This is a genomic window from Paracoccus bogoriensis, from assembly GCF_019431455.1.
In the GTDB taxonomy this organism is placed as follows: Bacteria; Pseudomonadota; Alphaproteobacteria; order Rhodobacterales; family Rhodobacteraceae; genus Paracoccus; species Paracoccus bogoriensis.
In genome coordinates, this window is sequence record NZ_JAHYSR010000015.1 from 1 (window position 1) to 55,404 (window position 55,404).

Annotated in this window: 56 protein-coding genes and 2 pseudogenes (1 of these 58 only partly in view); 31 read left to right on the forward strand and 27 right to left on the reverse strand. The window is 66.8% G+C overall.

From position 1 onward, the window contains the following. The 3 genes and pseudogenes from KY389_RS08810 to KY389_RS15840 all read left to right on the forward strand — a co-directional run. A pseudogene (locus KY389_RS08810) lies at positions 1-358 on the forward strand (hypothetical protein); the annotation flags it as partial. Beyond that, positions 355-564: an IS66 family insertion sequence element accessory protein TnpB gene (gene tnpB, locus KY389_RS15835; protein WP_425517165.1), complete on the forward strand. Its 210-nt coding sequence runs from the start codon at positions 355-357 to the stop codon at positions 562-564. The pseudogene KY389_RS08810 and the gene tnpB, both read left to right, overlap by 4 nt. 170 nt (positions 565-734) lie before the next feature. Beyond that, positions 735-1,430 carry a hypothetical protein gene (locus tag KY389_RS15840; RefSeq protein ID WP_219830535.1) on the forward strand — a complete coding sequence of 232 codons (696 nt, stop codon included), beginning with the start codon at positions 735-737 and terminating at the stop codon, positions 1,428-1,430. 135 nt (positions 1,431-1,565) lie between these two features. On the opposite strand, the pseudogene KY389_RS15360 reads toward KY389_RS15840, so the two are convergent. The 5 genes and pseudogenes from KY389_RS15360 to KY389_RS08840 form a co-directional block, all read right to left on the reverse strand. Further along, positions 1,566-1,781, reverse strand: a pseudogene (locus KY389_RS15360) (transposase); the annotation flags it as partial. Positions 1,782-1,852: 71 nt separating this feature from the next. Beyond that, positions 1,853-2,194 (reverse strand): DUF2794 domain-containing protein, encoded by a 342-nt coding sequence (locus tag KY389_RS08825; protein ID WP_219830536.1) that lies wholly within the window; start codon positions 2,192-2,194, stop codon positions 1,853-1,855. A 68-nt stretch (positions 2,195-2,262) separates the two neighbouring features. After that, on the reverse strand, positions 2,263-2,541 hold the full coding sequence (locus KY389_RS08830) for an I78 family peptidase inhibitor (protein WP_219830537.1): 279 nt from the start codon (positions 2,539-2,541) through the stop codon (positions 2,263-2,265). A gap of 4 nt (positions 2,542-2,545) precedes the next feature. Further along, on the reverse strand, positions 2,546-3,091 hold the full coding sequence (locus KY389_RS15365; protein WP_246588042.1) for a hypothetical protein: 546 nt from the start codon (positions 3,089-3,091) through the stop codon (positions 2,546-2,548). Positions 3,092-3,214: 123 nt separating this feature from the next. Then, positions 3,215-3,838, reverse strand: coding sequence for a TetR/AcrR family transcriptional regulator (locus KY389_RS08840; RefSeq protein WP_219830538.1), 624 nt, complete (start codon positions 3,836-3,838; stop codon positions 3,215-3,217). A gap of 285 nt (positions 3,839-4,123) precedes the next feature. Between KY389_RS08840 and KY389_RS08845 the strand changes: the two genes are divergently transcribed. After that, positions 4,124-5,551 carry a Glu/Leu/Phe/Val family dehydrogenase gene (locus KY389_RS08845; RefSeq protein ID WP_219830539.1) on the forward strand — a complete coding sequence of 476 codons (1,428 nt, stop codon included), beginning with the start codon at positions 4,124-4,126 and terminating at the stop codon, positions 5,549-5,551. A 109-nt stretch (positions 5,552-5,660) separates the two neighbouring features. Here the strand turns inward: KY389_RS08845 and KY389_RS08850 are convergent, their stop codons facing one another. Beyond that, entirely contained in the window at positions 5,661-6,608 is a 948-nt protein-coding gene (locus KY389_RS08850) for an L-threonylcarbamoyladenylate synthase (protein WP_219830540.1), read from the reverse strand. 108 nt (positions 6,609-6,716) lie between these two features. Here KY389_RS08850 and KY389_RS08855 point away from each other — a divergent pair, with 108 nt between their 5' ends. The 4 genes from KY389_RS08855 to KY389_RS08870 are packed head-to-tail and all read left to right on the forward strand — an operon-like array spanning position 6,717 to position 10,293. Next, a complete protein-coding gene (locus tag KY389_RS08855) occupies positions 6,717-8,414 on the forward strand; it encodes an acyl-CoA dehydrogenase (RefSeq protein WP_219830542.1) in 1,698 nt (565 codons plus the stop codon). Next, positions 8,411-9,430, forward strand: a complete 1,020-nt coding sequence (locus KY389_RS08860; protein WP_343222934.1) for an MBL fold metallo-hydrolase — start codon at positions 8,411-8,413, stop codon at positions 9,428-9,430. Before KY389_RS08855 ends, KY389_RS08860 begins: the two co-directional genes overlap by 4 nt. Positions 9,431-9,485: 55 nt before the next feature. After that, the gene (locus KY389_RS08865; RefSeq protein ID WP_219830543.1) at positions 9,486-9,638 is read left to right on the forward strand and encodes an aa3-type cytochrome c oxidase subunit IV; all 153 of its coding nucleotides are present in this window, start codon (positions 9,486-9,488) and stop codon (positions 9,636-9,638) included. A 13-nt stretch (positions 9,639-9,651) separates the two neighbouring features. Further along, positions 9,652-10,293 (forward strand): hypothetical protein, encoded by a 642-nt coding sequence (locus KY389_RS08870; protein ID WP_219830544.1) that lies wholly within the window; start codon positions 9,652-9,654, stop codon positions 10,291-10,293. Here the strand turns inward: KY389_RS08870 and KY389_RS08875 are convergent. The 4 genes from KY389_RS08875 to greA all read right to left on the reverse strand — a co-directional run bounded on the left by KY389_RS08875 (position 10,278) and on the right by greA (position 12,846). Then, positions 10,278-10,604 (reverse strand): AzlD domain-containing protein, encoded by a 327-nt coding sequence (locus KY389_RS08875; protein ID WP_219830545.1) that lies wholly within the window; start codon positions 10,602-10,604, stop codon positions 10,278-10,280. The genes KY389_RS08870 and KY389_RS08875 overlap by 16 nt on opposite strands. Then, complete coding sequence (locus KY389_RS08880; RefSeq protein ID WP_219830546.1) at positions 10,601-11,377, reverse strand: AzlC family ABC transporter permease; 777 nt, start codon at positions 11,375-11,377, stop codon at positions 10,601-10,603. The genes KY389_RS08875 and KY389_RS08880 overlap by 4 nt, the downstream gene beginning before the upstream one ends. Before the next feature lie 69 nt (positions 11,378-11,446). Further along, a complete protein-coding gene (locus KY389_RS08885; protein WP_425517172.1) occupies positions 11,447-12,370 on the reverse strand; it encodes a hypothetical protein in 924 nt (307 codons plus the stop codon). Between the two features lie 5 nt (positions 12,371-12,375). After that, positions 12,376-12,846, reverse strand: a complete 471-nt coding sequence (gene greA / locus KY389_RS08890; protein ID WP_219830549.1) for a transcription elongation factor GreA — start codon at positions 12,844-12,846, stop codon at positions 12,376-12,378. A gap of 261 nt (positions 12,847-13,107) precedes the next feature. Between greA and KY389_RS08895 the strand changes: the two genes are divergently transcribed. The 10 genes from KY389_RS08895 (at position 13,108) to rarD (ending at position 22,432) form a co-directional block, all read left to right on the forward strand. After that, positions 13,108-14,763, forward strand: coding sequence for an electron transfer flavoprotein-ubiquinone oxidoreductase (locus KY389_RS08895; protein WP_219830550.1), 1,656 nt, complete (start codon positions 13,108-13,110; stop codon positions 14,761-14,763). 87 nt (positions 14,764-14,850) lie between these two features. Continuing rightward, entirely contained in the window at positions 14,851-16,647 is a 1,797-nt protein-coding gene (locus KY389_RS08900; protein ID WP_343222935.1) for a tetratricopeptide repeat protein, read from the forward strand. Then, positions 16,644-17,480, forward strand: coding sequence for a 4-(cytidine 5'-diphospho)-2-C-methyl-D-erythritol kinase (locus KY389_RS08905; protein ID WP_219830552.1), 837 nt, complete (start codon positions 16,644-16,646; stop codon positions 17,478-17,480). Before KY389_RS08900 ends, KY389_RS08905 begins: the two co-directional genes overlap by 4 nt. 28 nt (positions 17,481-17,508) lie before the next feature. After that, the gene (locus KY389_RS08910; RefSeq protein WP_219830553.1) at positions 17,509-18,246 is read left to right on the forward strand and encodes a pyridoxine 5'-phosphate synthase; all 738 of its coding nucleotides are present in this window, start codon (positions 17,509-17,511) and stop codon (positions 18,244-18,246) included. Then, positions 18,243-18,698, forward strand: a complete 456-nt coding sequence (gene acpS / locus KY389_RS08915; protein ID WP_219830554.1) for a holo-ACP synthase — start codon at positions 18,243-18,245, stop codon at positions 18,696-18,698. Before KY389_RS08910 ends, acpS begins: the two co-directional genes overlap by 4 nt. 51 nt (positions 18,699-18,749) lie before the next feature. Next, entirely contained in the window at positions 18,750-19,541 is a 792-nt protein-coding gene (gene lepB / locus KY389_RS08920; RefSeq protein ID WP_219830556.1) for a signal peptidase I, read from the forward strand. A gap of 26 nt (positions 19,542-19,567) precedes the next feature. Beyond that, positions 19,568-20,227, forward strand: coding sequence for a ribonuclease III (gene rnc / locus KY389_RS08925; protein WP_246588045.1), 660 nt, complete (start codon positions 19,568-19,570; stop codon positions 20,225-20,227). Further along, a complete protein-coding gene (era, locus tag KY389_RS08930) occupies positions 20,224-21,141 on the forward strand; it encodes a GTPase Era (protein ID WP_219830558.1) in 918 nt (305 codons plus the stop codon). Before rnc ends, era begins: the two co-directional genes overlap by 4 nt. Next, positions 21,134-21,469 (forward strand): DUF1491 family protein, encoded by a 336-nt coding sequence (locus KY389_RS08935; RefSeq protein WP_219830560.1) that lies wholly within the window; start codon positions 21,134-21,136, stop codon positions 21,467-21,469. Before era ends, KY389_RS08935 begins: the two co-directional genes overlap by 8 nt. Before the next feature lie 39 nt (positions 21,470-21,508). Further along, complete coding sequence (rarD, locus tag KY389_RS08940; RefSeq protein ID WP_219830561.1) at positions 21,509-22,432, forward strand: EamA family transporter RarD; 924 nt, start codon at positions 21,509-21,511, stop codon at positions 22,430-22,432. A 48-nt stretch (positions 22,433-22,480) separates the two neighbouring features. On the opposite strand, the gene KY389_RS08945 is transcribed toward rarD, so the two are convergent. Then, on the reverse strand, positions 22,481-24,016 hold the full coding sequence (locus KY389_RS08945; RefSeq protein WP_246588046.1) for an alanine/glycine:cation symporter family protein: 1,536 nt from the start codon (positions 24,014-24,016) through the stop codon (positions 22,481-22,483). A 44-nt stretch (positions 24,017-24,060) separates the two neighbouring features. Then, entirely contained in the window at positions 24,061-24,495 is a 435-nt protein-coding gene (locus KY389_RS08950; RefSeq protein WP_219830564.1) for a universal stress protein, read from the reverse strand. Between the two features lie 364 nt (positions 24,496-24,859). Between KY389_RS08950 and KY389_RS08955 the strand changes: the two genes are divergently transcribed. The 7 genes from KY389_RS08955 to KY389_RS08985 all read left to right on the forward strand — a co-directional run bounded on the left by KY389_RS08955 (position 24,860) and on the right by KY389_RS08985 (position 33,145). Continuing rightward, a complete protein-coding gene (locus tag KY389_RS08955) occupies positions 24,860-26,416 on the forward strand; it encodes a 2-isopropylmalate synthase (protein WP_219830566.1) in 1,557 nt (518 codons plus the stop codon). A 216-nt stretch (positions 26,417-26,632) separates the two neighbouring features. Then, entirely contained in the window at positions 26,633-27,667 is a 1,035-nt protein-coding gene (locus tag KY389_RS08960; protein WP_219830567.1) for a rod shape-determining protein, read from the forward strand. A gap of 22 nt (positions 27,668-27,689) precedes the next feature. Beyond that, the gene (gene mreC / locus KY389_RS08965) at positions 27,690-28,628 is read left to right on the forward strand and encodes a rod shape-determining protein MreC (RefSeq protein WP_219830569.1); all 939 of its coding nucleotides are present in this window, start codon (positions 27,690-27,692) and stop codon (positions 28,626-28,628) included. Then, positions 28,625-29,137: a rod shape-determining protein MreD gene (locus KY389_RS08970; RefSeq protein WP_219830570.1), complete on the forward strand. Its 513-nt coding sequence runs from the start codon at positions 28,625-28,627 to the stop codon at positions 29,135-29,137. The genes mreC and KY389_RS08970 overlap by 4 nt, the downstream gene beginning before the upstream one ends. Before the next feature lie 13 nt (positions 29,138-29,150). Next, the gene (gene mrdA, locus KY389_RS08975; protein WP_219830572.1) at positions 29,151-31,100 is read left to right on the forward strand and encodes a penicillin-binding protein 2; all 1,950 of its coding nucleotides are present in this window, start codon (positions 29,151-29,153) and stop codon (positions 31,098-31,100) included. Positions 31,101-31,103: 3 nt separating this feature from the next. Next, positions 31,104-32,243 (forward strand): rod shape-determining protein RodA, encoded by a 1,140-nt coding sequence (rodA, locus tag KY389_RS08980; protein ID WP_219830573.1) that lies wholly within the window; start codon positions 31,104-31,106, stop codon positions 32,241-32,243. Next, positions 32,243-33,145 carry a 2-hydroxyacid dehydrogenase gene (locus KY389_RS08985; RefSeq protein WP_219830575.1) on the forward strand — a complete coding sequence of 301 codons (903 nt, stop codon included), beginning with the start codon at positions 32,243-32,245 and terminating at the stop codon, positions 33,143-33,145. Before rodA ends, KY389_RS08985 begins: the two co-directional genes overlap by 1 nt. Before the next feature lie 26 nt (positions 33,146-33,171). Here the strand turns inward: KY389_RS08985 and KY389_RS08990 are convergent, their stop codons facing one another. The 4 genes from KY389_RS08990 to folK form a co-directional block, all read right to left on the reverse strand. After that, on the reverse strand, positions 33,172-33,855 hold the full coding sequence (locus KY389_RS08990; protein WP_219830577.1) for a DUF2062 domain-containing protein: 684 nt from the start codon (positions 33,853-33,855) through the stop codon (positions 33,172-33,174). Positions 33,856-33,898: 43 nt separating this feature from the next. Continuing rightward, on the reverse strand, positions 33,899-36,013 hold the full coding sequence (locus KY389_RS08995; protein WP_219830578.1) for a RelA/SpoT family protein: 2,115 nt from the start codon (positions 36,011-36,013) through the stop codon (positions 33,899-33,901). 44 nt (positions 36,014-36,057) lie between these two features. Next, positions 36,058-36,414, reverse strand: coding sequence for a DNA-directed RNA polymerase subunit omega (gene rpoZ, locus KY389_RS09000; protein ID WP_219830579.1), 357 nt, complete (start codon positions 36,412-36,414; stop codon positions 36,058-36,060). Between the two features lie 71 nt (positions 36,415-36,485). After that, the gene (folK, locus tag KY389_RS09005) at positions 36,486-37,085 is read right to left on the reverse strand and encodes a 2-amino-4-hydroxy-6-hydroxymethyldihydropteridine diphosphokinase (RefSeq protein ID WP_219830581.1); all 600 of its coding nucleotides are present in this window, start codon (positions 37,083-37,085) and stop codon (positions 36,486-36,488) included. Positions 37,086-37,189: 104 nt separating this feature from the next. On the opposite strand from folK, the gene KY389_RS09010 reads away from it, so the two are divergent. Then, positions 37,190-37,741: a LabA-like NYN domain-containing protein gene (locus KY389_RS09010; protein ID WP_219830582.1), complete on the forward strand. Its 552-nt coding sequence runs from the start codon at positions 37,190-37,192 to the stop codon at positions 37,739-37,741. A 439-nt stretch (positions 37,742-38,180) separates the two neighbouring features. On the opposite strand, the gene rocF is transcribed toward KY389_RS09010, so the two are convergent. The 3 genes from rocF to metG form a co-directional block, all read right to left on the reverse strand. After that, positions 38,181-39,104, reverse strand: coding sequence for an arginase (gene rocF / locus KY389_RS09015; RefSeq protein ID WP_219830584.1), 924 nt, complete (start codon positions 39,102-39,104; stop codon positions 38,181-38,183). Positions 39,105-39,174: 70 nt separating this feature from the next. Continuing rightward, positions 39,175-41,262, reverse strand: coding sequence for a TonB-dependent receptor domain-containing protein (locus tag KY389_RS09020; RefSeq protein ID WP_246588043.1), 2,088 nt, complete (start codon positions 41,260-41,262; stop codon positions 39,175-39,177). A gap of 237 nt (positions 41,263-41,499) precedes the next feature. Beyond that, positions 41,500-43,218 (reverse strand): methionine--tRNA ligase, encoded by a 1,719-nt coding sequence (metG, locus tag KY389_RS09025; protein ID WP_219830586.1) that lies wholly within the window; start codon positions 43,216-43,218, stop codon positions 41,500-41,502. A gap of 284 nt (positions 43,219-43,502) precedes the next feature. Between metG and KY389_RS09030 the strand changes: the two genes are divergently transcribed. After that, positions 43,503-43,838, forward strand: a complete 336-nt coding sequence (locus tag KY389_RS09030; RefSeq protein WP_219830588.1) for a hypothetical protein — start codon at positions 43,503-43,505, stop codon at positions 43,836-43,838. A gap of 110 nt (positions 43,839-43,948) precedes the next feature. Here the strand turns inward: KY389_RS09030 and KY389_RS09035 are convergent, their stop codons facing one another. After that, a complete protein-coding gene (locus KY389_RS09035; RefSeq protein ID WP_219830590.1) occupies positions 43,949-44,575 on the reverse strand; it encodes a GcrA family cell cycle regulator in 627 nt (208 codons plus the stop codon). A gap of 117 nt (positions 44,576-44,692) precedes the next feature. Between KY389_RS09035 and KY389_RS09040 the strand changes: the two genes are divergently transcribed. Further along, positions 44,693-45,532 carry an ABC transporter permease gene (locus tag KY389_RS09040; protein WP_246588044.1) on the forward strand — a complete coding sequence of 280 codons (840 nt, stop codon included), beginning with the start codon at positions 44,693-44,695 and terminating at the stop codon, positions 45,530-45,532. Here the strand turns inward: KY389_RS09040 and KY389_RS09045 are convergent. Then, complete coding sequence (locus tag KY389_RS09045; RefSeq protein WP_219830593.1) at positions 45,529-46,413, reverse strand: DMT family transporter; 885 nt, start codon at positions 46,411-46,413, stop codon at positions 45,529-45,531. The genes KY389_RS09040 and KY389_RS09045 overlap by 4 nt on opposite strands. Before the next feature lie 214 nt (positions 46,414-46,627). On the opposite strand from KY389_RS09045, the gene KY389_RS09050 reads away from it, so the two are divergent. Both KY389_RS09050 and argF read left to right on the forward strand, forming a co-directional pair. Continuing rightward, on the forward strand, positions 46,628-47,812 hold the full coding sequence (locus KY389_RS09050) for an aspartate aminotransferase family protein (RefSeq protein ID WP_219830595.1): 1,185 nt from the start codon (positions 46,628-46,630) through the stop codon (positions 47,810-47,812). 164 nt (positions 47,813-47,976) lie between these two features. Next, positions 47,977-48,903 (forward strand): ornithine carbamoyltransferase, encoded by a 927-nt coding sequence (argF, locus tag KY389_RS09055; protein WP_219830597.1) that lies wholly within the window; start codon positions 47,977-47,979, stop codon positions 48,901-48,903. Between the two features lie 12 nt (positions 48,904-48,915). Here argF and KY389_RS09060 read toward each other — a convergent pair whose 3' ends face one another. Genes KY389_RS09060 through KY389_RS09070 form a run of 3 tightly spaced genes read right to left on the reverse strand, consistent with a single transcriptional unit; the run spans position 48,916 to position 52,070 of the window. Then, a complete protein-coding gene (locus tag KY389_RS09060) occupies positions 48,916-50,265 on the reverse strand; it encodes a hypothetical protein (protein WP_219830598.1) in 1,350 nt (449 codons plus the stop codon). Further along, a complete protein-coding gene (locus KY389_RS09065) occupies positions 50,262-51,197 on the reverse strand; it encodes a hypothetical protein (protein ID WP_219830599.1) in 936 nt (311 codons plus the stop codon). The genes KY389_RS09060 and KY389_RS09065 overlap by 4 nt, the downstream gene beginning before the upstream one ends. Before the next feature lie 45 nt (positions 51,198-51,242). Beyond that, positions 51,243-52,070 (reverse strand): hypothetical protein, encoded by an 828-nt coding sequence (locus KY389_RS09070; RefSeq protein WP_219830600.1) that lies wholly within the window; start codon positions 52,068-52,070, stop codon positions 51,243-51,245. Positions 52,071-52,262: 192 nt separating this feature from the next. On the opposite strand from KY389_RS09070, the gene KY389_RS09075 reads away from it, so the two are divergent. Then, a complete protein-coding gene (locus KY389_RS09075; protein WP_219830601.1) occupies positions 52,263-53,360 on the forward strand; it encodes a glycosyltransferase family 10 domain-containing protein in 1,098 nt (365 codons plus the stop codon). Here the strand turns inward: KY389_RS09075 and KY389_RS09080 are convergent. The 3 genes in view from KY389_RS09080 to KY389_RS09090 are tightly spaced (each overlapping or abutting the next) and all read right to left on the reverse strand, a layout consistent with a single transcriptional unit that may run on beyond the window. After that, a complete protein-coding gene (locus KY389_RS09080) occupies positions 53,313-54,308 on the reverse strand; it encodes a glycosyltransferase family 2 protein (protein WP_219830602.1) in 996 nt (331 codons plus the stop codon). The two genes, KY389_RS09075 and KY389_RS09080, sit on opposite strands and share 48 nt — an antisense overlap. Continuing rightward, on the reverse strand, positions 54,305-54,820 hold the full coding sequence (locus tag KY389_RS09085) for a hypothetical protein (RefSeq protein WP_219830603.1): 516 nt from the start codon (positions 54,818-54,820) through the stop codon (positions 54,305-54,307). Before KY389_RS09085 ends, KY389_RS09080 begins: the two co-directional genes overlap by 4 nt. Continuing rightward, a protein-coding gene (locus KY389_RS09090; RefSeq protein ID WP_219830604.1) for a glycosyltransferase crosses the window boundary here: on the reverse strand, positions 54,817-55,404 show its 3' end. It continues 3,066 nt past the right edge of the window; only the last 588 of its 3,654 coding nucleotides appear in the window; the start codon falls outside the window, past its right edge; its stop codon occupies positions 54,817-54,819. The genes KY389_RS09085 and KY389_RS09090 overlap by 4 nt, the downstream gene beginning before the upstream one ends.

The window sequence follows — 55,404 nt, forward strand, 5'->3', positions numbered from 1 at the left end:
CCATACAGGGACCGAGGGCAGCGCCGAAGGGCGATCTGTTTCCAGACGGCTGCGTCTGGGGCTTCGGTGGCCCAGGTGGCGCGGCTTCTACGCTGCGAATGCGAACCGGGTCTTCGAGTGGCTTCGCGATCCCCGCTATGCGCCCGACCCCGCCGCGGCCCTGCCCAGGTCAGGGGAGGCGCGCTTTCTGCCCGCAGAGCCCGTAGAGATCGTCGCGAAAACCAGGTCTGCCCCGGCAGCACCTGCGGCTCAGACCCGCATCGGGATCGGGCTGGCTGGTGGCCTCCGGATGCGGATCGATGGCCGCTACGATCCTGAAGCGCTGGCGCGGCTGATCGGGGGGGGGCTGATGATGTGATCCCGGTTCCGGCCAACATGCGGGTCTGGCTGGCGGCCGGGGTGACGGACATGCCCAAGGGCCTTGCGGCCTTGGCGGCGCAGGCGCAGGCGCAGGCGGTGCTGAAGCAGGATCCCTTCGCCGGACACCTGTTCGTCTTCCGTGGTCGCCGAGGAGACCTGGTCAAGGTCATCCGGCGGGACGGTCAGGGGCTTGCATGGTCATGAAGCGGTTGGAAGGCCGGTTCGTCTGGCCCTCGGCCAGCGAGGGCAAGGCCGCGCTGCCGGCCGCGCAGGTGTCGATGGTGACGGATGTGGCGGCCCTTGGCTGCGGGAGAATCTGCGGGGGCTGCAAGAGTAGGATTCTTGCAAGAAATACAGTGGGATGAACGTCCGGCATGTTCACCCGGACCCTGGCCCTGCCGAAAGACCCCGAGAAGCTGCGCAGCGTCACGGCGCGACGCCTGGCCGGGGCGAAGGTGCAGGCGATCCTGATCGAGAGTGACGAACGCTCCTGCGCAGCAGGATCGAGCCGTCCAGTGGCCGGATCGACGGGCAGGCATCAGCGGGCCGGGCACCGGGCGCAGCGGTCTGGTGCGTCCTCCGGGACGGGGGAGCAGTTGCAACTGGCCCTTGCGCCCCGCGAAATCGCCGCCGCCGCGATGACCGCGCGGATGAAGCTGCCGGCGGTCGAGGGAAAGGACAAACCGAAGCGCCGTCCGAGCCCGGACCACATCCCGCGATGGGGGTGGAACGGACGCCCGGCGCCGATGCCTGTGCCGATTGCGGCGGGCGCTTTCGCCGGATCGGCGAGGATGTCACCGGGGAACCGGAGCATCTCTCCGGCCGCGTCATCGGTGAACCGGATCGTCCGCCCGCGGCTGACCTGCGCCTGGCTTGCGAATGCTGCGTCCAGGCCCCGCTGCCCTCGCGCCCGATCAAGCGGGGCCGGCCCGGGTCTCCTGGCGCATGTCCTGGCCGGCAAAGACGCCGATCATCTTCCGCCGATCATCTTCCCCCAATCATCTTCCCTTTGTGTCGCCAGAGCCAGATCTTCGACCGCGAAGGGCTCGACCTGGACCGCTTCAGCCTGACCGGCCGGATCGCAAATCCGCTGCCCTGCTGGAGCCGCTGGCCGACGCCATCGGACGCCATGCCCTGTCGGCCGAAGCGATCTTTGCCGATGACACGCCCACCGGCATGCTGGCCCCTTGCACCGGCAAGACCCGGACTGCCGCCTTGGCCCATTGGTTGAAGCGGTTGCAGAGGGTCGTGTTGGGGCCATACCGCCCGGGCAGGTCGCTTCACGGCGAGCCGGCTCTCAGCATTCGGAAGACGCCGTTGGGCACGCGCCTGTCATCCACTCGCGCCACCCCGCGCGGCTTGTTGGGAAGAAGGGGTTGGATCAGGCCCCATCCGAAATCCGTCGGATCAAATCGCGCCATCCCATCCTCCATCGTCAAAGACAGTGAATCCCCAGTCAGACCGACCGAAAATCCCCTTGTGGGGACGGAACCTAGCCCAGTGCGCGGATCAGCTTGCGGTCGAGGACGCGCAGCACCTGGGCCAGGTCATGACCGCGCCTGAGGATCTGTCCGTCCATGCCGATCACAGCATAGGCGCCTCGGGCTGCGCGCAGGCGGGGGCGTTTCTCGATCCGATACAGCGGATGTTCCGCGGCACGGCGGAAGACGCTGAATACCGCCGCGTCGCGCAGGAAGGACATGCCGTAATCGCGCCACTCGCCCGCGGCCACGAAATGGCCATAGGTCGAAAGGATCAACGCCAGTTCGCGCCGGTCGAAAGTCACGCGGTCGGGCTGACCGGTCTGGGTCGGGGACTGGAAGGCCTGTGGCATGATGGGATGGTGACACCGTCCCTACCCGGAAGCAATGGCGAAAAAGGCGCCCTTGCGGCGCCTTTCCGTCAGTAGCAACTGACCTTCTCGATGCGGTCGTTGCGGCCATATTCGATGTTCAGCCGCTCGGGGCGGAAATCGGCGGTGACGGCGTCGTCGGGGCCGATCGTGCGGGTTCCGATGGGAAAGGTCATCTGGGCCAGGACGCTGCGAGGTTGGCCGACGAGGCCCTGATAGCCTTGGGCGCCGCATTCGTCGGAGGCGGGCGGCGCAGTCACGGGCACGGGCTCGCAAGCCGCGAGCAACGCGGTCGAGGCGAGGGCCGTCAGGAGGGTCGTTCTGGTCATGATGTCATCCGCAATCAATGCTTGAGATGTTACCCATGGAATCGAGACGGAACACCATGCGGTCGGGCACGTATTCCTGCGGCTCGATCCCGCGATATTCGACGACCCGGTAGCTGCGCGTGAGGCCGAGCGTGGGGATGATGCTGGCGGGCTGGCCGATGGCCGAGGCATGGCGCGCATGGCCGCAGAGGTCGGGCTTGCGTTCCTCGAGCCCGGCGATGCCGCGCGCAGCGGGGGGCGGCGGCTCGAACGATGGAGGCAGGCCCGCCACGGCCGGCGTTGCGGCCCAAGGGGCCGAGCCGGGTGCAGGCTGGGGCATCATGGCCGCTTGGCCCAGAACGGGCTGTCCGAAGGCAGGTTGGCTGATGGCGGGTTGGGGGGTGGGCATCGCCGCCGTGGATGCGGAATCCTGCATCATGGGTGCCTGTATCATCGCGGCGCCAGAGGCCGCGTGCGGCATCGCGGCCATGGGCGGCATCCGGCTTGCGGGCAGCGCGCAGCCTGCAAGGGCCATCGGAAGTGCCATTGCCATGACGGCGGATCTTGGCATCGGGTCTGCTCTCCTCGGGGGCCGGTTGGTCCGGCGCCGTTTCGGGTCATGCTAGGCCGCTGCTTGTCATTTGAGAAGCAGCCGTCTCGATCACGTTTTCATCATGTCCTGGCGGCGACAGGTTCAGGCCGCGCGCGGGCCATGAGCGCGGCACACCATGTCCGAGGTCTCGCAGGCGATCTGTGCGACGGGGTTCTCGATGACGCTGCCATCGCGGTTGGGCAGCGACAGCAGATGCAGTCCGCCGGCCAGCAGGCTGAAGGTCAGCCGTGCCAGTTGACCGCAATCCCCGGCCACGATCTGGCCGGCATCGCGCCAGGTCTCGAATGCGGCGGTCAGGGGCGCCATGATCGAATCGTCGAGCTGGCGGCGATAGGATTGCAGCAGGCCGGGAAACCGTTCCGATTCTGCCATCAGCACGCGCTGAAGCCGCAGGTGCTGGGGTCTGACAATCCACAGGCCGATATGGTTCAGCATATCGCGCAACCCCGGGTCAATCGACACGCCTTGCGCTGCCACGACCGGGGAAGAGGCAAAGGCCTGGGCCATCGCAGCTTCGAGCACTTCCTGAAACATCAGCTTCTTGTCCGGAAAATAGCTGTAGAGCGTGGCTTTGGACACACGTCCCGCCCGCGCGATGTCATCGACGCTGGCGCCTGCATAGCCGTCTCGCAGAAAGACAGCGGAGGCGCCGTCGCGCACCTGATCGAACTTGCGTCCCCGGGTGATGGTCTGTCTGTCTCTCATGACTTTACGTTACCTCTTGAAACCGCCTTGATACAAAATGCGGCCGGTTGCCTCTAATACGTTGTGGGACTTTTGCAGTTCATAAAAAGTTACTGTTCGACAAGAAGTTTGAATATCTGCATCTGTCCGCATCGAGCCATATACGGTCTGTTCCATCGAATTGTTGCACTCGAAGAACGAAACGGTTCGGTTCCATGTTGCTCAAAATGGTGGCAGGAATGGCGCCTCTGGCATAGCCTTGGGGCCGGGCGCATCCCGGCGCCCTGATCAGCAAGGAAAAAGCCCATGTCCGTTACCAAGGCATCCTTTCGAGACTCGGTCGATCGAATGTTCTCTCATGCGGCCAGTCTCATGGAGTTGGCGCCGGGGCTGGAAGAAAAGATCCGCGTCTGCAATTCGACCTATGTCGTCAGGTTCGGGGTCCGGCTGCGCGGCCAGATCCACACATTCACCGGCTATCGCTCCGTTCATTCCGAACATATGGAGCCCGTCAAGGGCGGCATCCGCTATTCGCTGGACGTGAATCAGGACGAGGTCGAGGCGCTGGCCGCGCTGATGACCTACAAATGCGCGCTGGTCGAGGTGCCGTTCGGCGGCTCGAAGGGGGGGCTCTGCATCGACCCTCGCGCCTGGAGCGAGGAAGAGCTGGAGCGGATCACCCGCCGCTTTACCTATGAATTGTCGCGAAGGAACCTGATCTCGCCCAGCCAGAACGTGCCGGCGCCCGACATGGGCACGGGCGAGCGCGAGATGGCCTGGATGGCGGATGCCTACAAGCGTCTGCACCCGGACGACATCAACGCCAAGGCCTGCGTTACCGGCAAGCCGCGCAGCGCGGGCGGGATCGACGGGCGCGTCGAGGCGACGGGGCGCGGCGTGCAATATGCGCTGCGCGAGTTCTTCCGCCATGACGACGTGATGGCCAGGGCCGGGCTGGCGGGCACCCTGGCAGGCAAGCGGGTGATCGTGCAGGGTCTGGGCAATGTGGGCTATCACGCCGCCCAGTTCCTGTCGGCCGAGGACAAGGCGCTTGTGACCTGCGTGATCGAGCGCGACGGCGTCATCCGCAACCCGCAGGGCATCAATATCGACGCGCTGCGCGGACATATCCGCGCCACCGGGGGCGTCAGGGGCTTTGCTGGCGGCGATTTCAGCGAGGACGGTCTGCGCGCGCTGGAGGACGAATGCGACATCCTCATTCCGGCGGCGGTGGAAAGCGTGATCGACCGCGACAATGCCGCGCGCCTCAAGTGCCGCCTGATCATCGAGGCCGCGAACGGCCCCGTCACTGCCGATGCCGACGAGATCCTGCGCGACAAGGGTGTGGTGATCATCCCTGACATGTATGCCAATGCCGGCGGCGTGACCGTGTCCTATTTCGAATGGGTCAAGAACCTGTCGCAGATCAGCCTGGGCCGCCTGGAGCGCCGCCACGAGGAAGCCCGCGCCCGAATGCTGGTCGAGGAGCTGGAGCGGCTGTCCGCCGATACCGGGCTGAACTGGACGCTGTCGAAGGGGTTCAAGGAAAGCTTCCTGACCGGCGCGGATGAGCTGGAGCTGGTGCGGTCGGGGCTGGATGACACGATGCGCACGTCGTTCCAGAAGATGAAGGAGGTCTGGGTCAACAATCCGCGCGTCACCGACATGCGGACGGCGGCCTATGTGGTGGCGATTCGGCGGATCTCGAACGTTTACAATTCGCTTGGGCTGTGATTGCGGCGTTCCAGGGGGAGGAGGGGTTGCAGGGGAGGGATTGCAGGGGGCTGCCCCCGTCGCGTGCCACGACTTCCCCTTGGTTATTTACGCCAAGGCAAAGGACAGGTCAGTCGCGAGGAGCGGCGGCGCGGCGGAGGCGGTCGTTGATCGCGCGGCCCAGGCCGTGATCGGGGATCGGGGCGACCGAGATCGGGCGCCCGATTGCATCGGCGCGGCGTAGCAGGTCGAAGAGGCGGGCGGCGGCCTCGGTCAGGTCTCCGCTGGCAGAAAGGCTGAGCGGGCCGGGCGTGCCGAAAGCCAGGTGCGTCTCGTCCGGGCGGGGTTCCGCGTTCAGCCGCAGGGGCGCCCTGGGCGCGTAGTGGCTGGTCAGCTGGCCGGGCGCGTTCGGGGCCGAGGGGTCGGCCTCGTGCCGGGCGAGGGACTGGCCGAGCGCGGCCTGGATCGTCTCGGCGGGGATGCCGCCGGGCCGCAGCAGGGTGGCGCGCCCCTCGGGCCAGCCGATGATCGTGGATTCGAGACCCACCGGGCAGGGGCCGCCATCGAGCACCGCGGCGATGCGACCGTCGAGGCCGGTGTCGCGGTCCAGCACGTGATCCGCCGTGGTCGGGCTGATCCGGCCGGAGGCATTGGCCGAGGGCGCCGCGAGCGGCAGGCCCGAGGCGCGCAGCAGCGCCTGCGCGACGGGATGGGCGGGCACGCGCAGTCCGATCGTGTCCAGCCCCGCCGTCACCAGCGAGGCGATGCCCGCATCCGCGCGCAGCGGCAGCACCATCGTCAGCGGCCCGGGCCAGAAGGCGTAGGCCAAAGTCAGCGCCTGCGCTGGCAGAGTCGCAATGGCCCGGGCTGCGGCAAGGTCAGGAATGTGGACGATCAGAGGATTGAAGCTGGGCCTGCCCTTGGCGTGATAGATGCGCGCCACTGCCCCGCCGTCGCGGGCATTGGCGGCAAGGCCATAGACGGTCTCGGTCGGGATCGCCACGCACTCGCCCCGCGTCAGCAGGGCGGCCGCCTGGGCAATGCCGTCATCGTCGGGGATCAGGCGGAGGGTCTGCATTCGTGACGCGGGGTTTCGGTTGAGCCATGGGATTTGGCGGCCCAATATGGCCGATGATTGCGGTGATAGTCGCGCCGGGCCGGGATGCCAAGGCGCAGGGGGGACCAGATGAGCTTCAAGGCGCCGGTGACGCAGATCGACTTTATCCTGAACCATGTCGTGCCGTTTCGCGATGTCGCGGCGACCGACCGCTTTGCCGAGGCGACGCCCGAGACGGCCAGCGCGATCCTGGACGAGGCAGGCAAGCTGTGTTCCAACATCCTTGCGCCTCTGAACCGAAGCGGCGATCAGACCCCCGCGCGGCTGGAGAACGGGGTCGTGCGCTCCTCGCCTGGCTATGCCGAGGGGTTTCGGGCCATTGCCGAGGGCGGCTGGATCGGCGTCTCGGCCGATCCCGAATATGGCGGGATGGGCTTGCCGCAAGCCCTGAACATGGCCGTGGCCGAGATGATGTCGGGCGCCTGCCTGTCGCTGCAGCTGAACCCGCTGCTGACCCAGGGCCAGATCGAGGCGCTTGAGCATCATGCGAGCGACGCGCTGAAGGCATTGTATCTGCCCAGGCTCATCAGCGGCGAATGGTCGGGGACCATGAACCTGACCGAACCCGGCGCGGGCAGCGATGTCGGCGCGCTGACAACGCGGGCCGAGGCCGCGGGCGACGGCACCTACCGGATCAGCGGGCAGAAGATCTACATCACCTGGGGCGACAGCGACGTGACCGCGAATGTGTGCCATCTGGTGCTGGCGCGGCTGCCGGGGGCGCCCAAGGGGACTCGCGGCATCAGCCTGTTCATGGTGCCGAAATTCCTGCCCGACGAACAGGGTCAGCCGGGCGTTGCCAACAGCCTCAAGGTCGTCAGCCTGGAACACAAGCTGGGCATTCATGGCAGCCCGACCTGCGTGATGTCCTACGAGAATGCCACCGGCTGGCTGGTGGGCGAGGAAAACAAGGGCATGGCCGCGATGTTCACCATGATGAACTGCGCCCGTCTGGGCGTGGGGATGCAGGGTGTCGGCGTGGCTGAGGCCGCGCTGCAGAAGGCCGTGGCTTATGCCCAGGAGCGCAATCAGATGGGTCCGATCATCCAGCACCCCGATGTGCGCCGGATGCTGGCCACCGCGCGGGCCGAGATCTTTGCCGCCCGCGCCATCGGTCTGGCCTGCGCCACCGCCATCGACATGGAGCGCGCGACCGGCGATGCCGATCAGGCCGCCCGCGCGGCCTTCCTGACGCCCATCGCCAAGGCCTATGGCACCGATGTCGGCATCCGCGTGGCCGATACGGGCGTGCAGGTCCATGGCGGCATGGGCTATGTCGAGGAAACCGGCGCGGCGCAGTATCTGCGCGATGTGCGGATCACCTCGATCTACGAAGGGACGAACGGGATTCAGGCGATGGATCTGGTCGGCCGCAAGCTGTCGGATGGCGGCGAGGCCGCGATGCGCCTGCTGGACGAGGTGCTGGACGGCGCGAAATCGGCGCAGGCCGCCCATCCCGATCTGGCCCATCAGCTGTGGCAGGCCGCCGAGACCCTGCGCGAGGCGACGCTGTCCCTGCTGGAGCGTGACCTGCCGGTGCGCTTTGCGGGCGCGCTGCCTTATCTCAACGCCTTTGCGCGGGTGCTGGGCGGGCATTATCACTTGCGCGCCGCGCTGGCCGGGGGGGAATCGCATCGGGCGCTGGCGCGGGTGTTCATGCTGCGCGTCCTGCCGCGCAATGCCGGCGACCTGGCCGAGGCGTTAGCCGGGCTGGACGATCTGACCGGCATCGCCGACGCGGCCCTGGCGGGCGATTTCGCGGCGTGATCCGCAGCCCCTTTCCGGCGCCTCCCAATGAGGGCGCAGCCATCGCGGTCGCCCCCGGCATCCTGTGGATGCGGCTGCCCCTGCCGATGGCGCTGGATCACGTGAACGTCTATGCGCTGGAAGATGCCGAGGGCTGGACCATCGTCGATACCGGCATGGACAGTCGCCGCACGCGCGCCATCTGGGAAAGCCTGCTGGCGGGACCGCTGGCCGGGCGGCCGGTCACGCGGGTCATCGGCACGCATCACCATCCCGACCATATCGGCCTTGCGGGCTGGTTCCTGGCGCGCGGCGCGCGGCTGGCCATGAGCCGCACGGCATGGCTGATGGCGCGGATGCTGGTGCTGGACGAACAGGACCGCCCCACGCCCGAGGCGCTGGATTTCTGGCGCCGCGCCGGGATGCCCTCTGAGTTGCTCGCCCGGCGGGCGCGCGAACGGCCCTTCAACTTTGCCGATATCGTGCATCCGTTGCCCCCCGGCTATGCCCGCCTGACCGAGGGGCAGGTGCTGACCATCGGCGCGCGGCGCTGGCGGGTGGCGATGGGGCATGGCCATGCGCCCTGCCATGTCACGCTGTGGTCGCAGGACGATGCGGTCGTGATCGGGGGCGATCAGCTTCTGCCGGGCATCTCGCCCAATCTGGGGGTCTATCCGACCGAGCCCGAGGCCGACCCGGTCGGCGAATGGCTGGAAAGCTGCGCGAGGCTGGCGACCCTTGCGCGCGACGACCAGTTGGTGCTGCCGGGCCACAAGCTGCCCTTCACCGGTCTGCCCTTTCGGCTGTCGCAACTGATCCAGAATCATCATGCGGCTCTGGACCGTCTGCGTGCCGCCCTGGCCGAGGCGCCTCGCAGCGCGGTGGATTGCTTCGACATCCTCTTTCGTCGCGGCATCGCCGAATCGGAATTCGGGCTGGCCCTGGTCGAGGCGGTGGCGCATCTGAACCACCTGGCCCGCGCCGAAGTGATCCGCCCCGTGGCCGAAAGCGACGGCGCGGTGCTGTGGGGGGCGTGACAGCTTTGTCCCGATGGTCTATCGGAAACCGAACGCTTGCAGGAGGACGACAGACATGGCCGATCTCGACAACAAACCCGGCGCGACGCAGGGCACGATGGACCTGACCGAACACAAGAAAACCTTTGCCGGGTTTATCAAGGGTGTGACCTGGGTAACGATCCTGTCGCTGGTCGTGCTGATCTTCCTGGCTCTGGCGAATTCCTGAGGCGCGGGGTCTCATGAAACGTCGTGCCTTTCTGGCCGCCGCGCTGCCGGCGGGGCTGGCCGCTTGCGGTGTCGAACATGTCTGGGCGACCGATGAGGAGGTGCGCCGCGCGCGCTATGTCTCGGATCAGCCGCCCTCGATCACGCTGCTGACCGTTATCGGCATCCCGCGCGGCGAAGGGGGACATTCGGCGCTGATGTTCAATGGCAGTCAGCGCGTGATCTATGATCCGGCGGGAAGCTGGCACCATCCACGCATCCCTGAACGCGGCGATGTTCTCTACGGGATCACCGACAATTTTCGGGCATTCTACATTGATTACCACGCCCGCTCGACCTATTGGGTGGCCGAGGATACGGTGCTGGTCCCGCGCGAGATTGCCGACCTGGGCATCCGCAGCGCCGAACAGAACGGCCCCGGGCGCCGCAGCTTCTGCGCGATCGAATGTGGCCGGGTGCTGCGTCGTGTCCCGGGCTTCGAGGGCGCACCGGTCGGCTTTTCGCCGCTGCGCCTGCGCCGGTGGTTCCTGACCCTGCCCAATGTCCAGACGCGCCGTCACTATGACGGCGACCCGGCGAACAATCACGACGTGCTGATGCGCCAGCAGGACGGCACGATCATCGGCGCGATGGGTCCGGTTCAGGGCAGGATGTAAAGCAGCCCGAACAGCGTTCCGCCGCCTGCAAGAATGGCCAGCATGACGTTGCGGGTCAGCACCCCCACCCCCAGGGTCGCCAGGGCAGCAGCCATGCGGGCGGGGTCGGGCTGGCCGTCGGTCGCGGCGGGCCAGACGACCAGCGGCGCGACCAGAGCGGGCAGCACCGCAACCGGCGTGTAGCGCAGAAGCCGCAGCACCCAGCCTGCCATCACGCGCCCGCCAAGCGCGCCCAGAAAGGACCAGCGGATCAGATAGGTTCCCACCCCCAGAAGGATGATGACCGTCCAGATGTCCTGACCCGAGGTCATGTGCGGCTCCTTTCGGTCAAGGTCTCGACAAGGGCGCCCGCGGCCATGCCAAGCGGCGCCGCGATCAGCAGCCCCAGCCCCGAGGGCAGCCCCGCCAGCAGCAGCGCGGCCAGCACCGCCACGAAGCAGGCCGCCAGATGCGCCGCCGTCCGCAGCATCGGCGCGATCATCGCGATGAAGGTGATGGGCATGGCGAAATCCAGCGCGATCTCTTCGGGGATGGCCTGGCCGATCGTCGCACCCAGCCAGCTTCCGATCATCCAGGGCAGGCAGAGGACGACCGCCGTTCCTGCAAAATAGGCCAGACGCTGCTGCATCGAAAGGCCCGGATGGCGTTCGTAATGCTGGATGGCCAGCGCATAGGTCTGGTCGATCAGCACATAGGCCAGACCCGCCCGCTGCGCCGGGCTGGCCTGGCCCAGCCACGGCACCAGAGAGGCCGAATACATCGCCATCCGCAGGTTGACCGCCAATCCCGACAGGATCACGACGATGACCGGGGCATTGTCCGACAGGAGCTGCACGGCGGTGAATTGCGACGCGCCTGCAAGGACCAGCACGGAAAAGCCCATGACCTGCGCCACGTCCATCCCGGCCTCCAGCGCGACCACACCGAACAGGATCGCGAAGGGCACGATCACGATCAGGAACGGCAGGGATTGCACGACCCCGTGCCAGAAGGCCTGACGCGGGCTGCGCGCCAGCGCCCGGGCCGAGACCGCGTCATGGGCGGCCTGCCGATGGCGCGGCCGTGGTTCGGGAGAAGGGGACATCCTGCTTTCGCCTGTCAGCGTCATCGCAACGTTCGTTGCACGATGCGCAAGACTTGGCAAGCCGCCGGATCAGCCGAAGCTGCCCGTCGCCCGCCCCAGCAGCATGAAGGCCCGTCCCGAACGGCTGTCGCCCAGCACTGCGATCTGCAAATCGTCCAGTTCTGGCACCAGCCGGGTCAGAAGCCCATCGAAATGGCGCAGGAAATGGTGGGCAGCGTCGCGGAACACCTCGTCCTCGCGCAGCATGGACGCGGCGGTCTGCAAGGCGTCGGGATCGTCGATCCCGCCAAGGGCGGCGACGGCACTGCCGCGTTGGCCCTCGGCAAAGCGGCGCCAGGCGGCAGCGGGGGGCGGAGCAGGGGGCAGCATGTCCATATAGATGTCACGCCCCGCCAGCAGCGTGACCACATCCTGCGCGGCGCGAATGACGCGGGAATTGTCCTGATCGCGCAACGCGGCGCGCAGGGCCTCGATTGCCTCGTGGTCGTCGGGGCCGTCAGGAAAGTTCAACGCCCGGATCAGCGTGCCTGCATCGACCGGCTGCGAGGGGGGCGCCTCAAAGCGCATCGCCGCCTGTCGCTGGTCTCCGGCCGGGCGCGGGCGGGGCCGCGGTTGCGCCTGTGTGGGTTCGGGCCGCGCCTCGGGCTGCGCTTTGGCCCGCGCCTCGGGCTGTGCTTCGGGCTGCGGCTGGGGTGTGGGCGCGCCGCGCAGGTCGGGCCGAATCGCATCAAGTTGGCGGCGCAGTTCCGCGGCCTCGGCACGCAGCAGGGCCAGCGCGCGCGCCATCGCAACGCCCATCCAGACCAACACCAGGGGCAGCACGACACCAAAGGCCGAAACCAGCCGCGTCACACCGCCCCGTTGCGCTTCGGCCGGAGGTCCGAGCAGCCAGAACAGCAGAACCAGCAGCAGCCAGACACCCGACAGCGCAAGGCCCAGTCCGGTCAGCGCATCGCGGCGCGCAAGGCTGGCAAGTCTGGCGGCCAGGGTCATGCGGGTCACTCGTAGCGGATGCGGAGGATCTCGTAGCTGCGCTGGCCGCCGGGCGTGGTGACCTCGACGCTGTCGCCCTCGTCCTTGCCGATCAGTGCACGCGCCAAGGGCGAACGGACGTTCAGCAGGCCGCGTTCGATATCGGCCTCGGCCTCGCCCACGATCTGATAGCTGCGCTCCTCCTCGGTATCCTCGTCGATCAGATCGACGGTGGCGCCGAACTTGACGCTGCCCGACAGTTTCGCGGGGTCGATGACCTCGGCACGGGACAGGATCGATTCGAGTTCCTTGATGCGCCCTTCGATGAAGCCCTGCTTTTCCCGCGCGGCGTGGTATTCGGCGTTCTCGGACAGATCGCCGTGCTCGCGCGCCTCGGCGATGGCACGGATGATGGCGGGACGTTCCCTGGATTTCAGTTCGCCCAGTTCGGCTTCCAGCGTCTGAAAGCCCCTGCGGGTCATCGGTATCTTGTCCATCGCTGCCCTGTCCTTTTGCGGGATGCGCCCCTTGCGGGTTCTGGTGTCATTCGGGCTTCAAGCCAACGCCCCCGCCATCTGGATGGCAGGGGCGCTGACCCGATTTGCCATATCGTGACCCCAAATTCCGCGCCAATGCAAGACTGTGCCCGTGCAAGCGCGCCGATTTCGGCCGATTTCGTCCCCGCGTCACGATTGCCCCGCGCGGGCTTGCGTATTACCTGTGTGACAAGCCAGACGCCAAGGGGAGGTTGCCAGCGCATGACCGACGAGACCCAGATCATCCGCGAGTCGATGGATTATGATGTCGTGATCGTGGGCGCCGGCCCCGCGGGCCTGTCTGCGGCGATCCGTCTGAAGCAGCTTGACGCGGATCTTTCGGTCGTGGTGCTGGAGAAGGGCTCCGAGGTGGGGGCGCATATCCTGTCGGGCGCGGTGCTTGACCCGTCTGGTCTGGACCGGCTGATCCCGGACTGGCGCGAGAAGGGCGCGCCCGTGACGACCGAGGTGACCGACGACAATTTCTACATCCTGGGCGAGGCGGGGCAGGTCCGTGTGCCGAACTGGCCGATGCCGCCCCTGATGTCGAACCACGGCAATTACATCGTCAGCATGGGCAATGTCTGCCGCTGGCTGGCTGAACAGGCCGAGGCCTTGGGCGTCGAGATCTTCCCCGGCATGGCCGCCAGCGAAGTGGTCTGGGAAGGCAATCGCGTCAAGGGCGTCGTCGCCGGCGAGTTCGGCCGGAACCCTGACGGCAGCATCGGTGATGCCTATGAGCCGGGCATGGAATTGAACGGCAAATACGTCTTTATCGCCGAGGGCGTGCGCGGCAGCCTCGCCAAGCAGATCGACGCGCGGTTGAATCTGAGCGCGGGCAGCGACGCGCAGAAATACGGCATCGGCATGAAGGAGATCTGGGAGGTCTCCCCCGACAAGTTCCGCAAGGGCCGGGTCGTGCACACGATGGGCTGGCCCCTGGGCCGGAATGCGGGCGGCGGCAGCTTCATCTATCACCTTGAGAACAATCAGGTTCTGGTCGGATTCGTGGTCCATCTGAACTACGCGAATCCGTATCTGTATCCCTATATGGAATTCCAGCGCTTCAAGCATCACCCGATGGTGGCCGAGCTGCTGGAGGGCGCCAAGCGCGTGGCCTATGGCGCGCGGGCAATCAGCGAAGGGGGCTGGCAATCGCTACCGCAGCTATCCTTCGAGGGCGGCGTGCTTCTGGGCTGCTCGGCGGGGATGGTCAATGTGCCGCGCATCAAGGGCAACCACAACGCCATGCATTCCGGGATCGAGGCCGCCGAGGCGGCTGCGGCCGCAATCAAGGCGGGCCGCCAGGGCGACCGGCTGACCGATTACGACACCGCCGTGCGCGGCGGTGTGATCGGATCCGATCTGAAGAAGGTTCGCAACGTCAAGCCGATGTGGTCGAAGCTGGGCCTCTCGGCCAGCCTGATGCTGGGCGGGGTGGATATGTGGGTGGCGAACCTGACGGGCTGGAACCCGTTTGGCACCTGGACACACGGCAAGTCGGATGCGGCGGCAACGGGCAAGGCGGCCGATCACAAGCCGATCGACTACCCACGCCCGGACGGCAAGCTGTCGTTCGATCGGCTGACCAATGTGGCATTCAGTTTCACCAATCACGAGGAAAGCCAGCCCTGCCATCTGAAGCTGCGCGATCCCTCTGTGCCGATCCGCGTGAACCTGCCCGAATATGCCGAACCGGCGCAACGCTATTGCCCCGCGGGCGTCTATGAGGTGGTCGAGGATTCCGACGGGCCGCGCTTTGTCATCAACTTTCAGAACTGCGTCCATTGCAAGACCTGCGACATCAAGGATCCCAGCCAGAACATCGTCTGGACCACGCCGCAGGGCGGCGACGGACCCAATTACCCGAACATGTGATGCAGGATCGGGGGGCGAGGCGTTGCGATACCCCTGGCCCAGGGCTAGGCTGGAACAAACGCCATTGTGATTTCCGAAGGCTCGTTTGTGACCCAGAGACCTGCACGCCGCCCGTGGATTGCCGCCGCGCTTCTGGCCCTGATGGCGGGGCCAACCCTGGCGGATGACGCGCCCGCCCCCGCAACTGCGCCGATGATGCGCGGGCTGGCCGGCCCCTATCTGGCCGCCCGCATGGCCACGGTCGAAAACGATTTTCTGGCCGCCGCCCGCTATTACGCACGGGCCTTGGCGCAGGATCCGTCGGACCCCTATCTGCAGGACAGCGCGCTGGTGGCCCTTGCCTCGGCGGGGCAGGTGGACCGCGCGGTCGCCTATGCCGAAACCATGCTGACCGAGGCAGGCGGTGGCACCGAATTCGCCACCCTGATGCGGCGCAGCCAGCTGATCCGCGAGGGGAATTGGGACGCACTGCTGGCCTATCTGGACGAGCGCCACGGCACCGACATGCCGATCTCAGAAGATCTGATGGACGGCACGATCCGGGCCTGGGCGCTTCTGGGGGCCGGCCGCGCCTCGGATTCGCTGGAGGCGTTTCGCCAGATGGCGGCCGACGCAAGCATCGCGCCGGTGGTGAACTATCACCTGGCGCTGGCCCTGGCGCTGGTCGGCGATTACGAGGGCGCCGATGCCATGCTGGACCAGGCCGACGCCAGCGGCCACCTGCTGGGCCTGACCGCCCGCGCGCAGATCCTGGCGCAGCTGGATCGGCGCGACGAGGCGGTCGAGATGCTGGACGCCCTTCCGGGACTGGAGGCCGAGCCGCAACTGATGGCCTTGCGCGCCGCGCTGATCGCCGGCGAGCCCGTCGCCTTTGACGTGGTGACGGGCCCCGCCGACGGGATCGCGCAGCTTTTCCTGGCCTTTGCCTCGGCCCTGTCGGGCGGGCCGGACCCCGAGCCTCTGTCACTGATCCATGCGCGGCTGGCCGTCTGGCTGCAACCCGAGAATACCGAGGCGCGCCTGCTGGTCGCCCAGCTTCTGCAGGAACGTCAGCAATTCGATCTGGCCGAGGAGGAATACGAGGCCGTGCGTGCCCAGGGCCAGGTCCGCCCGGTGGCCGAATTGTCGCGCATCGACGCGCTGTCGCGGGGCGGGCGACGAGCCGAGGCCGAAAAGGCGGCCCTGGCACTGACCGCGGCCTATCCTGATCTGGCGCAGGCCTGGGTCGCGCTTGGCGATGTGCTGCGGATGCAGGAAAAACACGCGATGGCCGTCCCCGCCTATGACAAGGCGCTGTCGCTTCTGGCCGATGCGCCGCCTCAGGCGCGGTGGTTCCCGCTTTATGCCCGCGGCATCGCGCTGGAACGGTCGGGCCAGTTCGACCGGGCCGAGGCCGATCTTCTGGCCGCCATCGAGATCCGCGACGACAATGCCAGCCTGCTGAACTACCTCGGCTATTCCTGGATCGACCGGAACATCCAGCTTGAACGCGGCCTCGACCTGATCAAGCGCGCGGTCGAATTGTCGCCTGATGACGGTTATATCCTCGATTCCCTGGGCTGGGCCTATTTCCGGCTGGGCCGCTACGAAGACGCGGTCGCCCCGATGGAGCGTGCGATCGCCACGATGGCCGCGGACCCGCTGGTGAACGACCATCTGGGCGACATCTACTGGATGGTGGGTCGTGAGCGCGAGGCACAGATCCAGTGGAAACGCGCGCTGTCGCTGGAACCGACCGAAAGCGGCGAGGTCGATCCCGCCCGGATCCGCGACAAGCTGGAGAGGGGGCTGGATGCGGTGATGGCCGACGAAGCCGCCCTGACCAAGGGACGCACCCCGCCCGGTCCGCAAAACGTCGCCGACACGTCCGAAGCCGCAGAATGACCACGGCGTTGACGCTGGTCGAAGAGGCTCCGGCCAAGCTGAACCTGGCGCTGCATGTCACGGGCAGGCGTGCGGACGGCTATCATCTGCTGGATTCGCTGGTCTGCTTTGCGGCAATGGGCGACCGGATCGAACTGGCGCCCGGCCCGCTGTCGCTGGCGATCGACGGCCCCTTTTCGGCCGGGCTGGCGGTGTCGGGCGATAATCTTTGCCTGCGCGCCGCAAGGCTGGCGGGGGCAGAGGCTGCGATCCGGCTGACCAAGAACCTGCCTGTGTCCTCGGGGATCGGGGGCGGGTCGGCGGATGCGGCGGCGGTGCTGCGCGGGCTTGCGCGGATGGGCCATCCGTTGCCCGCGCAACCTCAGGCGCTTGGTGCGGATGTGCCGGTCTGCCTGGCCTCGGAGACGGCGCGAATGCAGGGGATTGGCGAGGTCTTGTCGCCGGTGCCGCCGCTGCCACGTTTCTGGATGGTGCTGGTCAATCCCGGCGTCGCCCTGTCCACGCCGCAGGTCTTTGCAGCGCTGGAGCGGCGCGACAACCCGGCGCTGCCGCCCTTGCCGCGCCTGCACGATCTGGCGGCGCTGACCGGCTGGCTGGCGCTGACGCGCAACGATCTGCAACCGCCCGCGATTGCCTGCGCGCCCGTCATCGCCTCGGTGCTGGACGCGCTGCGGTCCGAGGGCGCGGCCTTTGCGCGGATGTCGGGATCGGGGGCGACCTGTTTCGGGCTGTTCGACGTGGCCGGGCGGGCGCAGGCGGCGGCTGCGTCACTCGCGCGCCACGGCTGGTGGTCGGTCGCGACGGAACTGGCATCCCCTGCCGCGCGCCGCTAATGTGCCGCTGAACTCTCAGGAGGATGACATGCTGCGCCTTGGCGTCAATATCGACCACGTCGCCACGATCCGCAACGCGCGAGGCACGCCTTGGCCCGACCCTCTGCGGGCCGCGCTGCTGGCGCAATCGGCGGGCGCCGACGGCATCACCGCCCATCTGCGCGAGGATCGCCGCCATATCGGTGATGCCGATATCGAGGCTCTGATCGAGGCGCTGACCTTGCCGCTGAACCTGGAGATGGCTGCCACTGCCGAAATGCAGGCCATCGCGCTGCGCCACCGCCCGCACGCCGTCTGCATCGTCCCCGAACGCCGCGAAGAGCGCACGACCGAAGGCGGTCTGGACGTTGCCGGAAACCAGGCGATGCTGGCCGATTTCATCGCGCCCCTGCGCGAGGCGGGCTGCCGCGTGTCGCTGTTCATCGGCCACCAGCCTGCCCAGATCGAGGCGGCCGTCCGCATCGGCGCCGCCGTGGTCGAGTTGCATACCGGCGCCTATTGCGATCTGGACACCGAAGGCCGCCACGCCGAACGTGACGCCGAACTGGACGCCCTGCGCGAGGGCGCGCGTCTGGCCCACAGCCTGGGGCTGGAGGTCCATGCGGGCCACGGCCTGACCTATGACACGGTTGGTCCCATCGCTGCGATCCCGGAACTGGCGGAATTGAATATCGGGCATTTCCTGATCTCGGAATCGGTGTTCCTGGGCCTTGACGGTGCGATCCGCGAGATGCGCGCGCGCATGGATGCGGCCCGCGCGGCATGATCCTGGGCATCGGCACGGATCTGGCCAATATCGACCGTATCCAGAACACGCTGGACCGGTTCGGCGACCGCTTCCTCAACCGCGTCTTTACCGAACGCGAATTGTCGCGCGCCACCGCTCGCGCGCATGAGGCCGCGACACTGGCCAAGCGTTGGGCTGCGAAAGAGGCCTGTTCCAAGGCGCTTGGCACGGGGCTGACCATGGGTATTTCCTGGCGCGACATGGCGGTGTCGAACCTGCGGACTGGCCAGCCGGTAATGGAACTGACCGGATGGGCCGCCGATCGCCTGGCCGAGATGACGCCCCCCGGCCACCGCGCCATCATCCATGTCACTCTGACCGACGATCACCCCTGGGCGCAGGCCTTCGTTGTCATCGAGGCTCGCCCTGACCCCGACGCCAGCCCCGAGAGCCCGGCCACGCTTGACTTTCGCCCCGTCGCGGGACCATGAACACCCCCACGCGGCCGCGCGCCGCCCGGCATCACGAAGGAAACACAGCGAATGGCAAGCAAGGCAGGCGCCAGGAAGGAAGGCATCTGGGAGACGGTCAGGACCATCTTCTGGGCGCTGGTGATCGCGGGCATCTTCCGCACGCTGTTCTTCCAGCCCTTCTGGATCCCTTCGGGCAGCATGAAGGACACGTTGCTGATCGGTGACTTCCTGTTCGTCAACAAGATGGCCTATGGCTATTCGGCACATTCCTGCCCCTTCTCGATGTGCCCAATCACCGGCCGCATCCTCGAACGCGCGCCTGAACGCGGCGATGTCGCGGTGTTCCGCCATCCGACCCGCAATGTGGACTTCATCAAGCGTGTGATCGGCCTGCCCGGAGACACGGTGCAGATGCGCGGCGGCCGTCTGTGGCTGAACGGTGAGCCGGTGCCCACAACCCCGGCCGGCCAGTTCGTCGAGATCAAGGAGCAGCAAGGGCCGCAGGGCCTGATTCCGCGTTGTGTCAATGACCCGGTCGGCGCAGGCGGACAATGCGTCAAGGAACGTTTCATCGAAACGCTGCCCGGCGGGCGCAGCCATTCGATCCTGAACATCACCGATGGCTGGGTCGCCGACGACACGCCGACCTTCACCGTGCCCGAAGGCCATTATTTCTTCATGGGCGACAACCGCGACAATTCAGAGGATTCGCGCTTTCCGGCCGAAATCGGCGGACTGGGCTTCGTCCCGGCAGAGTTCCTGATCGGGCGCGCTGACCGGATCATGTTCTCGTCGGCGGGCCGGTCGCTGCTGTTCTTCTGGACCTGGCGTTCGGACCGCTTCTTCAAGGCGATCGAGTGACGCCTTCCGCCGAAATCCGGGCCTTCATGGCCCGGCTGGGCCACGAATTCGCCCGGCCCGAATTGCTGCTGCGCGCGCTGACGCATGGCTCGATCGCCAGCGCGACAAGGCCCGACAATCAGCGTCTGGAATTTCTGGGCGACCGGGTTCTGGGGCTGGTGATTGCCGATGCGCTCTATCATTCGGACCGCAAGGCCAGCGAAGGACAGCTTGCGCCGCGCTACAATGCGCTGGTGCGCGGCGAAACCTGCGCCGACATTGCCCGCCAGATCGGTCTGGGCGAGGTTCTGAAGCTCGGCCGCTCCGAGATGCTGTCGGGCGGCCGCCGCAAGGAGGCGCTGCTGGCCGACGCGATGGAGGCGGTTCTGGCCGCGATCTATCTGGATGCCGGACTTGATGTGGCGCGGCGGATCATCCTGACGCTCTGGGCGGACCGGCTGGACAGCGTGGCCGATGATGCCCGCGATGCCAAGACCGCGCTGCAGGAATGGGCGCAGGCGCAGGGTATGCCGCCGCCCAGCTATGAAGAGACCGAGCGTAGCGGACCCGATCATGCGCCGGTTTTCCTGATCACCGTGCGCCTGGCCGACGGACGCAAGGCCCAGGCGCGCGGCGCGGGCACGAAACGCAGCATCGAACAGGCCGCCGCCCGCGCCCTGCTTGACCGGCTGGAGACATCGACATGACCGATATTACAACCCGCGCGGGCTTCGTCGCCCTGATCGGCGAACCGAATGCCGGGAAATCCACGCTGCTGAACCAGATGGTCGGCGCCAAGGTCTCGATCGTGACGCACAAGGTCCAGACGACGCGCGCCCGCATCCGCGGCATCGCCGTCCACGAGGCCAGCCAGATCGTCTTTGTCGATACGCCCGGCATCTTTCGCCCCCGCCGCAGGCTGGATCGCAGCATGGTCGCGGCCGCATGGGGCGGGGCGTCCGACGCCGACCTGATCCTGTTGCTGATCGAGGCGCATCGCGGCCTGACCGAGGGCGTGCAGGCCATCATCGACCAGCTCAAGCAGCTTGGCCAGAATGTTCCGGTCGCGCTGGTCATCAACAAGATCGACCGCGTCAAGGCCGAGGTGCTGCTGGCCCTGTCGCAGAAGATGAACGAGGCCTTTCCCTTTGTCCGGACCTTCATGATCTCGGCCGAAAAGGGCTATGGCTGCGGCGATCTGCGCGACTGGCTGGCCGGAGCGCTGCCCGAGGGGCCGTGGCTTTACCCCGAGGACCAGATCGCCGACCTGCCCATGCGGATGATCGCCGCCGAGATCACGCGCGAGAAGCTGACCCTGCGCCTGCACGAGGAAATCCCCTATCAGCTGACCGTCGAGACCGAGGCCTGGGAAGAGAAAACCGACGGCAGCGCGCGGGTCGAACAGGTTGTCTATGTCGCCCGCCCGGGCCACAAGGGCATCGTGCTGGGCCGCGGCGGCGAGACGATCAAGGCCGTGGGCCAGGCCGCCCGTGCCGAGCTTGAGGAATTCATGGGGCGGCGTGTTCATCTGTTCCTTCAGGTCCGCGTGCGCGAGAACTGGCTGAACGAGGCCGAGCGCTATGACGAGATGGGTCTGAACTTCAAGGACGGAGATGGCTGAGGCCCGGCTTGCGGCGGGTTTGTGGGTTTCGGCCTATCTGGCGCGTCTGGGGCTGGCCAACATTCCCGCCTATGTGACCGCACGCGGCGATGACGTGGCGGGCGCGGTCATGGTCAAATGCGCGCATCTGGACGGGCAGGCGACATTGTGGTCGCGCGAATGGGACTTCGAGACCGATACCCGCCGCTGGGTCGCGGCTCGGACCGGCCCGGAACACGAGATCGACGCCATCATTGCCCGCCAGCGCGCTTGCGATCCCGACCTGTGGGTGATCGAAATCGAGAACCGCGAAGGGCGCACCCTTCTGGGGGATGAGGGGCTGGGTTAGGCGCTGGCGCCTGCCGAGCTTGCAGCTTATGCAATCGGCATGAGCACAGCCGACACCGATTCGCCCCGTGGCCTTGCCTATGCCGTTTCGGCCTATGTGCTGTGGGGCTTCCTGCCGCTTTACATGAAGCTGCTGGACCATGTGCCCCCGGCCGAGATCATCGCTCACCGCGTCCTGTGGTCGCTGCCCATCGCGGGGGGTGTGCTGCTGTGGCAGCGGCGGCAGGGCGATCTGCTGGCGGCCTTGCGGCAGCCGCGGCTGCTGGCGATGGCGGCGCTGACGGCGGCGCTGATATCGGTCAACTGGCTGATCTATGTCTGGGCCATCGTGAACGATCACGCGCTGGACGCGGCACTTGGCTATTACATCAACCCGCTGTTCAGCATCTTTCTGGGCGCGACCCTGTTGAAGGAAAAGCTGTCGCGGGCCCAGATGGCGGCGGTGGCGCTGGCGGGGGCTGCGGTCCTGGTGCTGACAATGCGGGCGGGCAGCCTGCCCATCGTGGCGATCGCGCTGATGCTGACCTGGGCGGCCTATGCGCTGTGCAAGAAACAACTGCCGCTTGGCCCCAATCAAGGCTTCACGCTGGAGGTGCTGTTGCTTTTGCCCTTCGCTGCCGGGTTCCTGATCTGGCTGGCGGCGACAGGGCAAGGGCATTTCGGTGCCCTCGACTGGCAGACGGCGATGCTGCTGGGTGCGGGGCCGGCCACGGCGATCCCGCTGCTGTTTTATGCCAACGGCGCCAAGCTGACGCGGCTTTCGACCATCGGCATCCTGCAATATATCTCGCCCACGATGATCTTTCTCTGCGCAGTGCTGGTCTTTGGTGAGGTGCTGGACCCGGCGCGGATGATCGCCTTTCCGATGATCTGGGCGGCGCTGGCCATCTATTCGGTGACGCTGATCCAGCAGGCTGGGGCGCGGCGGCGCGACCGGCGCAATGCCACGAAGCGGATGCAATAAGGGCGGACGCCTGCGCGCCCGGCCCGTTTGTCGCGGCGCGATGGCCGGTCAGTTGTATCTGCGGATCTCGCCCGATTTCAGGCGCGCCAGATAGCTGTTCATCTCGGCCTTGACGATCGGCATCAGCAGGTAAAGCGCCAGGATGTTGACCACCGCCATGGCGAAGATCGCCGCATCCGAGAAGTCGATCACCGCGCTCAGGCTGGAGGCCGCGCCGATGATGACGAAAAAGCAGAACAGCAGCTTGAAGATCAGTTCTTTCGTCTGACCCTCGCCGAACAGGAAGGTCCAGGCTTTCAGCCCGTAATAGCTCCACGAAATCATCGTCGAGAAGGCAAACAGCACCACCGCCAGGACCAGCACATAGCGGAACCAGCCGAAGGCGCTGCTGAACGCGTCCGAAGTCAGCGCGACACCCGAATTGCCGGTGACGGTCTGGATCTGCGTTCCGGCCTCGTTCAGCACGAAAAGCCCGGTTGCGGGATCGCTGACCAGCTGGCCGGTGATGATGATGACCAGCGCGGTCATGGTGCAGATCACGACCGTGTCGATGAACGGCTCCAGCAGCGACACGAAGCCCTCGCTGGCCGGTTCCTTGGTGCGCACGGCACTGTGCGCGATGGCGGCCGAGCCAACCCCCGCCTCGTTCGAGAAGGCCGCGCGGCGGAAGCCCTGGATCAGCGCGCCGATCATGCCGCCCACGACGCCGTCATTGGTGAAGGCGCCGACGAAGATCTGGCGGAACGCCGATCCGATCATGTCGTAGTTCATGCCGATGATGATCAGCGCCGTTCCGACATAGATCGCCGCCATGAAGGGAACGACCTTTTCGGTGACGCGGGCGATGGATTTCAGCCCGCCGACGATGACCAGGAACACGATCGTCGCCATCACGACGCCGGTGATCCAGCCCGGATAGAAGGGCACGACGGTTGTGATCATGGCATGGGCCTGGTTGGCCTGGAACATGTTGCCGCCGCCGAAGCTGCCCAGGATGCAGAAGATCGCGAACAGCACGGCCATGATCTTGCCGCCCGGCAGGCCGCGTTCCCTGAAGCCCTTGACCATGTAATACATCGGCCCGCCCGAGACGGTGCCATCAGCATATTCGTTGCGGTATTTCACGCCCAGGGTGCATTCGGTGAACTTGGACGCCATGCCCAGCAGGCCGGCCAGGATCATCCAGAAGGTCGCGCCCGGACCGCCGATGCTGACCGCCACCGCGACGCCCGCGATGTTGCCCAGACCCACCGTCCCCGACAGGGCGGTGGTCAGGGCCTGAAAATGGCTGACCTCGCCCGCGTCGTTCGGGTCGGAATAGTCGCCCCGGACCAGATGGATCGAATGGCGGAAGGCGCGGAACTGGATGAACCCGAAATAGAGCGTGAAGACCGTGGCTCCCGCGACCAGCCAGGCCACGATCCAGGGGAAGCTGGTCCCTGGAAAGTTCGAGAAGATGATGTTCACGAACCAGGTCGTGGTGGCGGCAAAGAAGCCGTCAATCGCGGTGTCCAGCCCCTGGGCGCGTGCCGGCAGCGTGGCCATAATCAGCGCCAGGGCGGTCGCAGGCAGGCTATGCGCCATGTTCTTGATGTTGTGTTTCATTCTTTTTCTCCCTGTTCCGCCGGTCACGGCACGATGACCACCGGCACGGGCGATGCCTGTGCCAGCGTCGCCGCGACCGAGCCGAAGATGCGCGCGGCAAAGCCCGAATGGCCCATGCGACCGATGATCAGCATGGCGGCATCCTCTTCCTTGGCGATGCGCGCCATTGTTTCGGCGATGTGCCCATAGCGCAGCACGGTGGCGACGGGAATCCCCGCCTGTTCCACCTGGGCCACGACGGGGGCCAGGATGGCGGTTTCGGCGCGTTGCAATTCCTCGGTGCGACGGCGGTGGCGTTCCTCGATCTCGCTTGGGGTCAGGAAGCTGTAGGGCGACCATTCCAGCACATGCGCGATGACGATGCTGTTGCCTTCGGCCTTCGCGCGGGCCATGGCGAAGTCCAGCGCGCGTCGGGCCGTTTCGCTGCCGTCATAGCCGACGACGATCTTGCGTGTCATATGTCCCTCACCTGTTGGTTCTTGTCCTCGGGTCCATAGCCGAAAGGATAGGCACGCCACGGCGGACCGCGCCAGAAAAAAAGGTCACGGCGCCGTGACCTGGGCGGGTCGTTCGCGGGCATGGCGACGGATCGGGTCACTTTTGGTCTTTTCAAGCGCGCGAGGTAGCGTCATATTTCGCGCCATGACTCGGATGCGCCATATCGCCTCGGCCCCTGCGGCACCCAAGGGTGCACGATTCGCCGTGCGACTCCGGGGTCTGCTGCTTCTTACGCTGCGCTGAGCGGGTCCGCCGGGCCGCCGCTCAGTCAGGTTTCGGCCCGGTATCCCTGACAGACAGAACCGACCCGCCAGAGGCAGCACCATGACCCAAGAGAACCGCGTCCTGATCTTCGACACCACCCTGCGCGACGGCGAGCAGTCGCCCGGCGCCACCATGTCCCATGCCGAAAAGCTGGAAATCGCCCAGATGCTGGACGAGATGGGCGTGGACATCATCGAAGCGGGCTTTCCCATCGCATCCGAAGGCGACTTTGCCGCCGTGTCCGAGATCGCGAAACAGACGCAGAACGCCCAGATCTGCGGTCTGGCGCGGGCGCAATTCCCCGATATCGACCGCTGCTGGGAGGCCGTGAAACATGCGCGCCGCCCGCGCATTCACACCTTTATCGGCACATCGCCGCTGCACCGCGCGATCCCCAATCTGGACAAGGATCAGATGGCCGAACGCATCCACGCGACCGTGACCCATGCGCGCAACCTGTGCGACAACGTGCAATGGTCGCCCATGGACGCCACGCGGACCGAACATGATTACTTGTGTCGCGTGGTCGAGATCGCCATCAAGGCCGGCGCCACCACGATCAACATTCCCGACACGGTGGGCTACACCGCGCCGCGCGAAAGCGCCGATCTGATCCGCATGTTGCTGGAGCGCGTGCCCGGCGCGGACGAGGTCATCTTTGCCACCCATTGCCACAACGATCTGGGCATGGCGACTGCGAACGCCCTGGCGGCCGTCGAGGCCGGCGCGCGCCAGATCGAATGCACGATCAACGGTCTTGGCGAACGCGCCGGCAACACCGCGCTGGAAGAGGTCGTGATGGCCATGCGGGTGCGCCATGACATCATGCCCTATGACACGGGCATCGACACCACGAAGATCATCGGCATCTCGCGCCGCGTGGCTGCCGTCTCGGGTTTTCCCGTGCAATACAACAAGGCTATCGTGGGCAAGAACGCCTTTCTGCACGAAAGCGGCATCCATCAGGATGGCGTGCTGAAGAATGTCGAGACCTTCGAGATCATGCGTCCCGCCGATATCGGCCTGAACGAGACCAATATCGCGATGGGCAAGCATTCGGGCCGCGCCGCCCTGCGCGCCAAGCTGCGCGATCTGGGCTATGAGGTCGGGGATAATCAGCTCAAGGACATCTTCGTCCGGTTCAAGGCGCTCGCCGACCGCAAGAAAGAGGTCTATGATGATGATATCGTCGCGCTGATGCAGGACAGCGCCGCCAATACCGGCGACGATCACATCCAGGTCAAGCATCTGCGCGTGGTCTGCGGCAGCGACGGGCAATCCGCCGATCTGACGCTGATCGTCGGGGGCGAGGAAAGGAAAGTCCAGGCCACGGGTGACGGGCCGGTCGATGCCTGCTTCAACGCGGTCAAGCAAATCTTTCCGCATCAGGCGCGGCTGAAGCTGTATCAGGTCCATGCCGTGACCGAGGGCACTGACGCCCAGGCCACCGTCAGCGTCCGCATGGAAGAGGACGGCCGCATCGTGAACGGTCAGGCGGCGGATACGGACACGATCCTCGCCTCGGTCAAGGCCTATGTGGGGGCGCTGAACCACCTGATCATGCGCCGCGCGCAGGCCGGGACGGATGGCAGGCAGATCAGCATGTATTCCCACTGACCAGCGGGCGGGGGTCTTTTGCCCTCGCTGCCCTGATCTGCCCCGACCGCCGCGCAAGATCACGCCATCGCGTCAGCCTGGCTCCATCAGGGCTTTTCCCAAGCGGGCTTGACCTCTATACGGAGCCACGCCGCCACAGGCGATTCAGGGCGACGGCCCTGGCGGAAACCATTCAGACAGGCAGGCCGGGCCAACCGGCACGAAAAGGATACGGGCATGGCATTCGGCGGGCTGTTTTCGACCGACATCGCAATCGACCTGGGAACGGCGAACACGCTGGTCTATGTCAAGGGCAGGGGGATCATCCTGAACGAGCCTTCGGTCGTGGCCTACCACGTCAAGGACGGCAAGCGGCAGGTCCTGGCGGTGGGCGAGGACGCCAAGCTGATGCTGGGCCGCACGCCCGGCAGCATCGAGGCCATCCGCCCGATGCGCGAGGGCGTCATCGCCGATTTCGATAGCGCCGAACAGATGATCAAGCATTTCATCAAGAAGGTGTTCAAGCGGACGACCTTCTCCAAGCCCAAGATCATCGTCTGCGTGCCTCATGGCGCGACCCCGGTCGAGAAGCGCGCGATCCGCCAGTCTGTCCTGTCCGCAGGCGCCCGCAAGGCCGGGCTGATCGCCGAGCCCATCGCCGCCGCCATCGGCGCGGGGATGCCCATTACTGAACCCACCGGCAGCATGGTGGTGGACATCGGTGGCGGCACGACCGAGGTCGCGGTCCTGTCCCTAGGCGATGTGGTCTATGCGCGTTCGGTCCGCATCGGCGGCGACCGGATGGACGAGGCAATCATCAATTATCTGCGCCGCAACCAGAACATGCTGATCGGCGAATCCACGGCCGAGCGGATCAAGACCTCTATCGGCACTGCCCGGATGCCTGATGACGGGCGCGGTGCGACCCTGATGGTGCGCGGCCGCGATCTGCTGAACGGTATTCCCAAGGAAATCGAGATCAGCCAGGCCATGGTCGCCGAGGCTCTGACCGAACCCGTCCAGGCCATCTGCGAGGCCGTGATGGTCGCGCTGGAGGCCACGCCCCCGGATCTGGCCGCCGACATCGTGGATCGCGGCGTGATGCTGACCGGCGGCGGCGCCATGCTGGGCGAGCTGGACCTGGCGTTGCGCGAGCAGACCGGCCTGTCCATCAGCCTGGCCGATCAGCCGATGAGCTGCGTCGCGCTTGGCACCGGAAAGGCGCTGGAATTCGAAAAGCAACTGCGCCACGTTATCGACTTCGACAGCTGACCGCCCGTTCCGGGGCAGGGCCATGGCGCATAAGGGACCAGATTACGCAACCCCCGTCCGGCGCATCCTGATCGCCGTGCTGGCGCTTGCGCTTCTGGTCCTGTTCCTGTTCTGGCGAATCGACAGCCCGCGGGCCGAACAGATGCGGGTTGCCCTGATCGACCGGATCGTGCCGCGTCTCGAATGGGCGCTGGTGCCGGTGACGCAGGTCAGCCAGATGATCGCCGGTTTTCAAAGCTATGCCCGTCTTTACGAACAGAACCAGGAATTGCGGCGCGAATTGCAACGCATGTCCGCCTGGAAAGAGGCCGCCGTCCAGCTTGAGCAGGAGAATTCCAAACTTCTGGCGCTGAATAATGTCCGCATCGACCCTTCGCTGACCGGGCTGACGGGAATGGTGCTGATGGATAGCGGCACCGCGTTCCGGCAATCCGTCCTGCTGAATGTCGGTGCGCAGGATGGTGTTGTCGAGGGCTGGGCCACGATGGATGGGCTGGGTCTGGTGGGGCGGATCGCTGGGGTCGGGCGCTCGACCAGTCGGGTCGTTCTGCTGACCGATCCGTCCTCGCGCGTTCCGGTGACGGTGCAGCCGACCGGCGAACGCGCCCTGTTGACGGGCGACAACACGCCGCTGCCGCTGCTGGAATTCATCGAAAATCTCGACAATGTCCGTCCAGGCGACCGGGTCGTGACCTCGGGCGATGGCGGGGTGTTTCCCTCGGGCCTTCTGGTCGGACAGGTCGCGCAGGGCAGCGATGGCCGAATGCGAGTGCTGATGGCGGCCGATTACGGGCGTCTGGAATTCCTGCGCGTCTTGCGAAGTCACCCGGCCGAGGCCGTGGTCGATGTGGACGCGATCATCCGCAACGACCGGGCGCCGATGGGCCCCGAATTGCCTCTGGCTGTCCCCGAGACAGACTCGGCGCCGGACGAGGCCGCACAAGCGGCGGCCGCGCCATGATGGCACTGCCGCGCCGCGATCTGGTGACTGGCAGCCTGCTGTTCCTGCTGGCCGCCTCGATCCTGCTGTTCGTGCGGCTGCTGCCGCTGTCGTCCGGCCCCGGCTGGCCTGGTCCCGATCTGCTGCTGGCGCTGTCGCTGGTCTGGGTGCTGCGCCGCCCCGACCAGTTGGCCGCGCCCGTCATCGTGCTGGCCGTCCTGATCGAGGACGTGCTGCTGATGCGACCGCTGGGCCTGTGGCCGATGATCGTGCTGCTGGGCACTGAAGCCGCACGAACGCGCGAGCACCGTTGGCGTGACCAGGGTTTTCTGGTTGAGTGGCTTCGCGCGGCGGTTCTGATCGCGGCCATGATCCTGGGATACCGGCTGGTGCAGATCCTGTTCATCCTGCCGGTGCCTGCCCTGGGACAGGCGATGTTGCAAGTCGTGGCGACGGTCGCCTTCTATCCGCTGGTGGTGCTGGCCGCGCGCTGGCTGTTGGGGCTTCGCCGCCCCGGCCGCCCCGATTGAGACGAGGCCGCAGATGAAGAAATCCCCGCGCGAGATCCAGGACAGCAGCCGCATGATCACCCGCCGAGGGCTGATGCTGGGCGGCATCCAGATCGCCACGGCGGGCGCTCTGGCGATGCAGATGCGGTCGATGCAACTGGACCACGCCGAGGAATTCCGGATGCTGGCGGACGGCAACTCGATCAAGATCCGCCTGCTGCCGCCCGCGCGCGGCCTGATCTTGGACCGCAATGGCATCGTGATCGCCGGCAACGAGCAGAATTACCGCGTCACGCTGACGCGCGAGGAAGCGGGCGGCGATGTCGAGCCGATCCTGCGGCGGTTGGCGCAGATCATCCCGCTCAGCGATGCCCGGATCGAGGAATTGCTGGAAGAATTTTCCCGCCGCAGCGCGATCACCCCCATCGTGCTGGCCGACCGCCTGTCCTGGGAAGAATTCAGCGCCATCGCCGTGAACGCGCCCTCGTTGCCCGGGGTGACGCCGGAATCGGCCCTGTCGCGGCATTACCCGCGGCGGGGCGATTTCGCGCATGTGATGGGCTATGTCGGCCCGGTCAGCGATCACGACCTGTCGCGGATCGAAGAGCCCGATCCGGTGCTGCGCCTGCCCGACTTCCAGTTGGGCAAGATCGGCGTCGAAGGAAGGATGGAGGAGATCCTGCGCGGCAAGGCGGGCGCCCGCCGGGTCGAGGTGAACAGCACCGGCCGCGAGATGCGCGAATTGTCCCGCCAGGAGGGCGAGCAGGGCGCGACGCTGCAACTGACCGTCGATGCCGCGCTTCAGAACTATGCCGCGCAGCGCTTGGGTGAGGAAAGCGCCGCCGCCGTGGTGATGGATTGCGAGACGGGCGAACTGGCCGCGATCTGTTCGTCGCCAAGCTTCGATCCGAACCTGTTCGTGCGGGGGATTTCCAGCCGCGATTACCGCGCGCTGATGGATCACGATCACCGCCCGCTGGCCGACAAGACCGTGCAGGGCGTCTATCCGCCGGGCTCGACCTTCAAGATGATCACGCTGATGGCCGGACTCGAGGCGGGCGTCGTCAATGCCGGCACGCGCTTTTTCTGCCCGGGCCATACCGAACTGGGCGGGCGTCGTTTTCACTGCTGGCGCCGGGGGGGGCATGGCTCGGTCGATGCGATCAAGAGCCTCGAGGAAAGTTGCGATGTTTACTATTACGAACTGGCGCAGCGCGTGGGCATCGACCGCATCGCCGAGATGGCGCGCAAGTTCGGCCTGGGGGTGCGCCATGATCTGCCCATGTCCGCCGTGGCCGAGGGGATCGCGCCCGACCGCGAGTGGAAGATGCGCCGTCACGGCCAGCCCTGGCAGATCGGCGACAGCCTCAACGCCTCGATCGGGCAGGGTTATGTGCTGTCCTCGCCGCTGCAACTGGCGGTAATGACGGCCCGCATCGCCAGCGGCCGCGCGGTCGAGCCGCGCCTGATTCGCGCCATAGACGGCGTCCGCCAGCCCATCCCCGAATGGCCCGAGTTGGAGGGCGTCAGTGCCAATACGCTGCGCGTCACCCGGTTGGGCATGGACGCGGTCATGTATGGCAGCCGCGGCACGGCACGGGCCAGCCGGATCACGCGCGACGAATGGCGAATGGCGGGCAAGACCGGCACCAGCCAGGTCCGCAACATTACTGCCGCAGAACGCGCTCGGGGCGTCATCTCGAACGAACAGCTTCCGTGGAACCGCCGCGACCATGCGCTGTTCGTGGCCTATGCCCCGTTCGAGGCGCCGAAATACGCGATTTCGCTGGTGGTGGAACATGGCGGCGGCGGCTCGACTGCGGCGGCACCCCTGGCGCGCGACATCCTGCTATTCGCGCTGAATGGCGGGTTGCCGCCGCTGGACGCGGTGCCTTCTGACCAGCGCGCCGCGATGGAGGCCCGCCACCAGGCCATGGACCTCTTCATCCCCGAGCCCCCCCGCAACGCCCGCACGAGGGTCTGAGCCATGGCCTATCTCGACTACAAGGTCGCCCAGATCCCGACCGGCTGGCGCAAGATCCTGCATATCAGCTGGCCGCTGGTTCTTCTGGTCACGGCGGTCTGCTGCATCGGCTTCGTGATGTTGTACTCCGTGGCGGGCGGACGGCTGGACCTCTGGGCCGAGCCGCAGATGTATCGCTTTGCCGTCGGCATGGTGCTGATGATCGGGCTGGCCTTCGTGCCGATGTGGTTCTGGCGCGGCATCTCGGTGGCGGCCTATGTGGTATGTTTCCTGATGCTGGTCGCGGTCGATCTGTTCGGCGTGATCGGCATGGGCGCGCGGCGCTGGATCGACCTTGGCCCGATCCGCATCCAGCCCTCCGAGCTGATGAAGATCGCGCTCGTCCTGCTGCTGGCGGCCTATTACGACTGGCTGGACATCCGCCGCGTCTCAAGGCCCCTCTGGGTGATCATCCCGGCCCTGCTGATCCTTGCGCCGACAGCGCTTGTGCTGATCCAGCCCGATCTGGGCACCTCGATCATGCTGGTGGCGGGGGGCGCCATCGTGATGTTCGCGGCGGGTGTTTCGCTGTGGTATTTCGCCATCATCGCCGCGGCAGGGGTGGGGCTGGTGACTGCGGTGCTGAAAAGCCGCGGCACGGAATGGCAGCTTCTCAAGGACTACCAGTATCGCCGGATCGACACCTTTCTGGACCCCTATGCCGATCCCTTGGGCGCAGGCTACAACATCATCCAGAGCCAGATCGCCTTCGGCTCGGGCGGATGGTCGGGGCGCGGCTTCATGCAGGGCTCGCAATCGCGGCTGAACTTCCTGCCCGAAAAGCACACCGATTTCATCTTCACCGTGCTGGCCGAGGAATTCGGCTTTGTCGGCGCAATCTCGCTTCTGACCCTCTACATGCTGATCCTGGGCTTCTGCCTCTATTCGGCGCTGACGAACCGCGACCGCTTCGCCAGCCTGATCACGATCGGCATTTCGGGGACGTTCTTTCTGTATTTCGCCATCAACATGGCCACGGTGATGGGGCTTCTGCCCGCCAAGGGCTCGCCCCTGCCGCTGGTCAGCTACGGAGGAACCTCGCTGATGATCCTGATGCTGGGCTTCGGACTGGTCCAGTCCGCGCATGTCCACAGGCCAAGGTGATGCGCGTCCGTTTCTCTGCCTGCCCGAGGGCCTGGGATGAGTGGGCACCCGCCCTGCGCGCCGCCTGCCCCGAGATGGTGCTGCAACGCGACGGAGACCCCGCCGCCTTCGACGCGATCATCTACGCGCCGGGCGGTGACATCAAGGATTTCTCGCCCTATCGCAACGTGCGCCTGGTCCAAAGCCTCTGGGCCGGGGTCGAACGCATCGTGACGAACCCGACCCTGACCCAACCGCTGGCCCGGATGGTCGATCCGGGTCTTTCGGCGGGCATGGCGGAATACTGCACCGGATGGGCGATGCGCGCGCATCTGGGCATGGACCGCTACGCTCAGGACGGCGTCTGGCGCAACGGCCAGATCCCGCCGCTTGCGACCGAGCGGCCCGTGACGATCCTCGGCATGGGAGAACTGGGCCGCGCTACGGCCAGCCACCTGCGCGCGATCGGCTTTCCCGTGACAGGCTTCAGCCGCAGCGGCCGCCCGGTCGAGGGCGTGACCGTCACCTCTGATCTGCCCAAGGCCCTCGCGCAGGCGCAGATTCTGATTGCGCTGTTGCCCGACACGCCCGACACGCGCAACCTCATGGACGCGGCCAGCCTTGGCCTGCTGCCCAAGGGCGCCTGGCTCATCAACCCGGGGCGGGGCACGCTGATCGACGATCGCGCCCTGCTCGACGCTCTGGATACGGGGCATCTGGCCCATGCCGTGCTGGATGTTTTCCGGACCGAACCGCTTCCCGCCGATCACCCCTTCTGGCATCATGCCGGCGTGACCGTCACCCCCCATATCGCGGCCGAGACAAGGCCCGAAACCGCGGCTCCGGTGGTTGCAGCCAACCTGCGCGCCGCCATGTCGGGCCAGCCGGTCTTTGGTCTTGTAGATCGTAGCCGAGGATACTGACGCCCCCCCGGCCCCTTTGCCTTGGGTCAAATATCCCCGGAGGAATCCCCGGGATGAGGGGCAGCGCTCTCCTCCTGCGTCGCCGCCCGCATGGCCGCCAGTTCGGCGGCTCGCGCGATCCGGTCGGCCATCTTCTTCTCGCGCCGCCGCTGATAGGCGCGGAAGACCGGCACGGTCAGGTAATGCGTCGCCACCGACACCGCCAAGCCCAGGATCATCCCGCCCACCCAATAGGGCAGGAAGATCTGCTCGTGAAACTCCCAGAGCCGGTTCCAGTGCGCCGTTTCGGGGCCGAAGATCGACTTGATGTTGTGCCACAGCTCGCTGCTGGCGCGGGTGAATTCGCGAAAGATCAGATTGGCCGAAGGCTCGCCGGGCAGATCCAGGATACGCCGCCCCAGCCCCACCGCCCCCAGGGCGATGAACGGAAATGTGACCGGATTGCCCACGAAGGTGGCCAGAAGCGCGGCCAGAACATTGCCACGAATGATCCAGGCCAGCGCCGCAGCGGACAGGAAATGGAACCCGAAAAGCGGCGTGAAGGACACGAAGACCCCTGCCGCCACGCCACGTGCGATGCGGTGAGGCTGGTCGGGCAGGCGGCGCAGGCGATACAGGATATAGGTTCCGGCTCGGCGCCAGCCGCCGCGAGGATAGACGAATTCGCTGGCAATCTGGCCGTAACTGCGAGGCTTCTTGCGCTTGAACACGGACCACCCATTGCTTGGGACGGACGGCCCGTCGGGGCCGCCTTCAGGGTTTCAGCGCCGGGTCGCGAATCCGCGCCACTTGCGCCACATCGCTTTCCGCTTCCAGCGCGGTCAGCAGCTTGTGCAGATGCTCGTGATCGCGCAGCTCGACCTCGACCTCGATACGGTAAAAGTCCGGCTTGCGATCAATGAACTCGAGGTTCGAGATATTCGCCCCCTGCCCGCCGATCAAGCTGCAGATGCGCCCAAGCACCCCGGCATCGTGACGGATCGTCAGGCTCAGCATCGTGGAATAGGCCGCTGGATGGCGCCCTTCGCGCCATTGCAGATCGACCCAACGCCCTGGCTGATCCTCGAATTCGGCCAGGACCGGGCAGTCGATGGCGTGAATGACCACGCCCGCCCCGCGATAGGTGATGCCGACGATCCGTTCGCCTGGCAAGGGGTTGCAGCAGGGGGCGCGCTTGAAATTGGCATCCGCTTCGAGGCCCGCAATGGGACGACGCGAATCGATCTCGTCGCCGTGATTGGCCAGTTCGGGATAAAGCAGTTCCAGCACTTCCTTGGCCGAATTTTCGGCGCTGCCGATCCGGGCCAGAAGATCCTCGGCCGAGGGCAGGCCCATCTGCCGCGCGGCGGTGCGCAGCGCCTTGTCCGTGACCTTGCGTCCGACATGCTCGAAGCAGACGCGCACCAGTTCGCGCCCCAGCCGCATGAAGCGGTCGCGGTCCTCTTCGCGCAAGCTGCGCCGGATCGCGGCCTTGGCGCGGCCTGTCACCACGATGTCGAGCCAGGTCGCTTGCGGTCGCTGCCCCGAGGCCGAAATGATCTCCACGGATTGCCCGTTCTTCAGCCGCGTCCAAAGCGGCACGCGGATGCCGTCCACCTTGGCGCCGACACAGGAACTGCCCAGCCTTGTGTGAATCGCATAGGCGAAGTCGATCGGAGTCGCGCCCTTGGGCAGTTGCAGCACATCGCCCTTGGGCGTGAAGCAGAAGACCTGATCCTGATACATCTCGAGCTTCACATGCTCGAGGAATTCGTTGTGGTCCTCGCTGTCGAAGCGGTCGGTCAGCTGCGCGATCCAGGCGGCCGGATCGACGGCAAAGGGGTTCCGCGCGCGCACGCCGTCACGATAAGCCCAATGCGCGGCCACCCCGGCCTCGGCGACCTCATGCATCTGGCGGGTGCGGATCTGCACCTCGACCCGCTTGCCATCGCGACCCGAAACCGTTGTGTGGATCGAGCGGTAGCCGTTCGATTTCGGCTGGCTGATATAATCCTTGAACCGTCCCGGCACGGCGCGCCAGCGATGGTGGATCACGCCAAGCGAGCGGTAGCAATCCATCTCGGATGTGGTGATGATGCGAAAGCCGTAGATGTCGGACAGGCGCGAGAAGGAAAGCTGCTTTTCCTGCATCTTGCGCCAGATACTGAAGGGCTTTTTCGCACGCCCGAAAACGGTCGCCTCGATTCCCTCGCGCTCCAGTTCGGCCCGGATATCGGCGGTGATCTGGCCGATGATGTCGCCGCTGTCGCGCTGCATACTGACGAAGCGCCGGATGATGGACTTGCGCGCTTCGGGATTGATGACCTTGAAGGCCAGATCCTCGAGCTCTTCGCGCATCCATTGCATCCCCATCCGCCCCGCCAGCGGAGCGTAGATGTCCATCGTCTCGCGCGCTTTCTTGACCTGCTTTTCCGGCTTCATCGAGCGGATGGTGCGCATGTTGTGCAACCGGTCGGCCAGCTTGACCAGGATCACGCGCAGATCGCGCGACATGGCCATGAACAGCTTGCGGAAGTTCTCGGCCTGTTTGGACTGGGCGCTGGACAATTCCAGATTGGTCAGCTTGGTCACGCCATCGACCAGATCGGCGATTTCCTCGCCGAACAATGCCGCAACCTCGGCCTTGGTCGAGCGCGTGTCCTCGATCGTGTCATGCAGCAGGGCGGTGACGATGGTCGCATCGTCCAGCCGCATCTCGGTCAGAATGGCCGCGACGGCAACCGGATGGGTAAAGTAGGGCTCGCCCGAGTGACGAAACTGCCCTTCGTGCATCCGCATCCCGTATTCGTAGGCATCGCGGATCAGGGTGGCATTGCTGCGCGGATTGTAGTTGCGCACCAACGCCAGAAGGTCTTCGACGTCGATCATCTTGCTGCCGAAGACCTCTGCTTGCTGTTCCTGCCGTGGTTCTTTCAGTTGCGCTGGTTGGCTTCCAGCATCATGCGCAGCATACGCTCTTCGGATTCCTCGTCGGCGGGACGGGGGCGATCCACCTCGGCGCCGAGAAGCAGAGCCATCGCGTCTTCTTCGGGCTCGTCCACCTCGATCTGGGTCTGGGTGGCTTCGATCATCCGCTCGCGCAGCTCGTCAACGGGCTGGGTTTCCTCGGCAATTTCACGCAGCGCGACGACGGGGTTCTTGTCGTTGTCGCGGTCCACGGTGATCGGGCTTCCCGCCGCGATCTCGCGCGCGCGATGCGCGGCCAGCATCACCAGATCAAACCGGTTGGGAACCTTGTCGACGCAGTCTTCAACCGTAACGCGGGCCATGAATCACCTGTGCAGTTGCGAATCGGATATTCCGGGCGAAACCGGACTAGTGGTCGGCATCCGGACGAATGTCAAGCCAAAGCCCCCGAATCACCCGGATCGAGGGGGTGCATCCCGGCCAATTCCTCGGGGCCGAGCGCCGCCAGCATCTGCGCCACGCTGCGCCCGGTCAGCGGATGGCGCCAGTCGGGCGCGATCTCGGCCAGAGGAGCAAGGACGAAGCCGCGATCCTGCATCCGGGGATGGGGCAGAATCAGCCGGTCCGGCGCAACGCGGCCCTGATCCTGCGGCGCAAGGCCGATCCAGTGGCGCAAGTGCGACTCGTCGGGCAGGATCAGTCCGTCCAGCGCAATCAGGTCCAGATCCAGCACCCGCGCCGTCCATCGCCCGGTCGAGCGGTCGCGCCCGGCTCGCGCCTCGATCGCGTGCAGCCGCGCCAGCAGCGCCTCGGCCGGCAGGCTGGTGCGGATCAGCGCGACCGCATTGGCAAAATCGGGGCCAGAGCCGGGCGGATAGGCGGGCGTCCGCCAGAAACGGCTGAGCGCCGTGATTGAAATATCTGGTTCGGCGTGCAGAATGCTGACGGTCTCGTGCAGCTTGACCATGGGGCCCTGCGCGAGCGAGGGGAGGTTCGCGCCCAGGGCGACTATACCAGAAGACAGGTTAACCATTCTCTCCTTCCCGTCCTACAAAGCGTGGCCGGGGCAATGGTCGGATCCCTCACTCCGGTCGCCCCAGGCTGTCCATCAGCAAGACTTATTGAAGGCAACACCGCATGTTCTACAAGGATGACCGCCTGGCGATCTTCATAGATGGGGCAAACCTCTATGCAGCATCCAAGGCTCTTGGCTTCGACATTGATTACAAGCTCTTGCGACAGGAGTTCGACCGACGTGGCAAGCTGATGCGCGCCTATTACTACACTGCCCTGATCGAGGGTGAGGAATATTCCCCCATCCGGCCCCTGGTGGACTGGCTGCATTACAACGGCTATTGCGTCGTCACCAAGCCGGCCCGCGAATACACGGACGCGCTTGGGCGCCGCAAGGTCAAGGGCAATATGGATATCGAACTGGCCGTGACCGCGATGGAACTGGCGCCGCGGCTGGATCATGCCGTGCTGTTTTCCGGCGACGGCGACTTTCGGCCGCTGGTCGAGGCGTTGCAGCGCCAGGGCGTGCGGGTCTCGGTCTGTTCGACCATCCGCAGCCAGCCGCCAATGATCGCAGACGACCTGCGCCGCCAGGCCGACAACTTCATCGAACTGGATGCGCTGCGCGAGATCATCGGCCGCCCCCCGCGCGAGACGGCCCCGCAAGAGGGCTGAGACAAACCCGCCGCCCCCGGCGACAGGGGCGGCCGACGGGGGCGGCGGCTTGTGGTGCGGACGGCGGGACTCGAACCCGCACTTCCTTGCGGAAAACAGATTTTCATACCACTTCGGCTTTCGCCGCCGGGTGCTGTGCGACCCGTTCGTGGTCTGGACTATCCCTTCGCCATGGCCCGAAGGCTTTAGGCGCCGCCCGTCTAGTCTCTACACCTTCCCCGTTTCCGGGGCTTGGCTCGGGATCGGCACGGGCGCAAGCGCCCAGAGCTTTCCCCGAATTTGAGCGGTTCTGCACCGGGGGTTTCCCCGACCGGGCACTCCAATCGTCAAAGTCTGCTGCGTCTACCGGTTTCGCCACGTCCGCATGGCTTGCCTCATGCCACAGACGGGCGGCCGATGCGACAGGAAAGTGGTGATCGCGCGCAAGGGCTTGGCGGCCTCAGCCAAAGCTGCGGGTCGGGCGGTCAAAGACCTTGCGGCCCATCAGGCTGCCCACCAGATCGACCATCAGCTTGGCGGTGCGGCCACGCTCGTCCAGAAAGGGGTTCAGCTCGACCAGATCCAGCGAGGTGACAAGCCCGGATTCATGCAGCAATTCCATGACCAGATGCGCCTCGCGGAAGGTCGCGCCGCCGGGCACGGTCGTTCCGACCGCCGGCGCGATCGAGGGGTCCAGGAAATCCACATCCAGGCTGACATGCAAGAGCCCGCCCGCCGCGCGCACCCGGTCCAGAAAGGCGCGCAGCGGCGCGGTGATGCCGTGCTCGTCCAGGACGCGCATGTCGTTCACGGTAATCTCGGTCGGCTGCATCGCGGCCAGCTCGGCCGGGTCCACGCTGCGGATGCCGAACATGCAGATGTTCTCGCCCGGTATGGGGGTGGGAAAGGGCGGGAACGGATCGAAGCCGGGCAAGCCGTGGGCATAGGCCATGGGCGTTCCGTGCAGATTGCCCGATGTGGTCGTCTCCACTGTGTGGAAATCGCTGTGCGCGTCCAGCCAGATCACGAAAAGCGGCCTGTTGGCGCGCGCCGCGTGCCGGGCAACGCCGGTTAGCGTTCCCATGGCCAGAGCGTGATCGCCGCCCATGATGATCGGCATACCCGTGGCCATCGCGTCCTCGGTTGCCTGGGCCAGCGCCCTGGTCCAGGCGATCACTTCGGGCAGGTGATGGACGGCAGGATTGGCGCAGGTCTCGGTGCCCGGCGGGAGGGGGGCAACGTCGCCGCGATCCTCGACCTGATGGCCAAGTGCGGTCAGAGTTCCGGCAAGGCCCGCCACGCGGTAGGCGGCGGGCCCCATGAGGCAGCCGGGGCGGCGCTGGCCTTCATCGACGGGGGCGCCGATCAGGATGCAATGGGTCATCCGGGTCTCCTTTCCTTTTGGCCCGGATCAAAGCGGTCCGGCGGCGGAATGTCCACCGCCGGCACATGGGTCAGAACTCGGTCGTCAGGCCAAGCCACAAACGACGGCCCTCGCCGACCGTGTTGTTGGTGGCCATGTCGATGACGCGATCCAGTAGGTTATAGACCGCCGCATTGACCGTGGCGCGATCCGACAGATGGTAATTCGCACCCAGGTCCACGGTCAGGTAGGATCCGTACTCATAGGCGATGACCTGGCCGGCCTCGTTCGTGGCATAGGGTCGGCCATTGGTGCCAATTCGCGCGCCTGCCGCAATTTCGCGTCCGTGGTAGTTGGCCGAGCCCCACAGGTCCAGCCCGGTGACGGGCGTTTGCCAATCCACCGTGAGGCTAGCCGAGTGACGCGGCGTCCGCGCCAGAGGCAGACCCGCAAAGTCGCCCGTGCGCTGTTCGGAATCCACCAGGCTGTAGGCGGCCCGCACAGTCACATCCGCCCGGGCATTCCAGTCGGCGGTGAGCTCCACGCCTTGAAGCCGCGCCTCGCCTACATTGAACCATTCCCAGCGGTTGTAGCCTTGGCCGCCCACCGTGATGCGTTCGCCGGTATTGGCGCTTTCGATCTTGTTCCGAAAATCGGTGCGAAAGACCGTCGCGCCCAGGCCGAAGCCTTGGCCCTCGTACAGGGCAGCCAGTTCAAAGTTGGTGCTTTTCTCGGGGGCAAGGTCGGGGTTCGAGACGATCACGCCCGCGCCGCGCTGTGTGGTGTAGTAATAGCCCGGCACGATCGAGCGCACGTCCGGTGCCCGGAACCCGGTCGAGACACCGCCCTTCAGCACCAGACCCGGCGTCGCGTTCCACACGCCGTAAAGGCGCGGTGTGACATGGGTGCCGAATTCCTTGTGGCGGTTCAGGCGCGCGCCAAGCGTCAGGGAAAGATCGTCGGTGGGCTTCCATTCGTCCTCGGCAAAGACCGCCCATTGCGAGGTGGCAAAGCGATAGGTCACGCCATCCCCAAGACCGGGGTTGTGATCGTGCACATCGGCGCGGTTGTGCTGGGCGCCCAGGGTCAGCATGTGGCGGCCCTGCCATTCCAGCGGCGTGGTCAGCTTCGCGTCGGCGACGGTGTTCGTGACCTTAGGCGCGCGCGTGGCAGGCGACAGGCCCACCGCGCCGTTGCCCGACCAGGTCACGCGCTGCCCCGTCTCGCGCTGGATCGAGGCTTCAAGCCGCGTCTCGCCCATCCGGCCCGCATAGCTCAGCCGGGCATGGTCGCGCCTGTTCTCTTGCAGGCTGTCGTTCTGGCGCGTGCCTTGGAAGTCGGTCTCGGGGATCGTGCGGCCCACGCGGCCCAGATCCTCGATCCGGCTGCGCCCGCCTTGCAGGCTGATCTCGTGATCCGTGGCAGGGGTCCAGGTCAGCCGGGCGGACAGGTCGGTCAGGTCGCGGTCGCGCAGCCCGTCTATGACTCGCGCCTCGCTGCGGTCCAGCTTGCGGCCCCAGACCTGCAGGCCCAGACGGTCCGCGATCACCGGGCCGTTGGCGTAGAAGGACAGTTGCCGGCTAGAACTGTCCTCGTCACGACCCGGTATCGTGGTCTCGGCCGTGACCGAGCCGCCCCACCGATCCGCCACGGGCTTGGTGATGATGTTGATCACGCCGCCCATCGCATCCGAACCGTAAAGCGACGACATCGGCCCGCGCACGATCTCGATCCGCTCGATGGCGGCGACGGGAGGGATGAAGCTCTGTTCGATGCCTGCGCTGCCATTCGTGCGGCTTTCGCGGGTGGATTGGCGTTTTCCGTCCACCAGGATCAGCGTGTATTGTCCGCCAAGGCCGCGGATGGTGATGTCCTGTTCGTTGGCGATGCCGGTCGCGGCGACGCCCTGGACGCCGCGCAGCGCGTCGGTCAGGCTGGTGATGTTGCGGCGCTGCAATTCGGTGCCCGAGATGACGGTGATGCTGGCGGGCGCCTCCGCGACGTTCTGCTCGAACCCCGAGGCGGTGATGACGATCTCGTCCAGCAGGAAGGGCTGGCTTTCCTGGGCAGCGGCCAGCACGGGCGCCAGTGCGACAGTCGCGGCCAGTGTCGTGCGAGTGACAATGCGGCAAGAGGCCATGCGCCGGGACGGCGCGGCCAAAGCATGGGCGAAGGGCATGCGAAAGGCTCCGGAATGTGGGATTTGGATGCCTGGGGCAGGGCCGAGGGAACAGACCGCATACCTGGGTAATATAGTCAGGATTATGCCCGCGGCTTGCCGGTCACAACCGGCACGGAAAAGCCTGTGGCAGGCTGTTGCGCAAAGGCTACATCGGGCGCCTCGGCCCAGGGGGGTGCGGGGGGCAGGATGCCCCCCGCCCTGTCGCGGGACGCAAGCGGCGCGAGGCCGCAATCCTCAGCGGCGAACGCCCTTGAAGCGCTCGGCCCAAGCCTCGCGGTCCTCGTCGCTGATCTTGGCGAACAGCAGGTCGGGCACGGTGAAGGCATGGCCGGGGCGCAGCGCGGACAGCGCCTCGGTCAGGTCGCCGGGCCAGGCGGCATCGGTTGCGCCCATCGCTTCAAGCAGCCGGGCCGAGGCAAAGGGGATGAAGGGCGCCGACAGAATCGCATAAAGCCGGATCAGGTTCAGGCCCATCCTGATCTGCATCGCGGCCTTGCCGGGATCGGTCCTGAACACCGTCCAGGGTGCGGCGGATTGCAGGTATTCGTTGCCCAGAACCCAGATCGCGCGCAGTTCGGATGCGGATTTGCGGACCTCCATGGCCTGCATATTGGCATCATAGGCGGCCAGGCGCGCCGTCAGGGCAGCGATCAGGGCGGCCTCGTCGGCCCCATAGGCCGGGCCTTCGGGCACGGTCTCGCCGAACTTGCTGCGACAGAACTTGGTGACGCGGCTGACGAAATTGCCGAGAACGTCCGCCAGATCCTTGTTCACCGATTGCTGGAAATTCTCCCAGGTGAACTCGCTGTCGCCCGACTCGGGGGCGTGCGACAGCAGCCACCAGCGCCAGTAATCCGCCGGCAGGATCTCAAGCGCCTGGTCCATGAAGACACCGCGGCCCTGCGAGGTGCTGAACTGCCCGCCGTCATAGGTCAGGTAATTGAACGACTTTATGTAATCGACCATTTTCCATGGCTCGCCCGAACCGATCAGCGTGGCGGGGAAGCTGAGCGTATGGAAAGGCACGTTGTCCTTGCCCATGAACTGGGTGTAGGTCACATCCTCGGCGCCCTCGTCCAGGCGCCACCAGCGGCGCCAGCCTTCCTCGCCTGCACCGGTCGCGTCGGCCCATTCGGCGGTTGCGGCGATATATTCGATGGGCGCGTCGAACCAGACATAGAAGACCTTGCCCTCCATGCCGGGCCAGTCCTGATCGCCGCGCTTCACGGGCACGCCCCAATCCAGATCGCGGGTGATGCCCCGGTCCTGCAGCCCGTCGCCGTCGTTCAGCCATTTCTTCGCGATCGAGGTGGTCAGGATCGGCCAGTCGGTCTTGCTGTCGATCCAGGCCGCGATCTCGGATTTCAGTGCCGACTGGCGCAGATAGAGATGTTTGGTCTCGCGCACTTCCAGATCGGTCGAGCCGGAAATCGCGCTGCGAGGGTTGATCAGGTCGGTCGGGTCAAGTTGCTTGGTGCAGTTCTCGCACTGGTCGCCGCGGGCCTTGTCATAGCCGCAATTGGGGCAGGTGCCCTCGATGTAGCGGTCGGGCAGAAAGCGCTTGTCTGCATGCGAATAGACCTGCTTTTCGATGACTTCTCGGATATAGCCCCGCTCGGCCAGACGGCCCGCGAAATGCTGGGTCAGGGCGCGGTTGCGGTCGCTGGAGGAGCGGCCGTAATGGTCGAAGGACAGGCCGAACCCCGCCGCCAGCGCGCTTTGTTCGCCATGCATCCGGGCGCAGTAATCGGCCACGGCCTCACCGGTCCTGGCGGCGGCCAGTTCGGCGGGCGTGCCGTGTTCGTCGGTGGCACAGATGAACATGACCTCGTGGCCGCGCGCGCGCAGATAGCGGGCATAGAGATCCGCCGGAAGCTGAGAGCCGACGAGGTTCCCCAGATGCTTGATGCCGTTGATATAGGGCAGGGCAGAAGTGATCAGGTGGCGGGCCATGTCATGCGTCCTTTGGGGGTCGCGCTTCTCTAGCCGCGTTGCGCGGTGATGAAAAGTGCGGCGCGCGTTGCAGCGGCTGTGCGCGCAGCGCCGGGGGCCGGGCGGGGCGCGAAAATCCCTTGCTTCTCGGGGAAAACCGGCCTCACCGGGGATGCACCGGCGCGGCACCGGATGTGCACCGGTGGTGCAGCGCTTGCGCGCGTTGCAGGACGTATTGCGACAAGGGACTTGAGCGGAAACCGGGGCCGGTGCAGCGTGGCGAACCGATCACCGGAAGGCCCGCCATGACACGATCCCCGCTTCCCGCCGCGACGCTGGCCCTGCTGTTGCCGCTGGTCTGGCTGGCGCTGGGCGTGGCGCTGGGACAGGATGACCCCGCCCTGCATGGCGAGGGCGGGCCGGTCGAGCTGTTCTCGGCGATGTATCTGCTGCTGGCGGGGACGATGCTGCTGATCCTGCCGGACCGGGCCGCGCGCTGGCATCAGGCCGTGCTGCTGGCCGCCTCCTGCGCGAGATGGACTGGGACAAGCGCTTCACCAAGCACGGCATCCTGTCGCTGCGCCATGACACCGGAGAGGCGCCGCTGCCCGAAAAGATCATCGGCGCGCTGGTCGCGCTGATCGTGCTGGCGGCGGGGTTGCGGCTGCTGCGCCGCGACCTGTGGCCCTTGGCTGGGCGGGTTGCGGCGCGGATCGGGGATGGAATGGCTGCGGCTGGATTGCGACGCGGATCAGCGGCGGCGGTCGCGGCGGCTGCTCATCGGCTGGAAGGCCACGCCGACATGCGCCTCGCAATAGGGTTTGCCGGGCTGGCTGGGCAGGCCGCAGAACCAGAACTTGTCGGTTGCCGGATCGCCGATCGGCCATTTGCAGGTGCGTTCGGTCAGCTCCATCAGCGTCAGCTTGCGGGCGCGTTTCTCGACCTCGCGCACCGAGGCGAGGGCTTCGGGGCTGATCTCGTTGGCCGAGGGCTGCGGCGGCAGAGGCTGGCCCGCCGGCACAATGGGGCGGCGCGGCGCGGGGGTGAAGGCGACGGGTTCGGCGGTGCGGGCCTCGGGCTTCGGCTCGGGACGCGGCTCGGGTCGGGCTTCGACCTTCGGCTCGGGGCGCGGTTCGGCGCGGTGGGGCACGGCCGCAGCGCGGGCCGGCGATTCGGCGCGGGCGGTGACTTGCTTCTGCGGCTCGGGCGCGGCTTCGGGCTGCGGGTCGTCATTGCGGTTGGACAGGCCCAGACGATGGACCTTGCCGATCACCGCGTTGCGGGTGACGCCGCCCAGTTCCTTGGCGATGGCACTGGCCGACTGCCCCTCGGACCACATGCGTTTGAGCGTCTCGACACGTTCATCCGTCCAGGACATGGCTGCCTTTCCGGGCGGGTCTTGCCTGCCGCCCCATCTTGAAACCTGCGATTGGTCCCGCCAGAAACGGGATGCCGAGATTTAGCCGCTGATGCGCAGAAATTCAAGGACCGCCCGATGACAGCCTCCAGCCCCCAGAAACACCCCCGCGCCCTGCCGCCCGCCGCGCGCGAGATGGGGGTGCGCCGCTTCGGCCGTGTGAACTGGCTGGGGCTGTGGACCCTGGCCGTGCGCGAGGTCATGCGCTTCATGGCGGTCTGGCAGCAGACGGTCTTTGCGCCGCTGATGACAGCGGGGCTGTTCGTGCTGGTCTTTGCGCTGGCCCTGGGCGGCGAGCGGCAGGTGATGGGCCTGCCCTATCTGGTCTTTCTGGGGCCGGGCGTCCTGATGATGACGGTGATCCAGAACGCCTTCGCCAACAGTTCCAGCTCGATCGTGGCGGCCAAGGTGCAGGGCAATATCGTGGACACGCTGATGCCGCCCCTGTCGGCGGGCGAATTGCTGGCGGGCTATCTGGCGGGCTCGGTCGTGCGGGCGGGGCTGGTCGCGGGGGTGATCGGCGCGGGCATGATCGCGGTGACGGGGCGGGGCGTGGCGCATCCGCTCTGGGCGCTGGCCTTTGTCGTGATGGCGGCGGCGCTGATGGGGGCGCTTGGCATCCTGGCCGGGATCATGGCGCAGAAATTCGACCAGATGGCCGCGATCAGCAATTTCATCGTCACGCCGCTGAGCTTCCTGTCGGGCACCTTCTATTCGGTGCAGGCCCTGCCCGAGCCGTTCAACACGATCTCGCACTGGAACCCGATCTTCTATCTGATCGACGGGGCGCGCTACGGCGTGACCGGGGTCAGCGATTCGCCGCCCCTGCGCGGGCTGATCGTCTGCGGCGCGGTGCTGGCCGTGGTGCTGTATCTGGCCTGGCGCTGGCTGAAGACCGGCTATCGGATGAAGCCCTAGCGGCGGCGTTGCCGGTCGCGCCAGACCAGCAGGCCCGCCCCCGCGACCAGCACGGCCGCGCCGATCAGGCTGACCCCGTCGGGCAGGACGCCAAAGACCCACAGGTCGAACCCCGCCGCCCAGACCAGCGTCAGATAGAAGAACGGCGCCACGAAGCTGGCATCCGCCCGCCGCATCGCCGCAAGGTTCAGCGCCTGTCCGCCCGCCATGATCAGCCCAAGAGCCGCCAGCGCCGCCCATTGCGCGGGATTGGGCGCGGACCAGACCGCCAGCGCCGCTACCGTCGCGACCGCAGCGCCCATGCCGTTGTTCACGATCAGGATCTGCAACCGCCCCTCGCGCCCGGTGAGGCGCTTGATGAAGATCGCCTCAAGCCCCATCGCGGCGGCGGCGCCCAGGGCCAGGAACGCGGCGGGCTGGATGGCGCCGGTCGGGCGCAGCAGGATCGCGGCGCCGATCAGGGCGATCACGGCGGCGCCCCAGCGGACCGGGCCGACGCGCTCTCCCAGCAGGGGGATGGCCAGCATCATGGTGAAGACCGGCGACAGGAAGCTGATCGCGGTCGCATCGGGCAAGGGCATCTGCGCGACGGCCGCGAACATCAGCGTGATCCCGCCCCAGCCGCAGAGCGTGCGCGCCAGATGCGTCCCCCATGCCGGGCGCGTCAGGACGGGCCGCATCACCGCCAGCGCCAGCGCGATCCCGGCCAGCGCAAAGCCGAACCGGCCGAAGCTGACCATCAGCGGCGGCAGGGCGGGGCCAAGCGCGCCCGTGCCGATCGCCTTGGCAATCAGCGAGGTGGCGGCGAAAAGCGCGGTCGCCGCCACCATCAGGGCGGCGGTCACGCGGCGGTCGGGCTGATGTTCACCGGATGTTTCCATGAGCGCAGGCATGACCCGACCCGCCGGCAGGGTCAACCGCCCCGGGTGGTATTTATCGCTTGCGTGTCGCGCCCGTCACGCGCATCTTCCGGCCATGAACAAGCGACGCGCCCGTATCATCCGACGCTGATGCGACCCCTCGACGGTCCGCATCCCCGCTTGCCTGCCCCTTTCCCACCGCTGCAAATTTCCCATCGCTGCAAAGGCCCTGCCCATGACCACGCCCGCGATTCCGCATGTCCTGCCGACCTATAACCGCGCCAACCTGGCCTTTGAGCGCGGCGAGGGCGCTTGGGCGATCACCGCCGACGGCACGCGCTATCTGGATCTGGGCGCAGGGATCGCCGTGAACGCGCTGGGCCACGCCCATCCGGCGCTGGTCCGGGCGCTGACCGAACAGGCCGGGCGGATCTGGCACGTCTCGAACCTCTACCAGATCCCCGAGCAGGAGCGTCTGGCCGATCTGCTGGTCGAACATACTTTCGCGGATACGGTCTTCTTTACCAATTCCGGGACCGAGGCCGCGGAACTGGCCATCAAGATGGTCCGCAAATACTGGGACCATGCGGGCGATCCCGACCGGACCGAGATCCTGACCTTCGAGGGTGCCTTCCACGGCCGCTCGACCGGCGCCATCGCGGCGGCGGGATCGGAAAAGATGACCAAGGGCTTCGGCCCGCTGATGCCGGGTTTCCGCACGCTGCCCTTCGGCGATCACGACGCCCTGCGCGCCGCCGCCACCGACCGGACGGCGGCAATCATGGTCGAACCCGTCCAGGGCGAGGGCGGCATCCGCGTGCTGCCCGATATCTGCCTCAAGGGCCTGCGCGAGATCTGCGACGCGACAGGCGCGCTGCTGGTCCTTGACGAGGTGCAATGCGGCATGGGCCGGACGGGGCGGCTTTTCGCGCATGAACATGCGGGCATCGCCCCCGACATCATGATGGTCGCCAAGGGCATCGGCGGGGGCTTCCCGCTGGGCGCGGTGCTGGCCACGGCCAGGGCGGCCTCGGGCATGACCGCGGGCACGCATGGCTCGACCTATGGCGGCAACCCGCTGGCCTGCGCGGTCGGCGCCCGGGTGATGGAGATCGTCGCCGACCCGGCCTTTCTGGCCGAGGTGAACCGCAAGGCCGCCCTGTTCCGCCAGAAGCTGGAAGGTCTTGTCGCCGCCCATCCCGACATCTTCGAGGCCGTGCGCGGACAGGGCCTGATGCTGGGCCTGAAATGCCGCATGGCCCCGGCCGATCTGGTCCGGGCGGCCTATGATCAGCACTTGCTGACGGTGCCGGCGGCCGACAACACGCTGCGCCTTTTGCCGCCGCTGAACATCGAGGATGCCGAGATCGCCGAGGCCGTCGAGCGTCTGGACCGCGCCGCAGCCAGTCTTGCCGCCTGAACCGGGGGGACGTGTCCGCGCCCCTGCCGCATTCTTCCTCAGGCAAAACCGGGTCGGGGCGCGGGGCGGCGCGACAGGCCAGCGCCCGCTGTTCCCGACCTTCAGCCTCTTGACCCCGCTCGCCGGGCGGGGCTTGCTGTCACAAAACGTTGAAAGCCGGAACGATGACGCATTTTCTCGATATTCACACCACCGACCGCGCCGCCCTGCGCGCGATCATCGACAATGCCCGCGCGATGAAGGCCGCCCGCCAGGGCCGTCCGCGCGGGATGCCCGATGACGAACAGCCGCTGGCCGGCCGGATGGTGGCGCTGATCTTCGAGAAGCCCTCGACCCGGACCCGCGTCAGCTTCGACGTGGGTGTGCGGCAGATGGGCGGCCAGACGATGGTCCTGTCGGGGTCCGAGATGCAGCTGGGTCATGGCGAAACCATCGCGGACACCGCCCGCGTCCTGTCGCGCTATGTCGATCTGATCATGATCCGCACCTTCGAGGAGGCGACGCTGCACGAAATGGCCGAATATGCCAGCGTGCCGGTCATCAACGGGCTGACGAACCGCACCCATCCCTGTCAGATCATGGCCGATGTGATGACCTTCGAGGAACATCGCGGCGACATCGCCGGCCGCAAGGTCGTGTGGTCGGGCGACGGAAACAACGTCTTTGCCAGCTATGCCCATGCGGCAGGGCAGTTCGGCTTCGACCTGACCTTTACCGGTCCGAAACCGCTGGACCCGGAACAGGAATGGCTGGATTACGCGGCCTCGCAAGGGCGCCCCATCACCATCGAGCGCGACCCCGAACGCGCGGTCATCGGCGCCGATCTGGTCGTCACCGATACCTGGGTCAGCATGCATGACCCGCAATCCGCCAAGGAGCGCCGCCACAACCAGCTGCGCGGCTACCAGGTGAACGAAGCCCTGATGGCGCGCGCCAAGCCTGACGCGCTGTTCATGCATTGCCTGCCAGCCCACCGCGAGGACGAGGTGACAAGCGCGGTCATGGATGGTCCGAACTCGGTCATCTGGGACGAGGCCGAAAACCGTCTGCACGCGCAGAAGGCGATCATGCGGCATTGCCTGGGGGTCTAGGCGGCCGTCCGGTCAGGTCTGGTGCCAGAACGGTGCCAGAACGCCGGTCTGGTCGGCCTCGCGCAGCCGTTCGCATGTGGCAAGAAACAGGTTCTGCCGCTCTGACAGCGTGTCCGAGACCTGCCTGATGCGCGACCGGAACGGGTCGCTGCGGGGGCGGAAGTCTTGTGCGGTGGCGGCCTCGATGGCGGCGATAGCGGCTTCGGCCTCGGCGCCAAGGCCCCCCTGGCCATCTCTGCGTGCGCGCAGGAAGCCCGACAGCCACGCGGGCAGGTCGTCATAACCCACGATATCGGTCTGCGGCGCGGGCACGCACCATTTGCGCGCGAAGTCCAGCACGAAGCGGCTGCGGCGGTCCAGCCAGGCCTCCAGCGCGCCGGGGGCGACAGGGCGGAACCGCGACTCGATCACCCGATAGGCGCGGGCCAGAAGCGCGGGATCGTGGCGGAAATAGATCTGCGTCAGCGGCACATCGTGGGCCTTGAGGATGTCGCCGTGGCGTTGCAATTCGTCCAGCGCCCACCACGAGGTCAGAATCATCAGCGGGTCGCGCAGCATGATCAGCCGGTGGATGCCGGGACCGGGCGTATAGATCGGGTCGGTCAGGTCGAAATCATGGGACTTGACCATTCTCAGGCCGGGCCACCCCGTCCCCTGTTCCTGCGGCAAGGGCGTCAGGCGGCAGGGAAAGCCGCGGCAGCAGCCGGGCTCGTTATACCATTCGCAAAATCGGAAGCCCGGACCGAAGACCCGCGAGAGTCTCGATTCAAGGAAATGCAGTCCCGAGCGGGGCAGGGATTTGGTCTCCAGCAGCAACGGCATGTCACGTCCGGCCTGCCAGCCGGGCAGGGATTCGGTCAGACGCGCCAGATGCGGGGCGGAAACGCTGTGGCGCCCGGTGGCCGGATGAGGCAGACGCTGTCGGGCGCGGCCGAGGGCCTCTGCGGCAAGGCGTTCGGCATCGGCGGGCATCGTGCCATCGGCCAGCAGCGCGGCGGCGCGTCGGGCCAGTCGTCGGGCACCGCTTTCGTCCTGCGCCAGCAAGGCGGCCTCGGTCAGGGCATCCAGCGCGCCCGAACTCAGCGCGGCTGCGGCCTGTTTGCGCGGGCAGCCCCAGTCGATCGCGAGTCTGAGCAGGGGGCGGGCCTTGTCCAGCGCCCCGTGCCGCGCCTGTGCCACAGCCAGAGCCAGCGCCAGTTGCGCACGGTCGGGCGCGTCCTGCAACAGCGCGGCCGGAATGTCCGGGCGCGCTTCCTGCGCGGTCGCCATTGCGTCAGGCAGGTGCCACTCGGCAAGGCTGGTCCAATCGCCGCGCGCCAGCGCTGCCCGGATCAGGTCGAGATGCCCCGGATCAGCGGTCATGTCGCGGTCCCGTCAGCGGCCAGCAGATCGCGCAGCAGGTCGATCTGCCCCTCGGCGCGCAAGAGCTGGTCGCGCATCGAGGCCAGGCGCTGGCGGGCATCGTCGCGTTCGGACTGGACCTTGGCCAGGGCCTCGCGCAGTCGCTTCAGTTCGGCCTGCAACTCGGCCTCGACCCCAGCAGAGAGGGCGGGCCGTTGCGCCAGCGCGCAGCGGGCTGCGGCCAGCGCCTGACGCAAGCGCTCGATGGCCGGCTTGGCCGCCAGCAGCCAGGGGCGGTCGGGGTCGCCCTGCCAGGCTTGTGTCGGAATCAAGCCGAAGCCTTCGGCGGTCAGCATCTGCGCCACGTCCGACAGGGGGGCCGCACCCTCATACAGGGGCTCGCGGCCTTCTCGCAGCAGCAGCGCGTCCAGTCGTGCCAGCGCGCCGCATTGCGCCAGCCGCCGCAGCAATGCCAGCGCCCGGCCCGGCGCTTCGAGACACAGGACCGCCGCGCGACCTTCGGTGCCTGCGGCTTCGTCGATCGGGTCGGGCAGGGGGTCCGGCAGGGGCAGCGTCGCGATGTCGCGCGCCTCCACCGGGTCGTCTCCCAGAAGGCGCAGGCCGGGGAACAGGCGCAGCAACGCGGGCGCGGGGGCGCCAAGCCCGTCCAACGGCGCAAAGCTGGTGCGGTGCAGCACCTGCGGACCTGCTGCGGGTGCCAACACGGCCTGTTCCAGCAGCACCAGACCCGCGGGCATGGGGCGGTCGGACAGCGCGACCACGGCCTGCGGGTCGGCCAGCACCAGGCGCAGGCTGTCATCGGGACCAAGCCGGTCCACGAGCCCGGCCTCGCCCATGCCGCCCGAGACGACGACATGTGTGATGTCCAGCGCCCGCGCACCTCGGTCGCGGCTCAGATGGTCGCGGAGTTGGTCAAGACAGTGCTTCGACATGGCCGGGCTTCCTGGCAGATTCGACAAGGGTGGCGGCGGGCGCGATCAGGGGCGGAGACGACGCCGCAGCCAGCGCAGGGGTGCGGTCACGCGATAGGAGTTCGAGCGGTAGAAACGGTCAAGTTCTGCCCGGGCCGCGTCGCGATCGCGAATGGCCTGATCGGCGCGGGCGATGATGGCGTCTTTTTCCTGAATCTTTGCCCTGGCCTCAGCCTCGGCCTCTTCGATCCGCGCGACAAGGGCGATGTTCTGGCGGGCCATCGCCTCAAGCTCCTCGCGCCCCGAGGCGCAGCGGGCCTCCAGCAGGGCGATGGTGTCGGCATCGCGGCGGCGGGCGGCGGCATTGTCGGCGGCGTGGCCGCGCACGGTTTCAAGGTCCAGCGGATCAGTCGGGGCCACGGGTGCAAGGGCGCTTCTCTCGGCCATCAGAGCCTGTTCAAGCGCGCCAAGAGCCGGGTCGCGGTCGATCAGGTGACGCGCCAGCAGGATCAGCAGCGCGTCGGGCAAGGCCGGGGCGGGCAGGGGCAAGGGCTGCGGCACGGGCTGAATCCCCAGCCCCAGCAGGGCGGCCAACGCCTGCGGATGAGCCAGCGCCTCTTGCGCGATCAGCAGATGCGTGTTCGCGCGGTCGGCCCGGCGGTCGGTCAGCGCGGCCTCGGCGCTTGCGATCAGGGTGGGCAGGGCGGTCTGCACCGGCGTCCGGGCCAGCAAGGCGGCCAGCGTCACGACCGGCTGGCCGATGAGCACAAGACGCAGCCCCTCTGGCCAGGCGGATTGCGACAGCGCCAGGCGCAACGTCTCGGTCGCGGGGCTGTCATCGGCGCAGATCACGCTTGACGAGGGGGCGGGTGTGACGGGGATGGGCGATGGCACGGGCGCGGCAACCTTTGCTGGCGCGGCCAGAGGCGCGCGGGTGTGGGTGGTCGGTCAGGCTTAGCAAAGACGAATGCCTTGCGACAAGACGTTGCCGCCCTCAGGCAAGCGCCCGCGGCTCTGGTCCTGGCGAAGCGGCGGCGATATGGTCGGCGCGGCCTTCATCGGGGCCGGGCTCAGGGGGCAGCGGGGATGCGCGGCAGGATCAGGGTTTTTGTCTCGGGTCGCCACAAGGCGCGGATGCCGGTCAGCTATGGCGCGCTGGCGCCGCTGTTTGCCGACCGGATCGCCGTGGTGGACCGGCCCGATCAAGCGGATCTTTACCTTTTCGCGCATGTGCTGGACGTGGCCGAGGCGCCCTTGGCCGTGGTCGAGGATTGGCGCGCGCGGCGGGTGCCGGTCGTGCTGTTGTCCGAAGAGCCGTTCTGGGATACGATCTGGAACCGTCGCCCGATTGCGCCGCACCGGGTGGTGGACGGTCTGCACGGCGCGTTGCCGGTGGTGCAGATCAATCACCAGACCAGCGATGTCTTCCGGTTCGACCAGATCCCCTATTACCTGCTGACCCATCACCGTTTCGCCTCGACCTATGCCGCGCGCTTTGCCCGCAATGCACGGCTGTCGGCATCGGGCCTGCGCGCGCGCCTGGAGGCCGCGCCCTGCGATCTGTGCTTTCTGTTCGAGCGCCGCCCCGAGCCGCATCACAACGCAAGCTGGCCCGAGGCGGGGCTGTTCGGTCTCTGCGCCTGGCGGACGGCCTTGGCCGAGGCCTGCACGACCGGCCGTGTCGAGCGTCTGGGTGCAAGCTGGCAGGGCGGCACGCGCCGACAGGCGCTGACGAACTGGTATGCCGACAAGATGGCGCGGCTGGACGGGCGCGCGCGGATCATGGGCGCGATCGAGAACACGCATCAGCCCGATTACCTGACCGAAAAGCTGTTCGATGCGCTGGCGAACCTGTCGCTGCCGCTTTACTGGGCGCAGCCCGGCCATCGGCTGTCGGAATTCGGCCTGCCCGAGGGCTCTTGGGTCAATCTGGTCGGGATGGACCCGGCCGAGGCGGCGCAGCATGTGGCTGATCTGATCCTCACGCCCTTCAGCGACGAGCGGATCGAGGCGCTGCGCGAGGCGCAGGCGATTCTGGCTGCCCGGCTGGGTCGCCCCGAGCCGTGGCTGGCCGAACGTGCGCGCCTTGCTCATGCGCTGCCCCGTGCTCTGGAGGCAGTGCTGGAGGCGCCGCGTTCAGCCGATGCCGAGGCGCTCGAGCAGCGGGCCGCGCCTGGCGCGTAGGTTTTCACGCAGGGCAGGGGATGTGTGGTCCAGCCAGAAGCGCGAGGCGCAGGCGCGCAGAGCGGGGCGGTCTGCGGGTGGCAGATGCGCCTGGATCCAGTCGGCCAGTCCCCAGACAAAGGTGTTGAAGGCCTCGGCCAGGGCGGGCCTGGCGCCAAGGGCGATCTCGGTCGCAAGCGCATCCAGAACCGGGAACAGGCGCAGCCTTTCGGCGGTGTGGCGGTTGGTCAGGCGGTTGCCGCTGGGGCGCACGACGTGCACGACGCCGATCCGGTCGCTGGCCAGAATCCGGTCGGCCAGCAGAAAGCTGCGCCAATGCAATTCGACATCGTTATGCACCATCAGCGGCGTGCAGCCGATGCCCTTGTCGCGCAGAAAGGCGGTGCGGTAGATCTTGTTCCACGGGTAATTCGCCGTCTGCGCCAGCAGCGCGGCCTGCGTCTCCGAGACAGGGTTCAGCGCGCCATGCGACAGCCCCGCCTGCCGCCACAACCTGTCGTCGAAGGGGCGCTGCCCCCAGAGCCTTTCCTGATCGCCGCGCGTGTCGTGATGCTGGAAGATGCAGAAATCCGCGCAGTGACCCGCAGGGTCGTGGGCCAGATCGCGCATCAGATGCGCCAGATCGGGAAGCGCCATGTCATCGGCGTCCAGAAAGATCACATGCGGCGCCGTGACCAGCGTCAGACCCAGATTGCGTGCTGCCCCCGCGCCCACAGGGAATGAATTGCGCAGGATGCGCAGCCAGCCAGGCGGCATGGCCCGCGCTTCGGCTCCGGCGTCGTGCAGCAGCGCCGTGCTGCATAGAGGCGGGCTTGAGGCGTCGTCGATCACCACCACCTCGGCCACCGGACCCAACCGGGCCAGCGCCCCCAGCAGCGGGGCCAGCGTCGCCGCGTCGTTGTGGCAGGGGATGACGGCGGCCAGGGCCAAGGGGGCGGCTGCGCTCATGCGGTCAGGATCGCCAGGTCGTGCAGGTGCAACTCTACCGCCCGGCAGGGCAGGAACAGCACCAGTTCCCGCCAGGGGGCCTGAACTGGCAGGGCGTTCTGGCTGGGCAGGTGGATCAGGTCGTGATGGGTCGCGGCCTCGTCATGGGCCAGCCAGTGCCGCGGCAGGAAATGGTCGAGAAAGCCGCCCCCTGGCAGGCCCGAGCGCAGGCAGGCACGGATCAGCACCTCGTCGGGGGCGACGGCGCGGGCGGCAAGACCCAGAAAGCGCAGCCCCGCAAGGTCGGGCAGGTCCAGCGTCAGATGCAGCCCCGTCCAGGCACCGCTTGCTGCGGGTCGCAGCACCAGTTCCAGCAACCGCCCCGAGGGCGAACGCCAGTTGCCCGCCATCTGCAGGTCCGGATCGACATGCAACGCCAGGCCCTTGCAGAACGCAGTATGCTTGCCGTGGATCGCACCTTGGGCAGGATTATCCAGAAAGGCGCGGAAGGCCGTGGGATAGGCCAGGCTCATGCGGCGTTCCTGTTGATCGGGACGGGCAGCGGGTCGAGGCCGGCAAGGTCGCGGAACAGCGCCTCGTAGCGGCGGGCCTGGGTCATGAAGGACAGCATCTCCTCGGCATGGGCACGGCAATCGCGGGCCATGCGCTGTGCCGTCTGCGGCTCCATCGACAAAAGCGCGGCCATGGCGCGGGTCAGCCCCTCGACATCGCCCACCGGGGCGGTCTGGCCGGTCTTGCCGTCGATCACCAGGTCGGGGATGGCGCCGGTGCGGAAGCCCGCCACCGGCACCCCGCAAGAGATCGCCTCGGCGGTGGTGTTGGAAAAGGTTTCCTCAAGCGAGGGCACCACGACCAGATCCGCGCAGGCATAGGCGCGGGCCAGGGTTTCGTTGTCGTGAATATAGCCTAGCGCCTTGCGCTCGAACGGGATCGATTCGGTGGCCGGGGTGCTGTTGCCCACCAGCATGACAAAGGGCGCGGGGCCGGAATGGCGGCGGGCCAGGCGTTTCATCGCCTCGGCGATCTCGCGGTAGCCCTTGACCTCGCTGGAGAACGAAGGGACGTAGCCGATGATGGGCCGGTCCTGCGGCAGGCC

Bases quoted from the DNA above. Each gene is read 5' to 3' on its own strand.
- KY389_RS15365 (WP_246588042.1), bottom strand. From the start codon at position 3,091: ATGCCAAGATCCGCCGTCATGGCAATGGCACTTCCGATGGCCCTTGCA.
- KY389_RS09065 (WP_219830599.1), bottom strand. From the start codon at position 51,197: ATGTCGAAGCACTGTCTTGACCAACTCCGCGACCATCTGAGCCGCGAC.
- KY389_RS08935 (WP_219830560.1), top strand. From the start codon at position 21,134: ATGGCTGAGGCCCGGCTTGCGGCGGGTTTGTGGGTTTCGGCCTATCTG.
- KY389_RS08880 (WP_219830546.1), bottom strand. From the start codon at position 11,377: ATGTCCCCTTCTCCCGAACCACGGCCGCGCCATCGGCAGGCCGCCCAT.
- KY389_RS08865 (WP_219830543.1), top strand. From the start codon at position 9,486: ATGGCCGATCTCGACAACAAACCCGGCGCGACGCAGGGCACGATGGAC.
- acpS (WP_219830554.1), top strand. From the start codon at position 18,243: ATGATCCTGGGCATCGGCACGGATCTGGCCAATATCGACCGTATCCAG.
- KY389_RS08830 (WP_219830537.1), bottom strand. From the start codon at position 2,541: ATGACCAGAACGACCCTCCTGACGGCCCTCGCCTCGACCGCGTTGCTC.
- KY389_RS09030 (WP_219830588.1), top strand. From the start codon at position 43,503: ATGACACGATCCCCGCTTCCCGCCGCGACGCTGGCCCTGCTGTTGCCG.
- KY389_RS09075 (WP_219830601.1), top strand. From the start codon at position 52,263: ATGCGCGGCAGGATCAGGGTTTTTGTCTCGGGTCGCCACAAGGCGCGG.
- KY389_RS09020 (WP_246588043.1), bottom strand. From the start codon at position 41,262: ATGCCCTTCGCCCATGCTTTGGCCGCGCCGTCCCGGCGCATGGCCTCT.
- KY389_RS09045 (WP_219830593.1), bottom strand. From the start codon at position 46,413: ATGGAAACATCCGGTGAACATCAGCCCGACCGCCGCGTGACCGCCGCC.
- metG (WP_219830586.1), bottom strand. From the start codon at position 43,218: ATGGCCCGCCACCTGATCACTTCTGCCCTGCCCTATATCAACGGCATC.
- KY389_RS08840 (WP_219830538.1), bottom strand. From the start codon at position 3,838: ATGAGAGACAGACAGACCATCACCCGGGGACGCAAGTTCGATCAGGTG.
- rodA (WP_219830573.1), top strand. From the start codon at position 31,104: ATGGCCTATCTCGACTACAAGGTCGCCCAGATCCCGACCGGCTGGCGC.
- KY389_RS15840 (WP_219830535.1), top strand. From the start codon at position 735: ATGTTCACCCGGACCCTGGCCCTGCCGAAAGACCCCGAGAAGCTGCGC.
- KY389_RS09060 (WP_219830598.1), bottom strand. From the start codon at position 50,265: ATGACCGCTGATCCGGGGCATCTCGACCTGATCCGGGCAGCGCTGGCG.
- KY389_RS08885 (WP_425517172.1), bottom strand. From the start codon at position 12,370: ATGACCCTGGCCGCCAGACTTGCCAGCCTTGCGCGCCGCGATGCGCTG.
- rpoZ (WP_219830579.1), bottom strand. From the start codon at position 36,414: ATGGCCCGCGTTACGGTTGAAGACTGCGTCGACAAGGTTCCCAACCGG.
- rarD (WP_219830561.1), top strand. From the start codon at position 21,509: ATGAGCACAGCCGACACCGATTCGCCCCGTGGCCTTGCCTATGCCGTT.
- KY389_RS08845 (WP_219830539.1), top strand. From the start codon at position 4,124: ATGTCCGTTACCAAGGCATCCTTTCGAGACTCGGTCGATCGAATGTTC.
- KY389_RS08850 (WP_219830540.1), bottom strand. From the start codon at position 6,608: ATGCAGACCCTCCGCCTGATCCCCGACGATGACGGCATTGCCCAGGCG.
- KY389_RS08905 (WP_219830552.1), top strand. From the start codon at position 16,644: ATGACCACGGCGTTGACGCTGGTCGAAGAGGCTCCGGCCAAGCTGAAC.
- KY389_RS08945 (WP_246588046.1), bottom strand. From the start codon at position 24,016: ATGGCGCATAGCCTGCCTGCGACCGCCCTGGCGCTGATTATGGCCACG.
- era (WP_219830558.1), top strand. From the start codon at position 20,224: ATGACCGATATTACAACCCGCGCGGGCTTCGTCGCCCTGATCGGCGAA.
- KY389_RS08950 (WP_219830564.1), bottom strand. From the start codon at position 24,495: ATGACACGCAAGATCGTCGTCGGCTATGACGGCAGCGAAACGGCCCGA.
- KY389_RS08995 (WP_219830578.1), bottom strand. From the start codon at position 36,013: ATGATCGACGTCGAAGACCTTCTGGCGTTGGTGCGCAACTACAATCCG.
- KY389_RS08875 (WP_219830545.1), bottom strand. From the start codon at position 10,604: ATGACCTCGGGTCAGGACATCTGGACGGTCATCATCCTTCTGGGGGTG.
- greA (WP_219830549.1), bottom strand. From the start codon at position 12,846: ATGGACAAGATACCGATGACCCGCAGGGGCTTTCAGACGCTGGAAGCC.
- lepB (WP_219830556.1), top strand. From the start codon at position 18,750: ATGGCAAGCAAGGCAGGCGCCAGGAAGGAAGGCATCTGGGAGACGGTC.
- KY389_RS08910 (WP_219830553.1), top strand. From the start codon at position 17,509: ATGCTGCGCCTTGGCGTCAATATCGACCACGTCGCCACGATCCGCAAC.
- KY389_RS09080 (WP_219830602.1), bottom strand. From the start codon at position 54,308: ATGAGCGCAGCCGCCCCCTTGGCCCTGGCCGCCGTCATCCCCTGCCAC.
- KY389_RS09035 (WP_219830590.1), bottom strand. From the start codon at position 44,575: ATGTCCTGGACGGATGAACGTGTCGAGACGCTCAAACGCATGTGGTCC.
- KY389_RS09040 (WP_246588044.1), top strand. From the start codon at position 44,693: ATGACAGCCTCCAGCCCCCAGAAACACCCCCGCGCCCTGCCGCCCGCC.
- KY389_RS08985 (WP_219830575.1), top strand. From the start codon at position 32,243: ATGCGCGTCCGTTTCTCTGCCTGCCCGAGGGCCTGGGATGAGTGGGCA.
- KY389_RS09010 (WP_219830582.1), top strand. From the start codon at position 37,190: ATGTTCTACAAGGATGACCGCCTGGCGATCTTCATAGATGGGGCAAAC.
- KY389_RS09050 (WP_219830595.1), top strand. From the start codon at position 46,628: ATGACCACGCCCGCGATTCCGCATGTCCTGCCGACCTATAACCGCGCC.
- rnc (WP_246588045.1), top strand. From the start codon at position 19,568: ATGGCCCGGCTGGGCCACGAATTCGCCCGGCCCGAATTGCTGCTGCGC.
- KY389_RS08955 (WP_219830566.1), top strand. From the start codon at position 24,860: ATGACCCAAGAGAACCGCGTCCTGATCTTCGACACCACCCTGCGCGAC.
- mreC (WP_219830569.1), top strand. From the start codon at position 27,690: ATGGCGCATAAGGGACCAGATTACGCAACCCCCGTCCGGCGCATCCTG.
- KY389_RS08855 (WP_219830542.1), top strand. From the start codon at position 6,717: ATGAGCTTCAAGGCGCCGGTGACGCAGATCGACTTTATCCTGAACCAT.
- KY389_RS08895 (WP_219830550.1), top strand. From the start codon at position 13,108: ATGACCGACGAGACCCAGATCATCCGCGAGTCGATGGATTATGATGTC.
- KY389_RS08970 (WP_219830570.1), top strand. From the start codon at position 28,625: ATGATGGCACTGCCGCGCCGCGATCTGGTGACTGGCAGCCTGCTGTTC.
- folK (WP_219830581.1), bottom strand. From the start codon at position 37,085: ATGGTTAACCTGTCTTCTGGTATAGTCGCCCTGGGCGCGAACCTCCCC.
- KY389_RS09085 (WP_219830603.1), bottom strand. From the start codon at position 54,820: ATGAGCCTGGCCTATCCCACGGCCTTCCGCGCCTTTCTGGATAATCCT.
- KY389_RS08960 (WP_219830567.1), top strand. From the start codon at position 26,633: ATGGCATTCGGCGGGCTGTTTTCGACCGACATCGCAATCGACCTGGGA.
- argF (WP_219830597.1), top strand. From the start codon at position 47,977: ATGACGCATTTTCTCGATATTCACACCACCGACCGCGCCGCCCTGCGC.
- KY389_RS08825 (WP_219830536.1), bottom strand. From the start codon at position 2,194: ATGCCACAGGCCTTCCAGTCCCCGACCCAGACCGGTCAGCCCGACCGC.
- KY389_RS08870 (WP_219830544.1), top strand. From the start codon at position 9,652: ATGAAACGTCGTGCCTTTCTGGCCGCCGCGCTGCCGGCGGGGCTGGCC.
- mrdA (WP_219830572.1), top strand. From the start codon at position 29,151: ATGAAGAAATCCCCGCGCGAGATCCAGGACAGCAGCCGCATGATCACC.
- rocF (WP_219830584.1), bottom strand. From the start codon at position 39,104: ATGACCCATTGCATCCTGATCGGCGCCCCCGTCGATGAAGGCCAGCGC.